The organism is Shewanella gaetbuli, from assembly GCF_023284065.1.
In the GTDB taxonomy this organism is placed as follows: Bacteria; Pseudomonadota; Gammaproteobacteria; order Enterobacterales; family Shewanellaceae; genus Shewanella; species Shewanella gaetbuli.
In genome coordinates, this window is sequence record NZ_JAKIKP010000011.1 from 1 (window position 1) to 57,671 (window position 57,671).

The window sequence follows — 57,671 nt, forward strand, 5'->3', positions numbered from 1 at the left end:
CAGAGCCAGAGCCAGAGCCAGAGCCAGAGCCAGAGCCAGAGCCAGAGCCAGAGCCAGAGCCAGAGCCAGAGCCAGAGCCAGAGCCAGAGCCAGAGCCAGAGCCAGAGCCAGCCAAAGCGAACCAATTACCCCAAGCAGGCAGCTGGGCAAGTGACGCCTTTAAGCAATTAATTGTTGCAGCCAATGCAGCAGAAACAGAGTCACAACAATTTGAGGCTTTATCGAATGTTATTGCTCACTGCTATAAAATGCGCAAACAGGCCGACTATTGCCAATATGGTGCCGCATTACAGCATGAATATGTCGGCTTGTTTGAAGCGTTATATCAACAAGACAAAGCGCAGTTTGTTGATAGCAAAGCCACAGGACATTTACACTTAACCACCTTGTTAAATGACACAGAACAATTTGATAGTGCCATTAACTTGTGTGAACACGCCCTTAATAGACAATTATCAGATGGCACCGTTACTGGGTTTGAAGGTCGCAAAACCAGAATTGAAAAAGCGAAATTAAAAGCGAGTTCATGATCAACTTAAGCTAATTTCGAGTATCATAATGTAATCATAAAGCGGACATCAGTCCGCTTTTTTGCTTTTGTATAAAGGAATCGTCATGGCTGCCCAACCACGCGTTAAATTTTTACTTCCCTTCGCGCTAGCAACATTCATGTTAACTGGCTGCATTAAAAGCCCAGAGTGGACATTATTTTATTTTGCAGACACCCCAAATAAAACAGACTTAAGCCTTAATTATGATGCTATTAAAGGTTACTACAACACCTTAGAACAGTGCCAAGCTAAAGGCGCAGGAATTGTTAGAATTCAAGGGGTTGAAATTACTGAGCAAGTTGACTTTATTTGTGGGCAACAATGCCAAATCGCGGATGACAATCAAGTCAGTTGTAGTCAATTAGTCAGTGATAAAGATTTTCTAAAGCAGTTGTAGTGGCAATTGCCGACATTATGAAGCTAATTACAGGGAAAGCTTATGCGCTTTAAACAGGATTTTTTTGAGCAATTAGACGGTTTTTACAGTCAAGTTTATCCGCAACCCATCTCTAACCCACATTGGTTGGGTTGGAGTGAAGACGCCGCGCAATTAATTGGCCTAAGCCAACCTAATGATGAATTGCTAATGCAATTGTCGGCAAATCATGCCGCACCCGGTGCGAGTTATTACGCACAAGTTTATAGTGGTCATCAATTTGGTGGCTATACACCAAGGTTAGGCGATGGTCGGTCAATTATTTTAGGTGAAGCCATTGGTCCTCATGATGCTTGGGATGTTGCTTTAAAAGGTGGCGGCCCAACGCCCTATTCAAGAATGGGAGATGGCAGAGCGGTTATGCGCTCAGCGGTACGAGAGTTTTTAGTTTCTGAAGCGCTTGCTGCGCTAAATGTGCCCACCACTCGTGCATTAGCGGTCATTGGCTCGGACTTACCGGTATGGCGAGAAAGTCAGGAAACCGCTGCCATTACTGTACGCTTAGCTAAAAGCCACATTCGTTTTGGCCATTTTGAATACTTCAGCTATACCCAACAAGGTGATAAAACCCAATTAACTCAGCTGGTGGACTTTACCATTCAACAGCACTTTCCCCATTTAACAACTGATAAAGCGGGTTACGTACAATGGTTTAATGAGGTGGTGGCGGCCACGGCTAAAATGATCGCCCATTGGCAAAGTGTTGGCTTTGCACATGGGGTCATGAATACCGACAATATGTCGATTATTGGTGACAGCTTTGACTTTGGCCCTTTTTCATTTTTAGACACCTTTAAAGAAGACTTTATTTGCAACCATTCTGATCATGAAGGCCGTTATGCTTTTGGTCAGCAACCCGGTATTGGTTTTTGGAATTTACAACGTTTGGCACAAGCCCTTACGCCATTGATTGATTCAGATGATCTAATTAATGCATTGAATCAATATCAACGTCATCTTGTTGACCAATATCTGCAATTAATGGGGCAAAAAATGGGCTTGCCAAGTTTTGAATACAATCAACAACAAGTAGACAAAAAACACCTTGATGCAGCACAGGCCGAGCAGCAAAAACAAGATCTCGCGTTAATTGGTGAATTCACCACCATGCTAGAAAAAAACCAATTAGATTACACTAACAGCTTGCGCCAATTCGGCCAGCTTGACCCAACATCTACCCAGTCAAGCTTACGTGATGATATGCAAGACACCGTCAAATATGATGAGTGGTTTGCCGCTTATCAGCTTCGTGTTGGCAAGCTGGCTGATATTAATCAATGGCAGCAAGCACGTAATGCCGTTAACCCCAAATATATTTTACGCAATTATTTAGCTCAAGAAGCCATTATCGCCATAGAAGAGCAGGGTGATAACACTAAGCTTGAGCAACTTTATCAATTATTACGCCAACCGTTTGCTGAGCAACCAGACATGCAAGACTTTGCCAAACGTCCACCTGATTGGGGACAAGGGCTCATTATGTCTTGCAGCAGCTAAATGAGATAAAACATGAAGTTACACTCCGCCACGTTAGACCGAGATAATTTATCGCTGATGATCAGCGCTGAAATCGATTTTGAACATTTTGAACAGTTTGCCGAGCCACTTGCCGCCGCTTTAGACTGCAGTATTGGTGAGCGCCAGTGGGGAGCCGACCGCCACCAATGGTTACTAGATTTTGAAGGTAGCCAATTATGGCTGCATTATGAATTTTATGGCGATATTTGCTGGATAAGTACCAAACGAGCAGACGAGTTTGATGTGCTTGAGTATTTATATGGTTTGCTAACACCCTATGTTACACCAACTAATAGGTAACAAAACGCTATGAGTGAGCAAGCAACTGAGTTTCATTATCAAGATTTAACCCCAGACTTAATTTTAGATGCCATCGAAAGTATTGGTGTTTTTCCTGAAACAGGTTTGTTGGCGTTAAACAGCTATGAAAATAGGGTATACCAATTTAGGAGTGATCAAGCTAAACGATATGTGGTGAAGTTTTATCGCCCTAACCGTTGGAGCAATCAGCAAATTCAAGAAGAACATGACTATTCTATTGAGTTAGCTGACAACGAAGTGCCCATTGCCACCCCTGAACAGATTAATGGTCAAACATTACATACATTTAAAGGGTTTCGTTTTGCCCTGTTCAAGTCTATTGGTGGACGCCAGTTTGAAGTCGATAACCTTGACCAACTAGAAGCAGTAGGGCGTTTTATTGGACGTATTCATCAGTATGCATCGCAAAAACCTTTTGCCCACCGTGAACCGCTAACCCCTGAAATTTTAGGAGTAGAGCCCTTAGCTTTTTTAAAACAAAGTGGCATGGTGGAAGGGGCAATAGCCAATGCGTTTTTTACCGTGGCAGAGCAGGTACTTGATAAAGCTATGGCTGTTTGGCAAACCCAACAGTTTCCCTCTATTCGGCTGCATGGTGATCTTCATCCTGGTAATATTTTGTGGACACCAGATGGCCCTGGATTTGTTGACTTAGACGATGCCAAACAAGGCCCAGCGGTACAAGACATTTGGATGATGTTAACGGGTGACAGACAGCAGCAAGTGTTACAGCTAGATACCTTGTTAGAGGGCTACCAAGAGTTTGCTGATTTTCAAATGTCACAACTGACACTAATAGAGCCATTACGCGCTTTAAGAATGTTGCATTACAACGCATGGTTAGCAAAACGTTGGCAAGATCCCGCTTTTCCAATGAACTTTCCATGGTTTGGTGATATCAAATATTGGGAGCAACAAACTCTGGCTTTTAAAGAGCAGTTATCAGCGCTAGATGAAGCCCCTTTGAGTTTGTTTTAAGCTGGCTTTATCTTGCTGAACTTTGATCTAAAAAGGTTAATTAAACTTAATATTTGCTGGTCGCGGTAAATTGTTACAAATACAATCCAGTGAATATTGTGAATTTTTTAATGTTGCAGTTAATATGGCGACATTGATTTTATTTAAACAAAAATGCGTTTTGCAAAAGGAACTACGATGAAAAAAGCACTATTAATGGCAGCGGCATTATTATTTATACCGTTAGCGGCCAATGCTGCAGACTACAAAGAAGGTGTTCATTACACCGTTATTAATGATGGTCCTGGCACTGCCAAACCAGAGATTACTGAGTTTTTCTCGTTCTTCTGTGGTCATTGTTATAATTTCTCAAAAACCGTTATCCCAAAAATTGAGCAAACTATTCCTGAAGGTGTTGCTTTCAAGCAAGCTCACGTTGAGTTTATTGGTCGTGAAATGGGTGTAGAAATGTCTCGTGCATTTGCTATTGCTCACCAGCTAAAAGTAGAAGATAAAATTGAGCCAGCCATATTTTCTGCTATTCATGATAAAAAGCAGAGCTTCACTAGCTTAAAAGATCTTCGTTTACTGTTTATTGCTAACGGTGTTGAAGGTAAAGATTTTGATGCCGCAGCCAATTCATTTATGGTGAACGCGCAAATGTCTAAAATGAAGCGTGATACCACCAATGCAAAAATCTCTGGCGTACCGTCATTAGTTGTTAATGGCAAATACCGTGTAGAAACGGGGGCGATTAAGTCTTATGACGAGCTATTAGATATCGCTTATTACTTAGCTGAAAACAAAAAGTAATCCACTAACAAGGGGCGCCATTATCTCAATATTTGAGGGTGACAGTGGTTTAACACTCATGATTGAGTTTTATGATTAAAGGAGCTTCGGCTCCTTTTTTGTGGCTGATAGCTTGTTGAGACGGATGCTGTTGGAAACTCATCAATTTTTTGCAGGCAAAAAAAAACCGTACGCTTAAAAAGCTGTACGGTGTCGAGCTAAATAGCTCTTTATACCCTGAGTAACGTTTAAGATAATAACAAAGTGTCAAAAAATTGGCAAGCGGCATTTTTATGTCGCATTGTGTTTTTTTTGTTAAAAAAGTTTAAGTTGATGCAACTTTTGCCATGTTCAATGGTCAAAATGTTTGCTAATAATAAGTCATATTTTAATGGCGAAATTTTTGATAATCGTAATAGGTTGTCAACAAAGCGCTTAAACTTGCTTTAAGGCTAAGAAGTTAACATTGGAAATATTAAAAACAGCAAAACCAATGAAGGAGGCCCTATGAGAATGTTTCCTGTTTATGCCCCAAAATTAATTGTTAAACATGCCAGGATTTTTTTGACTGGTGTGATATGGGTAAAAGATTTAGGTCAATTAGAATTCAATAAAGGACGATTTGTTGCCCATAAAAAAAGCCTACCTAAAGTGAGGCAGGCTGTTTCAGAGTTAAATGCACTGATAGAGTCATCACAGCATCAACAAGCGGTATAACGCCGAGCATTAAACTTCGCTATTCAATAAACCAACAAGGCCGTTGACCTTATCACTCCATGAGTTAAGGTCTTGCTGCAATTGTTGGTTTTTTTCTGTTAGTTCATTATTCTTTTGCTTCTCTTCTTCAAGCTCCATTTTTAGTAGCTCAATATTTTCAAGAGTCGCCTGGATCTTGTTTTCCAGTTGGGACAGTAATTCAAGGCTCATGGGGAGTCCTAATGGTTTCTATATGGAACCTTGATTCTATCAGCGACAGGCCTCAGTGGAATAGCCTTTATCGTCAACTGAACAAAAAATAGTCAAAATTTAATACTATTTTTGTGTTGAGGGATGATATTGCTGTTTAAGGTGGCTCACTATGAATAAAATCATCATTGAGCATCTGGTGATTTTGCTATTTTTCATGATACTTTTTAGCAATTAATCGTTAATTTATCTTAGTAGCAATCGAATATCAGTATCATTAAGCCGATGTTGGTTAGGATTTCAAGTTAGAGCATTACGGCATGCTTTATGGCTCCCCTTAATTGGTGAAATCAAATGGTAGCAACACAGTATCATTTGTTAAGCATTGCTAGCGTTAACGGGATTATAAGTATTGTTACGTTGAATTGACGTCAATGACACAACAAAACATGACGGTTAACTTGACTTTATTTACGGCTCTCCATAGTCTTCAAGCTCAGTTTTTAAGGTGGTATGCAATGGATATAAAATATAATTTAAAACCCGCGTCAGAGCGCCGCACTGAGCAGTTTACACCCGAAGGTAATGTAGGCTTTGGTAAACTGCGTACTGACCATATGTTTTTGATGGATTACCGTGACGGTCAATGGTGTGATCCGCGCATTGTGCCTTATGGCCCTTTTGAAATGGCACCCGGAGCCATGACGCTTCATTATGGCCAATCAATTTTTGAGGGCGCAAAAGCCTTTATGCATGATGATGGCGAAATTTACACATTTCGTTTAAATATGAATGCTCAGCGTATGAACCGTTCTGCAGATATTGTGTGTATTCCCAATATTGATGAGCAAATGCAGTTGGACGCTATTAATGCCTTAATTGATGTTGATAGAAACTGGTTCCCTATGCAAGAAGGGGCATGTTTATACATTCGTCCATTTATTTTTGCTACCGAAGACCGTTTATCGGTTAGTCCAAGCCAGCAATACACGTTTTGTGTCATGTTAAGTCCGTCTGGAGCTTATTATTCTTCAGGTGGTGTTAACGAAGGTATTCGCTTATTGATTACCACCAAGTTCCACCGTGCAGTATCGGGTGGCACTGGCGCGTCTAAAGCCGCGGGTAATTATGCTGCGTCTTTACGAGCAGGTAAGGCTGCGGCTGAATACGGTGCAGCACAAGTATTGTATTTAGATGCCAATAACCAACAGATTGAAGAAGTTGGTGCAATGAACCACTTCCATATCTTAAAAGATGGCACCATTATTATTCCTAAATTCACCGATACGATTTTGCAGTCAATCACTTCCAAATCGATTCTAGAGTTAGGTGATATGCTAGGCTGTGAAGTTCGCCAAGAAACCGTAATGCTTGATAAGTTTATTGCCGACATTGAGTCTGGTGAGATTATTGAAGCCGGTGGTTTTGGTACGGCGGCGGTGGTTTCACCTGTGACGTCATACATTTTTGAAGATCATCGTGTTATCACCGTGGGTGACGGTAAAGTTGGCCCACATATTCAAAAAATCTATAAGGTCTTTACCGACATTCAAAAAGGGCTAACTCAAGGGCCTGAAGGTTGGGTTAAACGGGTAGAGCGTGTCGCGCCTTAAAAAGTAAGCCTCTAATTTAGAAAAATAAAATCCGCCAGCTTAATTAGCTGGCGGGTTTTTTTATCGCGCATATTGTTATGTCACAAGCTATGAAGGCTGAGGCGTTTTTTGAGATACAGGTGTTTTTATTTTAGTCAAAGAGATTAGGTGCTAAAGGGGTAGCACGGCGATTGAGAGTTGAGGGAGACCGCTATCACTAGCAAAACGTCGAGGTTTTATGAATGTGAATAGCGGGCCAAAGTTAATTTGGCCTAATGCTACTAGGTGCGTAAAGAAACTACGCTAAAAACTTTTCAATAGTACATTGAATATCAGAAGGTGATATTGGTTTTGTGAGATAGCTATCTGCACCGACTCTTTTACCAAATTCTTGGTCGCTTTCTTCCGTTAAGCTACTGATCACCACGATAGGAATATCTGCGGTTTCGGGATTACCTTTGAGATGCTTAATGACCTGATATCCATTAATATTTGGCATGTTTATATCTAATAAAATTAAATCAGGATGCATGTTGATTAATAATTCAATTGCAGCAGAACCTGAATTAGCTGAGACAACTCGGTGTTCATCTCCCAATATTGCTAATAAGATACCTGTGCTGACTGGGTCGTCATCAATGACCAAAATTTGCTTACTATTCATATTGCTTACCTTTTGAAGTGGTTATGTTAGTGTAAGTGATTAGTTTAAAATTGCTAATGCTTTTACCGTTAAAGTCTCAGAGTAAGCATTGATTTTATGGTGCTCTGGACTCCAGCCTTTTAAAAAACGATGAAAGTCCGCCCAAGCAATCTCATAGAGTGAACGCCACGATTTAACCAGCTCATCAGCATTGATCTCAGGATGGTATTGGTTAACGCCTAATTTTAACTGATCAAAATAATAGTTCAAATATTGCTCGACTTGAAGCTCAAGTTGTTGATAAGTGAGTTCAAAAGGCAGCACGCTACTTAAAAAGTATGCGATATCTTTCATGCCACAACCTTGGCCAATATATTGAAAGTCTACCGCAGCGGCTTGTTGATGATCATCGCTGAAGCAAAAGTTAGCCAGTTTTGCATCACCGTGCACTAAGGTTTGAAACTGGCATTGGTTTAACTTGTTATCTAATTGCTCTGCTGCATTTTTGAGTGCTTTATCGTCTAATGCCACTAACTCATCAGGGCGGGTATTTAAATGCCAATAAGTGCCTATTGGCCAAAGCCCGTCGGCTGAATGATGCATAAATTGCCCGTGAAAATGCCCAAGCCATCGTAAACAAGCTTTGATGCTGGTTTCATTTGGCGTTTTTACTAATGCACTAAAACCACAGGTAGCGAGATCTTGTAGAATAAGTAACACACCAGAGGCAGATTGTTCAACATATAAGCATTGTGGAACAGCACAATTATCTGCACATAACTGGCTAAAATGCTTGTACCAATTGACTTCAACTTGATATGAAAATAGTTTGCGTGAGTGTGAAAGCTGAGAGTGCCAGCCCTTAGGGTGTAAGTTCTGCTCTGGAAAGCGAATATGTTTTACGATAACAGATGAATAAGAGCATCCTTCAAGATGAACCCTAATGAGCTCTCCATAATGACTCCACAATGGTTGAATTAATTCAATGTTAGTCACTTTTTGAGCCGGTAATACGCTAAGTATTTTTGCGGTCAGTTTGTCATTCATATCCGATGTTATATCTCTTATAGCTGTAATTAGCGGGAGGTTATCTTTTGCAGTTTACCTGCTTTTATCGAACGCTACAGTTGAAATGTTTTGTCACAGCGGGTGTATTACGCAATATTGATTACTGTGTTAGGTTATATGTAACATTCAATTAACCTCTTGCCTTTATGATTAATCGTGCTTTTATGTCCAATACCAAATACGCGACAGTCGTTGCGGCGCTATTGACCTTTGCAACGGGGTCTTTTGCCAGTGCATCTAAATTAGCTGACAGTGTTGAGCAAGCAATGCCTGAACTTAACGCGCTATATTTAGATTTACATCAGTCACCTGAGTTGTCGTATCAAGAGAAAAATACCAGTGCCAAAATGGCGAAACAGTTGCAAGACTTAGGGTTTAAGGTCACTGACAATTTTGGTGGCTATGGTGTTGTGGCGATTTATGAAAATGGCTCTGGGCCTACGGTGATGATCCGTGCTGACATGGATGGTTTACCTATTGTTGAGCAAACAGGAAAGCCCTATGCCTCTGTTGTCACAACCCTAGATGAACACAATAACACCGTTGGCGTAATGCATGGCTGTGGCCACGATATTCATATGACTAGCTTAATTGGTACCGCTCAACAAATGGTGCTTAATAAACAGCAATGGCAAGGCACATTAATGATGGTCGCTCAGCCAGCCGAAGAAGTGGGTGGCGGCGCTAAAGCGATGTTAAAACAAGGGTTATATCAGCAATTTTCAACGCCCGATGCCGTATTGGGTTTACATGTGAGTGCTACCATTCCTGCTGGGCAGGTGGGTGCGATAAGTGGTTATGCGCTGGCAAACGTTGATTCTGTGGATATTCATATTAAAGGTAAGGGTGGGCATGGGGCATATCCACATACCACCATTGACCCTGTGGTGTTAGCAGCAAGAACCGTTATGGCTCTGCAAACTATTCCCAGCCGAGAAGTGTCTCCCCTTGAACCAAACGTAGTCACTGTCGGCTCAATTCATGGCGGTTCAAAACACAATATTATTTCTAATCAAGTGACATTACAGTTAACTTTACGTTCATATAATCCTGAGGTTCGACAACAACAAATTGCCGCCATTAAACGGATAACCAAGGGCATAGCTATTAGTGCAGGGTTATCTGATGATTTATTACCCGAGGTGATAGTGCATGATGATGAGTCTATTCCATCCACCTACAATAACCCAGAGCTTGCCGCCAAAGTAAAAGCCAGTATTGAGGCTGAAATAGGCCAAAACAATGTTCAAGTTGCGCCACCAGTAATGGCGGGTGAAGATTTTGGTTTATTTGGTCGAACCGCTGAAAATGTCCCTATAACCTTGTTTTGGTTAGGGGCGGTCGAGCCAAAAACGTATCAACAGAGTGTTGAATTAGGGCATACCTTACCTTCATTGCATTCTAGTCAATTTGCACCAGATTATCCGTTAACCATTAAAACGGGAGTGAGAAGTATGACTCGTGCGGCCATTGATGTGTTTAATCATAAGTAACCTGAGCTGCGCATAACAACTTGCTTTCTAGAGCCTATTTTTACTGATAACTGCGTTAAATTTGTTTGCAATAGGCTAGCTATTGACGCACAAATTTGCCTTGTTCTAAGCAAAAATACCTCTCTAGAAATGCATTTTAAAGTAAAAATATTATAAATCAGTATATTAGCTAATTTCTTATACGCAGATCAGGTTAAGTAACAACAATATGTTATCAGAGGAAGATTTTAACGCATTAGTGCAGGCTAAGTTGCAACTGGAAAACCCCGGTTTAGCGGCTAAGCTGACGGATTATTTAGGCGCACCTATAGAAAAAGGCTTTGCGCTACTGCCTAAAAGCATTAATACCACCGTAAGCCAAGTGACTCAGGCTGCACTAATGAAAGCCTGCCAAGTGGCTTTATTTACCTTAAAAGATAAGCCAGGAACAGAGTCCTCCAATAAATTACACAAACTTGGCGCAGCACTCAGCGGCAGTGTTGGCGGATTTTGGGGGTTAAGTGCTATAGCTGTTGAGTTACCGGTATCAACTACCATTATGCTGCGGTCAATTGCAGATATAGCCAGAAGTGAAGGGGAGATAATCACTCAAACTGATGCCCAATTAGCGTGTTTGTCTGTGTTCGCACTAGGAGGAAATTCAGATAAAGATGATAGCGCAGAACAAGGCTATTTTGCCGTTAGAACCGTATTGGCTAATACCATTGCTGAAGCCGCTGAATATGTTGCCAGTAAAGGTATATCTAAAGAAGCCGCGCCGGTATTAGTTAAATTAGTCGCAATAATTGCGGAACGATTTGGAGTGCAAGTGACTCAAAAAGTTGCTGCACAAGCAATACCCGCATTAGGTGCAGCGGGCGGGGCGATTATAAACACCTTATTTATTAACCACTTTCAAGAAATGGCTCGCGGGCACTTTGTAATAAGAAGGCTAGAGCGGTGCTACGGCAGTGAACTAATTCGTCAGCAATATGAGCTTATTGAAGCTCAGTGACATCATTTTGTAAGGACTACAATTCCAATGAGATTGAACTCTATATTAATCCCCCTTGTATCTGGTTTAGCAGCCTTAAGCACACTATTTACAGGTTCCGCTAAAGCACAAGAGAAACTGACTTTTTTAGAATACACCATTGAAGCTGATATCGAGTTAGTTCAACCGGCTTTTTCGGCCAATATTCTTGATAATGAGGGCAATGAAATTATTGCTATTGGCGTAGATGGTAAGTATCAACGTTGGCTATATATTTATGGCTTTAGTAACGACAAGTTGGTGTTATTAGATAAGCAGCCATTAAGTCATGACTTATATCGTTATGATGTTTATCTTCCTGACGAACTTACCGATAAACGCCAGCTTCAAAAACTGTATTTTTTAAGTGCCGATAGCCTATGGTTTTATCAACCCGGTCATGCTGTTTTAGCCTCAGTAGAGAACCAACCCACAGTGAGCGAAATAGTGAATATTGCACCTATTAGCTCAATCACTTTAGTACCTCAAGCTGATTTTATTTCGCGGGGGCAATTTGTTAAAGATATTAATAATGACGGTGAAGGCGATATCATTATTAGTGACTTTAAAGAAGTCCACTTAATGTTATCTCAGCCTGGCTCGTCAGCTGCAATACCTAACTTTACTCGCCAGTCTTTACCTTTATTGCCCATTATCGAGCTGACTAAAAGTGGAGCAGAATATAGCCGCCCTGAATTGCACATAACAGATACCAATTTTGACGGTAAAGACGACATTATTAAGGTGGGCGAGGGATTATTAGAGGTTTACACCCAGTTAGACAGTGGTTTGTTTACCAATAGTGCTAATTACATTTCTGTTAGTCAGCCAATTAGTGGTGTTGATTGGTGGAATAAACGGGATATCTACGGGCGACAACTGGATCAAAGTGATTTGATGTACCGCAAAGTAGAGAAAATAGCCGACATTAATGCTGATGGCATTACCGATCTTGTGGTGCGATATACCAAAAGTAGTGGTGTGTTTGATCGCAGCAATGACTATGAAGTGTATTTAGGGCAGAACAAAGATAACGTGTTGTTTTTCCCACGTGAAGCCAATAGCGTTATTCGGGCAGATGGCACATTAAGTGGACTTAACTTTGTTGACCTCGACAGCGACGCTAAGTTAGAGGTGGTGGTATCAGGGTTTGATATTGGTATTTCGCAAATTATTGGGGCGCTATTATCCGGCAGCATTGATCAAGACGTGTATGTTTTTAAAATGAATGACCAATATATTTTCCCTAAATCAGCCAACTTGACTCAAGAAGTTGAATTAAACTTCAGCTTAACTTCAGGGCAAAGTGGTGAGCCTGTTGTGAGCTTAGGTGACTTAAACGGTGATGGCTTTAAAGAGTTAATTCTGTCTGATGATGAAAAAAGCTTGAAAATATATCAGGGCAAAGCAGGGGCTAGCCCTTTTGTAAGCCGTAGCGATGAGTTGAAGTTTGCCTTACCTACAGAAGGTTCAATGGTGAAGTTGACCGACATTAATCACGATGGCAAAGATGACCTGCTGGTGCATTATGGCCGTCAGGACGACAAAGCATTACAGCGTAAAGTGTTGGTGTTTATAGCTCAGTAAAAATAGCTCAGTAATTATTTCCAAGTAACAATGGTTCAGTAATTATTACTCAGTAACCATAGCTCGATAAATGTTATCGAATAATGATGAATGATTTTTTAAGCGCGTAACTCATGTTTACGTGTTTTTTTTCATTATTTTAGCTGATTTTTCACCTGCAATTTAGCGAAAGCTTAAGTTGATGTAGATCAAACAACTGCATATTTGTCGCAAAAATTCCTTTAGCTTTACACCGTAAAGAGTAGACTAACTTAAAACATGTAATTTTAATGCATGATTAAAAATAAGCTATTTATAGGAGCCTCGTTATGTTTTGTGTGCAGTGTGAGCAAACAATTAGAACCCCCGAAGGAAACGGCTGTAATTATTCTCAAGGTATGTGTGGCAAGTTAGCGTCTACATCAGATTTACAAGACTTACTGATTTATATGCTGCAAGGCGTTTCTGCATATGCTGTGAAAGCAAGAGAGTTCAATATTGTGGATGGCGATATTGACACTTTTGTACCGAAAGCATTTTTTGCCACATTGACCAACGTAAACTTTGATGATGAACGTTTAATTGATTACGCAAGACAAGCACAAACATACCGTGAGCAATTAAAATCAGCTTATGAGCAAGCCTGTAAAGAAAATGGCGTTGAAGCAGAAGTGATTGCTGCTCAAGGCACTCTTAACCTTGCAGCTACTAAACCTGAGTTATTAGAGCAAGCACCTATTGCATTGCCAAATCGTGGTGAGGTTCATGAAGATATTTTAGGCTTAAGACTACTTTGCTTATACGGCTTAAAAGGTGCTGCAGCTTATATGGAGCATGCAAGAGTGCTTGATCAAACCGATCACGAAATTGCCGCTGAGTTCCATCAAATTATGGCATTTTTGGGTGAAGATTCAGTTGATGTCGACAAGCTGTTTAATACCGCCATGCAAATTGGCCAATTAAATTATCGTGTTATGGCCATGCTAGATACCGGCGAAACTACTGCGTTTGGTCACCCAGAACCAACGCAAGTGAATACTAAGTCAGTAAAAGGCAAAGCGATTTTAGTATCAGGCCATGACATGAAAGACCTAGAGCTAATATTGCAACAAACAGAAGGTAAAGGCATTAATGTCTTCACCCATGGTGAAATGTTGCCTGCTTTAGCGTACCCAACATTTAAAAAGTATTCACACTTAGTGGGCAACTACGGCAGTGCTTGGCAAAATCAGCAACAAGAGTTTGCCACTTTCCCCGGTGCAGTGGTCATGACATCTAACTGTATTATTGACCCAAATGTAGGCAACTATTCTGACCGCATTTTTACCCGCAGTATTGTTGGTTGGCCGGGAGTTACCCATATTGAAGGTGAAGATTTTAGTGCAGTAATTGACAAAGCCCTTGAGCTTGAAGGCTTTAAGTATGATGAAATTCCGCACATGATCACCATTGGCTTTGCGCGCAATGCGTTAATGGCCGCAGCGCCTACAGTAGTTGAAAACGTTAAAAATGGCGCGATTAAAAACTTCTTCTTAATTGGTGGCTGTGACGGTGATAAAGCAGAGCGTAGCTACTTTACTGATTTAGCGACATCAGTACCAGATGACGCCATTATTTTAACCCTAGGTTGTGGTAAATATAAGTTCAACAAACTTGAGTTTGGAGACATCAATGGCGTGCCACGCTTATTAGATGTGGGTCAATGTAATGATGCTTATTCAGCAATTCAATTAGCGTTAGCGTTAAAAGATATTTTCGACTGCGACATTAACGAGCTGCCACTTCACCTAGTGTTATCTTGGTTTGAGCAAAAAGCCATTGTGGTATTGCTGACGCTGTTATCGCTAGGAGTTAAAAATATCCGTACTGGTCCAAGTGCGCCGGGTTTCTTAACTGAAAACTTAGCAAAAATCTTAGAAGAGCAATTTGGACTTCGTACTACAACTGACGTGGCAACAGACTTACACGCCATGATTAACAAAGCAGCTTAAGCGGGTGGCATAGCGATAATAGCCTCAAGGTTATTATCGCTTTTTTCTGTTTAATTTTTATCAAATAGGTAACTTATGAGCACATCAGGATTTTCATTTTCATCGGCATTAAGTGCTGCTCAAGCAGAAAAAACATCAGCAGAACCTGTCACAACGCCACAAACTTCTCCCTCAATAACGGCAAAATCTGATGCGGTTAATAAAGAGAGCTCAGCAAAAGGTGGTTTCTCATTTTCGTCAGCCTTATCATCAAAACAAAGCCAACAGGCCTCTCCAGCTAAACCAGTAGTGAAAACTAGCACAGGCTTTTCATTTTCAGGGGCATTAGCCAAACAGCAAACCTCACAAATTCAACGCCCTCAAACGCAAGTTGATCACGCTAACACTTTAGCTGCAGAGGAGTGGCAAGTGGGTGAAGTCACGTTACGGTGTGTTGAAAAGTGGCAAGAAACTCACGATGTCACTAGCTTTAGGTTCCAAGGCATCGAGCCCGTAAAGTTTAATTACAAACCGGGGCAATTTATCACCTTTAAATTGAACATTAGTGGCAAGCCCGTTTATCGTAGTTATACCATTGCCTCTTCGCCTTCTAGGCCTTATTCGTTAATTGTTACTGTGAAGCAAATTCCAGGTGGATTGGTGTCAAACTACTTAGCTAAGCAGTTGAATGTTAATGATGACGTTACCGTTACAGGGCCTGCTGGCGTATTTAACCTTGTAGACATAAAAGCACAGAAGTACCTATTTTTAAGCGCTGGTAGTGGGGTAACACCCATGCACTCAATGTCGAGATGGTTATGTGACACAACCGTAGATAGCGACATTGCTTTTGTACATAGTGCTCGCTCTGCTGAAGATATTATTTTTGCTGATGCAATGGCCAGTATGGCGCAGCGTAGTAGCCAGTTTAGTTTAAGTTATGTATTGGAAGATGATGCAAACACTCAGGCCTTAACCAAGCGCTATGCTGATACCCAAATAGAGTCAGGGCGATTAACTATTGAAAAGCTTGTTCAATTAGTACCAGATTACCAAAGCAGAACTGTATTTATATGTGGGCCAAAACCTTACATGGATGCAGTGAAAAGTCTGTTAGTGACCGCTAAATTTAATATGGATAACTTTTACCAAGAAAGTTTTGGTGATGGGCAAACTGCGGTGTCTGCGGCACTAAGCACAACGACATTAAGCCCTGAGCAACATAAGGCTCAAGGGGGCTTTATGTTGAAAATTGCTGATAAAGATATTCCATTAGGTGCAGATCAAACCTTACTGCATGGCATAGAGTCAGCCGGGCTTCCTATTATTGCGGCCTGTAGAAGTGGGGTGTGTGGTGCGTGCAAATGTAAAGTGACTCAAGGTGAAGTCAACAGTACTAGCCAGATGACACTGACGGCAGAAGAAATTGCTCAGGGGTATGTGTTAGCGTGTTCAACCACCATTAAGTCTGATGTGCAATTATCATTGGGCTAATTCTAAAGTACGATTTTACTCATTGACAACAGCCTGCTTTAAGCAGGCTTTTTTTTAATCAAAATTTTATTGTTATTAAAGTGTTAAATAATCAGTAGCATTGCCGATATACTTATGTTGTAGTAAGAAAGTTTAATAATGACATCAGCAAAGGGGCTAATTAATGACACTGAAAACAAAAATAATACTATTTGCCTCATTTTTATTTGTGTCTAGTTTAGGCATAGCATTTGGCGGGCTACATGCGTTATCTGATTCTAGCCACAGCGACAATATCGCCCGCATTAACCAGTTGATGAGAAGCACCGCCAATATTGTCGCGCAGTTTGAACAATTTCAATTATCAGGTCAATTGTCAGAAGAACAGGCAAAAGCCTTAGCGACCCAAGTGTTGCGTGAAAATAAATATCACGATTCAGAATATGTTTATGTGGTTGATAATGAAATGAACTTCATCGCAACACCCCATGATCCACAACTTCACGGTACCAGTTTCAACGACTTTACGGATGCTAACGGCAATAGTGTCGGTCAAATGGTGCAGCGTTTAGTTGGTCAACAAACTGACAAAATTATTACCTATGAATGGACATCCATGCGAGATGGCACCATCGTTGACCTTACTTCAGTTGTGCAACAATCGGCTCATTGGCATTGGTATGTGGGCACGGGGATTAGTTATGCAGAAGCTGACGCCCGATACTGGTCAGTTGCCAGCGGCTTATTAACCTTTGCTATCATTATTGGGATAATTTTAACCTTATCTGTAGCCAAATTTGGCGTTGATTTAGGACGTGCGTTAGGGGCTGAAATTACTGAAGTACATCAATTTGTATTAAGTGTTTCTAGAGGGGATTTACGCCAACAAGCCGCGTTTGCCAATGCCCATAAAAATAGCGTAGTAGGAGCGATGAATTATATGCAAATCGGCCTGCAAGGCGTGGTGAAAGGGATAAAAAGTGCCACAGATGTGTTGCACTCACAGGCAGATGGTGCGGCTAAACGCTCTAATGAATTAGATCAATTAACCCGCTCTATGCATGATGAAACTCAAATGGTTGCTTCAGCCATTACAGAATTAACCGCTTCGTCTGCCAATGTGGCTGAGCATGCTAAGCAAGCGGCTGATTCGGTCAATGCCGCTGAACTACAAGGTATTAGTGCGCATCAATTAACCCAAGAATCAGCACAAACCATTTCACTACTAGAATCACAGATAGAAAGTGCCGGAAAAAATATTCAAGTGCTTGATGATGAGGTGAATAACATTGCCAGTGTGCTACAGGTGATACAAGGCATTGCAGAGCAAACTAATTTATTAGCCTTAAATGCGGCTATTGAGGCTGCTAGAGCTGGAGAACAAGGTCGTGGTTTTGCGGTTGTTGCCGATGAAGTCAGACAACTGGCTCAACGTACGCAGACAAGCACCGAACAAATTAAGCAAATGATCGATAAACTGCAACAAGCCACGCAAGATGCTAAGTCATCGGTGAACCAAAGTATGGTGACCAGTGAAGAAACGGTTGTTAAATCTACCAAAGTGTCGGATGAGCTTAAAAATATTGCTCAATCATTATCTGATATCGCCTATATGAGCCAGCAAATCTCCGCCGCGGCGACTGAGCAGTTAGCGGCGGGCGAAGACTCTGCAAAACGCATCGTGTTAATTGCTGATACCGCAGCTCAAACGAATAAAGTCTCTGAACAAGCCAATAATGTCAGTGAAGACATTCAACATCTCACTGCAGATTTAGAAAGTGAGATTAAAAAGTTTGAAATTTAAAGGTATAAAAAAGGCAGCTTAATCGCTGCCTTTTGTTTATTTCATTAGGTTATAAATTAACCCATAAAGCTTAAATAGCCCTGTAAAATAATGGCATTCACAATATCAATAAAGAATGCGCCCACAATCGGCACCACCATAAAGGCTTGAGGTGAAGGCCCAGTTCTTGAAACTAATGCCCCCATATTCATTACGGCAGTAGGGGTTGCGCCCATACCAAACCCACAATGTCCTCCAGAAATAACGGCGGCATCATAGTTAGAACCCATAACTTTGAATGTTACAAAGTAAGCAAATAAACCTAAAATAACCGTTTGTGCCATCAGGATAATCAATAGTGGGATAGCTAAATCAAAAATCTCCCACAGTTTTAAGTTCATTAACGCCATGGATAAAAACAACGCTAACGACACGGTTCCTAGCACATCAACCGACTCACTTTTAATTTTGTAACCTCGTGACACTTCGGTAATGTTGGCAAATACAACACCAAAAAACAGGGCGTAGACGAAGTCAGGCATTTTCATCCAACCTAGGTTGTATTCAGCCACAAAGTAGCTGGTCCATTTAGCGCCAGCAACACACATCAGCATTATAAATAACACTTCAAGTATACTTTTAGCGGTAACTCGGTCTTCTTCTAACTGATCGTAAGTGACTAAGTCTGGATGATCAGTATGGTGATTGCCGCCAACACCGTATGACGATACTAAGTTGTTTTTACTAATAATGCGCTGAGCAACGGGGCCGCCAATAATGCCGCCCATGACTAAACCAAAGGTGGCCGCTGCCATGGCAAACTCTAACGTTTGAATGCCATAGTCTTGTTCAAAGGTTTGGGCCCATGCTGCCCCGGTACCGTGGCCGCCGGATAAAGTTATTGAACCCGCAATTAAGCCCATTATTGGCTCAAGTCCCAACGCAGAAGCTAAACTCACACCTACGCCGTTTTGGATAATAATATAAAGTGAAGCGACTCCTAAAAATAGGAAGACCTTGGCACCACCTTTCATAAGTAACTTATAACTGGCCGCTAGACCTACAGAGCTGAAAAACATCAGCATTAGGGTATTTTGCATCGATAAACTAAACTGCAACCCAATTTTGTTGAAGTGTAAAACGGTAATAACTGCAGCAACAATTAAGCCACCTACAATGGGTTCTGGAATATTGTATTTTTTCAAAAAAGGCACTTTACGGTTAACACCGTGACCAATAAACAATACCAAAATAGCAATGATGAATGATTCGAGTTCACCGATTGAATAAACAGAATTCATAGGACTCCTTAACAATATGAAGGCAATTTGACTTCAGTAATCCCTTACTGATGAATGCTTAGGTTTTATATTAGCTTATTAGTATAACGTGAACTGGCCATGATGAAGTGAACAATTCGACTTTTGTTGTGTAATTGTTACTGCTCAAGCCGCCTAAGCGCGTTCAGTTTACTGAGTTATTTACCTTAGTTTATACATACCTAGGTAAATGTTGTTTTTTCTGGGGTGTTTACAGCTGGGTTTAACGCTTTTTTAACGGAGGGGTTTAGTTGCTAACTAATTTAAGCGGGTAGCGCTTATTTGCTGCTAGAAGCAGCAAAGCTACCTGTTTTATAGGTAGCTTGCGACTAAATATGAAGTAAATTAGTACGTTAATCTACCAACTAAAGAGCACTAAAGTAGGCTTTTAATGCTTTTAACCTCACGGTTGCGGCGCCAATAATATCCATAAAGCCCAATGCCGGATGAGGTTTAGCCGCTGATACCCATGCTGATCCTGTTGCACCTAATGGGATGTCGTATCCTGCTGGTTCATCAAATTCAATTATGATAGTTCGTCCGTGTGTACCCCCATTTTGACCAACATGTTGGCTAACGGATTGAGTATTACCTCGCACTGATATTTCGGCTTCTCCGGTATTTGAGGTAACACTATTTACTCGGCCTCTGAAAATTTCTCCAGGGTGAGAGTCGACATAAAACTCAGCAAATTGGCCTTTTTTAATATGGCGATATGTTTGGTCACTTACACGCATTTCAACAAATTTCTTGTTGGTGTTATAGAGGTACAAATTCCCTAGTCTAGAGCCTTGGGCAATATTGACTACCCCAATGACACCGTCAAATGGCGCGACAACGGTATTGCGTTCATTTAACCATTCTAGTTGATTAATACTCGCGGTGGTGGCTTCAGCTTCGGCCTCGGTTGCCATTAACTCTGACTCGCCACGCTCGATTCTTACTAGTAAGTCATCACGTTCCATTTCAGCACTATATTCGTTTAATTTAATTAAGCGTTGATAGTTTTTATGATCTAACGCTATTTGCTTTTTAATGCTTTCTGACTTGTGATAAATGGCATTTAAAGTCGATTTCAAACTGTTAATCTCTTCTTCAGAGTCTTTAGATTCTAAGGTATAAAGCACATCGCCTTTTTTGACCTTTTGGTTATGGGTGACATAAATGTCTTTAACCTGCTGCCCAATTAATGGGCTTAATACGGCATGTGGCGCTTTGACCGTTGAGCTGTCGGTTAAATCTGCCGGTGACCAAAATCTGTGAGCGGTAAATAATATGAAGGCAATAGTGGCACCAATACTAATACTGATCACCGCGTTACGCAGTGTCCATCTAATTACGCCCATTTTCACCAGTAACCACACAATAAAAATATAAGGGATCATTATTTCTTTCATCGTTTAGGCCTCGTCTTTTTGAATTTGTTTATTATCTGATTTAGTAGAATAAATCCCGTTATGAATCACTTTACTTAGGGCGTTACTAATGGCGTGCCAGTTGGTAAAGGCAATAATGACTGCCAAAACCCACCACGCTTTATGCAAAAACAAACCACACAATGACAAAGCAAATACCAAATTAGCCTGATGACTGTTTATTTTTTCACTTTTATGGACGGCAATTTCATGTAATTGCCACAATAAATAAAGCACATAGGCTAATACCGTTAAGGTGATAACAAATATGACGCCCATAAAAAATTCTGAGTCGAGCAAGCCTAAAATCGTCGGCATTGGCTCGCTATAATAGCCTGCTGGAATATTGGTACCGTTAATGGTGGATAACAGCTTAAAAAATTGGCTAAGCAATATGAAAATACTAAAAATTGCCCCACCTTTGATGAGAGAAACTGTCCAGCATTTGAGCCTTGAAGCGCGCTGGTTTTTTACGTGCTCAACATTAACGTGATTATCGGATTTCATATTGAGAGAGCCCTACTTTGTTAAAATACTCGGTCACAAACACTTTTTTGTGTTTAACACGGTATTAGCTGCTTGCTGATGGGAAGTACTTTAAGGTAATAGGTGGTTAAGAAAAATAAGCTGAAATAGGGTTGTGGTATAAATGGTATTTATGAATGGCTGGTTTGAACTACTGTAACTGTTATGAGTGATTTAATGTCATATTGTTGATATTAAATGCTAATTGATCTATTAATGCTGTGATACTGCCTGTTTTATCGCTTCACGTATTTTAATGTGTTGTTCATCGTTTAAATAACGTCTGTGGTAAAGCATTCTAAACTGGATAGGCCTTAAGCTGAGTGGAACAGAGAAAATTTTGAGTCCTAGCTGTGGTGCAAGTTTTTCTGCAAATGCACGGGTTGAAGATGCAATATAATCAGTCGAACTTGCCAGCATTAACATGCTTGAAATAGAGCTGGTTTCAATAGTGAGTTTACGCGGCTTAATGTCTGTATCAGATAAAAAGTCCACGATATTCATATCTGCGCGTTTAATTTTCAACGCAATATGTTGTTCTTCAAAATAATTTTGCTCAGTAAGGGTATTCGTTATTCTAGGGTGGTCTGCTCTAACAAGGCATACCGCTTCGTCTTCAAATAATAGTTCTTCCACTACCGAGTGCTTTTTACTGGATGTGACATCAATGGCAATATCGACTTTTTGAGAAATAAGCGCATTAAATAGCTCTTCTTCAGATAAGGGCGCTTCAATAATATTAATGCCTTTTATATGACATACAAATGGCATCAAGCTTTCAGCACAATATACGTTTAAATTATTAATTTGTTGCTCAACAGATTGGATAATGTGTAATGGATCTTCAACTTTATTGGCTAAAGACACTGCAGCCCCAGTTGGCGAAATCCCTCTACCTTCACGTACAAATAGCGTGTTGCCCACCACTTTTTCTAAACGCTTGATTGCGGCACTCACCGCTGGTTGAGTTAGGTTTAATTGTTCCGAGGCTGCCGTAATTGAGCGTTGCTTATAAACCGCCAAGAATGTCGTGAGTAGATTAAGATCCAAATTAAAAGTCTCTAATATCAAGCGAGCGATTATTAAGTGAAACGATAACTACAAAATCCAATTATCGATTCATTACGATAGAGTAAATAGGCGTGCGTCGTCAATGATGGATAATTACAGTTTAGGGGAGTCGAGTACGGATTAAATAAACTGCAACAGGGCAATAAAGCATGGGGGATACATATGGGGGTACACATAAACAAAAACGGGCTTACCATTGCTGGAAAGCCCGTTTTTATACAATCACTTAGACATTAAGTCTTAGTTCATGCCGTATTATCTAATTTACCATTTTTTATGTTTCTGTGAGTTTGGTGTTGTTCGAGGTTTTTAATTTAAGTTGATAATTATCATGTGTTTACTGATAATGATGTTCTGAGGTGTTTGCGACTGTTTTGCTTGGTTAAGCAAGTGGTGTGTAGCACGGTGTGTAGCAAGTTAGGATTGATATGGCGGCTATTAATAAGTTATCAGACACGTTATTACGTAAGATTGTGGGTAAGCCCTATGTGGGGAAAGCTGTCATTGCAGATGGTGATGGGCTATCTGTTCGTATATCAAAAACAGGCGTAATTGGCTGGATTTTTAGATACCGACTTGGTGGTCGAGAGACTAACCCTAAGTGGGCTAGTTTGGGTAGATATCCTGAAACGTCAATCAAACAAGCTAGAGCTAAACGAGATCAGTGTCGAGAATGGTTAGATAACGGCGAAGATCCTGTTATTCAGTTATCACTTGTTAAAGTTAAACGTAAAGAAGCGGTCACAGTTAAAGAGGCGCTTGAGTATTGGCTGGTGGAATATGCCACAGAACATCGAAAAAACGTTGATAAGACAAAAGCCCAATTTGAACGCCATTTATACCCCTATATTGGAAAGTATCCTTTAGAGAAAACCACTAAACCGCAATGGTTGGAATGTTTTGACCGAATTAAGAAGGGTATCCCTAATGAACGAAAGGGAGCTCCAGTCGCAGCTGGTCAAGTCTTGCAAGGCGCAAAGCAAGCATTGTTATTTTGTAGAAAAAGAGAGTACGCCACCAGCTACGTTATTGATGACTTAACGACAACAGACGTTGGTAAGAAGCAAAATAAGCGAGATAGGGTTCTTAATGAGGTCGAATTACAAGATGTTATTGATAGCGTGAAAACATCAGCGTTTAAAAATTACTATAGTAATCTAATTTGGTTACTGATTGTATTCGGTGCGCGAACCCAAGAGGTTCGCCTATCAACCTGGAAAGAATGGGATTTTGAAAAAGGGTTATGGACCGTACCTAAAGCCAATAGTAAGACTGCAGAGTTGATTATACGCCCAATACCTAAAAGCATGTATCCATGGCTTAAAAGGTTAAAAGCTAAACATCAGAAGTCAGGGTATGTGTTGGGTGAATTAAAGAACTCTGAAGCTGTTAGTGCATATGGTGGCTCAATTTGGAAAAAGCTTGGACATGAAGATAAGTGGACTTTTCATGACTTTAGAAGAACATTAGCAACTCGGCTTAGTGATATAGGCGTCGCGCCACATATTGTTGAGCATCTATTAGGTCATTCTATTAGCGGCGTAGCAGGGATCTACAACCGCAGTCAGTATATAGATGAAAAGGCGATAGCACTTGATAAATGGTTGGATGTAATTGGCTTAATAGACAGTGAAATCGAACTATTAAATACTCAAATTAATAATTAGGAGTGATTATGTCAGCAGTTAAGGTTTCAATGTTAGCTGTTGGTAATGTTGATCAATTTGAAGTGACTTTAGAGTCGATTGGAAGTCTACGCTCGTTTGATAAGAGGTTAAGTGCCCCTTGTGTAGTGTCAACATTGCCCAGCAGCATACTGAGCTCATTAAAAATCATATGTGACGGCAAACTCATGTATGGTCACATTGCTTATGATTCAGAGCATGGTGAACTTATCACTTCACCGATAAGAATGTCATCTTTGTTAAAAGAGCTTGGATATCAAGTATTTTTATCTCCTGAATTTGAAGCTGCAAAATTAGCTGATGACCTGCCGCTAACTGCCGAACAGGAGCGAGAAAAAGCGACATATGAAAAGGAAACGGAAGGGGTTATATATTAGTTTTCGAGTTAATTTGCTAACAAGACAGCTGTATATCAGTGTCTGAATGTCTTGTTATCAATTCATTTGTATCTTTTGATCTGTATGCACATCTGTAATAACAATTTGGTGATTCTTAAACTTTTACAGAGTATGATTAAAGTCAAGTCAGTAAAATTTATTGCAGCGCTGCGAGGGAACGATGGCATTGGATATACAGAGTCAAAGCACAGATATAAAATCAGTAAATTTTAGCTTTCTCGAATCATATGACCCCATATTCATTGACTTAGCCAGCAGTGCTGAGCGTGCTTTTACTAGCGACCCTAATACGACATTGATAAAGCTTCGTCAGTTAGGTGAAGCAATGGCTCAGGATATTGCCGCTAGATGCGGTATTGAGCTTGATGGCAAAACGACCCAAGCCGATCTGCTTTATAAAATTCACCGTGACCTTAATTTAGAACCTGTAGTTCGCCAACTATTTCATTCTTTAAGAATCGAAGGTAATAAAGCTACTCATCAGTTTAGAACCCAGCATAAAGAAGCGCTAGAAGGTTTAAAGCTCGCTCGCAGTTTAGCAATATGGTTTCACCATGCCTTTGGCAATCTTAAAACACCATTTAAAGCAGGCCCGTTTGTCCCACCTCAAGACCCAAGTAAGCAGTTACAAGACTTGCAAACTCAAATTGAGCAATTACGCAGTGAACTAAACGATAACCACCAGCAGTTAACTGATAATCAACAGCTAACCGAATTAATCGCCCGTGAAAAAGAAGAGTACGCAGTCCTTGCTGAACAAATGGATGCAGAAGCGCGAGCTTTATCAAAGCAAGCAGCAGAACATGAAAAGGTTTTAGCGCAGCAAAAGTTACTTTTTGAGTCTCGTATTAAAGCGCTTCGAGCAGAATTGGCTCAACAAGCACAAGCAGACAGTAAAGCAGCCAGTAAAAATAGGTCAACCTTAAGCAAGCAAGCCAGCAAAGCCGGTAGTCATATTGAGCTTAGCGAAGAGCTCACTCGGGTGTTAATTGACCAGCAACTCAATGAGGCTAAGTGGACAGCTGATACCCAAAGATTAGATTATCGCAAAGGCACTCGACCCGAAAAAGGTAAAAACCTCGCCATTGCCGAATGGCCAACATCATATAAGGGCCAGCAGGGGCGAGCTGACTATGTGTTGTTTTGTGGCCTAACCCCTATTGCTATTGTTGAGGCTAAAAAAGAGAACTCCAATGTTGCGGGTAAAATAACTCAAGCAGAGCGTTATTCTAAAGGCTATAAACTGCCATCAACACAACAAGGGGCATGGGAACTCGAGGGGCACACCGTTGCTTGGGCGGATGAAGACGACGGCCACTATCACATTCCCTTTGTCTATTCCTGCAATGGCCGCGAATTTAATAAGCAACTGGCCGAGTTATCGGGCACTTGGTTTAGGGATACGCGCAAACACAGCAATGCAAAGAAAGCATTGCAACAGTTTCATTCGCCAGATGGCCTGCTCGATAAGTTAAAACGTAGCCGTGAAGATGCTGAGCAGCAACTCCAACAAGAGGGCTTTGATTACCTGGGGCTGCGTGATTATCAACAAAAAGCCATTGCAGCGGTTGAATCTGCTTTAGCGCAAGATAAAACCGAGTGCCTATTGGCAATGGCAACGGGCACAGGTAAAACCCGTACTATTATTGGTTTAATGTATCGCTTCTTAAAAGCTGAACGCTTTAGACGTATCTTGTTTCTTGTTGATAGAACCGCATTAGGTGAGCAAGCATGCGACTCCTTTAACGAAGCCAAGCTGGAACAAAACAAGGTACTATCGTCTATTTACAACATTGCCGAATTAGGCGATATGGCCAGTGAAGCCGAAACCCGCATTCAAGTGGCCACAGTGCAAGCCATGGTCAAGCGCATTTTTATGTCTGACACACCGCCACCACTTGATGAGTTCGACTGCATTATTGTTGATGAAGCCCACCGAGGCTATGCGTTAGATCAGCAAATGACGGAAGGTGAGCTAGCAACCCGAGATGCTAGTCAATACCTGTCTAGTTACCGTCGAGTACTCGATTATTTCGATGCGGTGCGTATTGGATTAACTGCAACGCCAGCCAAGCATACCAGTGAAATTTTCGGTAAGCCTGTGTACATCTATAGTTACCGCGAGGCCGTGGCAGACGATTGGCTTATCGACCATGAACCACCGATTAGGTATGAAACCCAACTTAACAAACACGGTATCAAGTTTGAAAAGGGTGAAACCGTTACCGCTATTAATACCCAAACAGGTGAAATAGAAACCGCTGATTTAGACGATGAATTAAAGTTTGATATTGAGTCATTCAACAAAAGGGTCATAACCGAGTCATTTAACGATGTTATCTGCCAAGAGTTAACCAAAGAGCTAGACCCATTCGGCGATGAAAAAACCATGATTTTTTGTGCCACAGACGTACATGCAGACATGGTGAAACGCCTATTAGACAAAGCATTTATTGAGCTGTATGGCGATGAATACAATCAAGCCGCCGTGGCTAAAATTACCGGCCAAAGCGATAAAGTCAGTCAGCTTATTCGCCAATACAAAAACGAACGCTACCCAAATATCGCTATTACCGTTGATCTACTTTCAACCGGCATTGATGTACCTAAAATTTGTCATTTGGTGTTTTTACGCCGTGTTAAATCGCGCATCTTGTACGAGCAAATGATGGGCCGTGCGACCCGTCGTTGTGATGACATTGGTAAAACCGCCTTCAAGATTTATGACCCTGTAGATATTTATAGTGCGCTTGAAGCCGTCAACACCATGAAGCCGATCGTCAAGGACCCTAACATCACCCTTGAACAGCTGGTGGAAGAGTTAAGTGATGATGACCAGTTAACACAGGCACTAGACGCTCCAGGTGAACAGGTAGGCACTAGCCACGCCGATGATGTACTTAATCAGCTTGGCCAAAAAGTCATGCGGGTGATGCGTAAAGCCGTTAAAAAGGCGGAGAATAAACCAGAGTTAAAAGCCAAACTCGATCAACTTGAGGGGCTATGGGGCGTTGCACCTGATAAGCTCCACCAGCATTTACATCAAATTGGACCTAAAGAGGCATCTCAATTTTTCAAACAACATAAAAGCTTAATCAATCAGTTAGCTGAGGTGCGTTATTTAGTTGGCAGTGACGCTATGCCAATTATCTATGGTGGAGATGATGCACTAATAAGCCGTCAGCAAAACTATGGCGTACACGAAAAGCCCGCTGATTATCTGGAAAGCTTTAACCATTTCATTAAGCAGAATATTAACCAATCGGTAGCCTTGTCAGTGGTGGTGAGTCGCCCTAAAGACCTCACGCGAGAACAACTGAAAGAAGTGAAATTAATGCTAGATGCAGCGGGTTATAGTGAGGCCCATTTGCAAAGCGCATGGCGTAAAAATACCAACCAAGACATTGCTGCCAGTATTATTGGTTATATTCGTCAAGCGGCGCTTGATGAAGCCCTTATACCCTTTGAGCAACGAGTCAGCAAAGCGATGCAACGTATATACAGCGAACATGACTGGAACCCGCTGCAATGTAAGTGGCTTGATCGTTTAGCCAAGCAGCTAGTGCATGAGGCTGTGATTGATAAGGCATTTGTAAACCAACGTTTTGCCGACCAAGGCGGAGTAAAGCAATTTAACCGTGTACTTGATGATCAACTTGATACCATTATCGATGAACTGAACGAATATCTTTGGTTAGCAAGTTAGCGTGATTATGTTGATGCAATCGACATATTCACTCAAAATACGTAACACATGTCGATAAAGTAAGCTTTTATAAACATGTTTGCTTTACATGTCGATTGAATCGACATAAGCTCACTGCATTCTCTATTTATGTCGATAAATGAAGGTTTTTTACACATGAAATGGCAAGCTGACCAAGCGTACAACCATTTACCGCCGTTACCGCTAGACAGCAAACTCGGTGAGTTGGCCGAAACCTTACCCATACTCAAAGCTTGTATTCCTGCCCGTGCCGCCCTTGCTGAGTTAAAGCAAGCTGATGAGTTACTGCCTAACCAAGGCCTGCTCATTAACTTACTGCCACTACTTGAAGCGCAAGGCAGTAGCGAGATTGAAAACATAGTCACTACCACAGACAAACTATTTCAGTATGCCCAAGAAGACAGCCAAGCCGACCCGATGACCAAGGAGGCGCTGCGTTATCGCACCGCTTTATTCCAAGGCTTTACTGAACTCACTAGCCGTCCATTGTGTGTAACCACGGCACTAGAAATTTGCAGCACCATCAAATCAGTCCAAATGGACGTGCGTAAAGTACCTGGTACCAGCTTAACCAATCAGGCCACCGGTGAGGTGATTTACACCCCACCAGCAGGTGAAGGTGTTATTCGTGACTTGCTCAGCAACTGGGAAGCCTTTTTACACAATGCAGATGATGTTGACCCACTGATTAAAATGGCCATGGCCCATTACCAGTTTGAAGCCATACATCCCTTTATTGATGGTAATGGCCGCACAGGCCGCGTGCTTAATATTCTTTACCTGATTGACCAACAGCTGCTTAGCTCCCCTATTTTGTACCTAAGCCGCTATATCGTGGCCAATAAGCAAGATTATTACCGCTTACTGCTAAATGTGACCACCAAGCAAGAATGGCAACCTTGGATCATCTTTATGCTTAATGCCGTTGAACAAACCGCTAAGTGGACCACCCACAAAATTGCCGCCGCTCGTGAGTTAATTGAACACACCACAGAATATGTGCGTCAGCAGTTACCTAAAATCTATAGTCATGAGCTAGTACAAGTGATTTTTGAACAGCCCTATTGTCGTATTCAAAACCTAGTTGAAAACGACATAGCAAAGCGCCAAACTGCCTCTGTTTACCTAAAACAGCTGTGTGACATTGGTGTATTGCAAGAGGTGCAATCGGGCAAAGAAAAGCTATTTGTTCACCCTAAATTCGTTACCCTGATGACCAAAGACAGTAATCAGTTTAGCCCGTACTTTGATGCGAGTAACAACAAGTAATTAAACCAACTAATGTAAAGCATGCAGTTAATTAGCCAGCAGCAATCATTAACCAAATTAAACATTGAGAACCCAATGAACAACAACGACATCGTACAAAAACTGTGGAACCTGTGTGACGTACTGCGTGACGACGGCATTAACTATTCTGACTACGTTACCGAGCTCGTCTTACTGCTATTCATTAAAATGGTCCACGAAAACAGCGAAGCGGGCTTACTCAATAAGCACACCCTACCAGAAGGCTGCCGCTGGACCGACTTAAGCGATAAGGACGGCTTAAACCTGCTTGATGACTATAAGCGTATGTTACTCACCTTATCGACAGGTAAAGACAGCGAAGGTAACACCCTACACGCCGACCCATTGATTCTAGCCATTTATGCCGATGCCCAAACCCGCCTGCGTGAGCCACGTCATTTAAAGCAACTCATTAAGTCACTCGACTCGATCGACTGGTTTAGCGCTCAAAAAGACGGCTTAGGCGACTTGTACGAAGGCTTGTTAGAAAAAAACGCCAACGAGACAAAATCAGGCGCAGGCCAATACTTTACCCCTCGCGCATTAATCGACTCTATGGTGCGGGTCATCAACCCACAAGCAGGCGAAGTCATTCAAGACCCTGCTGCTGGTACCGCAGGCTTTTTGATTGCCGCCGATACGTACATTAAAAGCCAAACCGATGAACTCTATGATTTAAACGACAAACAAAAAGATTTTCAAAAAAACAAAGCCTTTGTTGGGGTTGAGCTGGTCCCCTCAACCCGCCGCTTAGCCTTAATGAACTGCCTACTGCATGGCATGGAAGGCGATGATGAAGGGGTGGTGCATTTAGGTAACTCACTCGGCCAAGTCGGTGCAGCATTGCCTAAAGCCGATATCATTCTGGCTAACCCACCATTTGGTACCAGTAAAGGCGGTGATGCCTCGATCACCCGTGACGATTTAACTTACCCCACCAGCAACAAACAGCTAGCGTTTTTGCAGCACATTTACCGCAACCTTAAACCGGGTGGCCGTGCTGCGGTGGTATTGCCGGATAACGTGTTATTTGAAGCTGGCGTCGGTACCGATATCCGCCGTGACTTAATGCACAAGTGTAACCTGCATACTATTTTGCGTTTACCGACAGGTATCTTCTATGCGGCAGGCGTTAAGACAAACGTGCTGTTCTTTACCAAGGGCTCAGAAGCCGACAAGCACCAAGAAGAAAACTGCACCACCAATACTTGGGTGTATGACTTACGAACCAACATGCCAAGCTTTGGCAAACGCACCCCATTCGGTTCGCAGCATTTAACCCCGTTTGAGGTCGTGTATAACACTCCATTAGCCGACCGCAAGGAAGGTGAGTGGAGCTTTAATGCCGAAGAAGCCGCAGTTGATGATTCAGTTGTGAATAAAGGTATAGACGGCAGCGAGAAAGCGCAGCAAGCAAGTGACAGCCCTGAGCGTCCCTTAGTAAAAAGTCGTTGGCGCGTCTTTAGTCGTGATTTCATTCGCGACACCAAATCAGATTCATTGGATATCTCATGGCTTAAAGATGCTAACAGCGTCGATGCAGCTGATTTAGGTACGCCAGAAGAATTGGCAGGTGAAGCCATGACTGAACTAAAAGGCGCGTTGGCTGATCTTGAAGCTTTGGTTAAGTCATTGGCTGGTGGGGTGAAAGGATGAACCAAGTGATCCCTGAAGGTTGGGCATTAGCTAAGCTTGATGAACTTATCAGTTATGAAGGCGTTATTTCTGATGGTGATTGGGTCGAGTCTAAAGATCAAGATCCAGAAGGTAATATACGGTTAATTCAGTTAGCTGATATTGGTGATGGAGAGTTCCTAAATAAATCTAATAGATTTATGAATGTTGCGTCAGCTCAAAGATTAAATTGCACTTTCTTGAAAGAGAATGATGTTTTAATCGCACGAATGCCAGATCCATTGGGGCGGGCATGTTTATTTCCTAAAATTGAACATGAAGCCGTCACAGTTGTAGATGTATGTTTAATTCGCTTAGATGATAGAGCAGGCATTTATCCTAAAGTATTAATGCATTGGATAAATAGTTCTGTTATTAGAAATATAATAGCTCTTGAGGCAACTGGAACGACTCGAAAACGCATTACTCGTAAAAAATTATCACATTTCGATTTTCCGCTCCCCCCACTAGCCGAACAAAAAGTCATAGCCGACAAGCTGGATGAGCTACTGGCACAGGTGGAAAGCACTAAAGCCCGCCTCGATGCCATCCCCGCCATCTTAAAATCATTCCGCCAATCCGTCCTCGCCGCCGCTGTCAGTGGCAAATTGACGGAAAGCAGATCCGAATGGCGCAATGAACAACTCAAAAACTGTTTTGAATGTATTGACGGAGATCGAGGGCCAAATTATCCCAAAAAAGATGACTATTTACATAGTGGATATTCCCTTTTCCTGTCGACAAAAAATGTTAGGCAGTTTGGCTTCGACTTTAGTAATACAGTTTTTATTTCAAAAGAAAAGGACTCTATCTTACGGAAAGGTAGGCTAGAGCGAGGTGATATAGTTATCACAACAAGAGGAACCCTTGGTTATGTCGCCTCCTATGATGAAACCGTACCTTACGATGTTGTTCGTATAAATTCAGGCATGTTAATTCTTCGAAAGAAGGATGCGCAATTTATCAATGACTACTTCAAGATTCTCGTAGCATCTCCTTATTTCCAAAAGTTAATTGAAGATCAGAAAACAGGATCTGCACAACCACAGTTACCAGCGAAAATATTAAAAGATTTTGTTTTACCGATTCCTGAGTATGAAGAACAAAACGAAATAGTCCGCCGTGTCGAAGAATTGTTTGCTTTCGCCGATAAAGTCGAAGCGCAGGTCAATGCTGCACAAACACGGGTCAACAACCTCACCCAGTCGATACTCGCTAAAGCCTTTAGAGGCGAACTCACCGCCGACTGGCGCGCCGCTAACCCTGAACTCATTAGCGGCGAAAACAGCGCACAGGCCTTGCTTGAGCGCATCAAAGCCGAACGCGAAGCGCTTGCTGTTAAAAAGAAGCCAACTAAAAAGCCAAGAGTAAAGAAAGTCACTGCATAATATGAAAATGGTCGCTGGCCTAATAGTGATCACCATGGATAGAAAAGTACTGATGTTTAGTTAGATAACTTGAAATTCAAATCAAGATTAAAAATAAGGGAATAGTAAGTATGGTCACACTGCCAGCCTCTCTAAATATAGAGAAAATTGAGGATGTTATATCCAAAATATGTGAAGTACAAAATAACCAAGAGCTAGAGCTTCCTATCGCGTCAAAAAATCTTGCGTTTGGAGGCTACGCTGCGGCAATTCAGGCCGTAAATACTTGGGCTAGCTTTAATGAAAAACGTGAACTGGTTATTAAAGCAAGTTCGGCCGAGGTTGAAGAGCAATTAGCGAACATTGTTAAATCGCCATATAAGTTTACAGCTGCAATGATGGCAAAAACGGCTGATTTAAATATAGAACCTAAATTAGATGTGAAAAAATCAATAAACAGTTTAGCCAAGATGGCAATAGAACAACAACCCGAACATTCTTATGGGCAACAGCATGGACGACTTTGTTGGTACTCCTTTGTAGATCATAGTACCAAAGGATTTGACCGTAACTTTTACCTATCTTCACCCACCCAACATGCCGCACCACAAAGCTTAGAACAAATTACAAATATAATTAGTTCTATGGTGAGAAAGTCCTCTAATGTTGCTGGTGGAGGGGTGCTGCCTAAAGCTGATAGTGTGAATGAGTTAGGTCGAATGTTTTATGAGTTATTCGTTAATACACATGAACATGGTAGCCGTGATAAGAATAGAAATGCGTGGCTAAAGCCTGCAACTAGACTGATTTATACCTATGGCATTAATTTATCTGACGATGCTGTATCGAATTCAATTAGTCATGACGAAGTTTTACAAGGCTATTTAGCTGGGTTAAAGAAGACTGATCGGTCAACTAATCGATTTATTGAGGTTAGTATTATTGATGCGGGATTAGGCTATAGCGGGCGTTGGCTTGCTGATAACCCTAAAGATGGGACTATTGAGCAAATTTCTATTTCAGAAGAGTATGAAATACTTAAAAAATGCTTCAAATTTAGAAGTACATCCTCAAATAGCCTAGTTAAAGGTAATGGCCTACCTGCAGTAATGGCGAATCTCACTCACTTAAACGGATTTATGAGGGTGAGGAGTAATAGATTAGCTTTATATCGTGACTTTGTTGGGCAACCTTTTGTTGAGCAAGGAAGTGATAGCTATGAATTTATGGATTGGGACTCGCAGAAATGCTGTACTGAACATATTACTCAGAAAGCCAACGCCACTGGTGTATCGATTACTATATTAATACCACTTATTGATAAAAGTGAAGTAGCGGGGTATTCATTATGAGCCGTTATTTTTCATTTAGATTCAGAAAAGACATCCAAGAAGCAAAGCAATCGTTAGTGTTATTTTGCCATTCCGACATTGAAATATCTTCTTTGATTAAAGAAATCAAAGAAGATGTGATGTTGAATTTAGTGCCAAGTGACGTTGTAATTCTTGGTTATGGAATAACTGCTAGCGTAGTAGATGGAATTATTTCGAATTCAATGTTTGCTTCTGAATTTGAATCATTTGTGGGTGCTGTTGAGGATAAATTGGAATTCATCACTGTTGATGAAAATGGTGATATTACAACCGTAAGAGGCGGCGAAGCTGTATTATTTAAACATGAAATGATGCTTGCGGGTGCCAATGACATATTTAAAAGTAGAAAGGGGCTTATTACATCTTCACCTAGCTATCATTTTGCAAAACCATCAGGGGATCATTGTGATAAGTTTATTAGAGCATCAAATTTATTTACATCAGGGGTAGAAGTCGCATTTTTAGCTATTAGCTTACTACCATATTTAACTAATAATATTAAAAGAATATATGTTGATACTTCATCGATCTCATTCTTAGTCAGTATCGCAGTGCAGTTGTCAAAAAACTTCCAACATCAACAGCCTATAATTGAAAGTTTTGAATCATACTCAGTATTTAAAGAACCATATGGTTTTGTGACTAGCTCAGAAAGCTTGGTGATTGTATCTGCGACTACCAGCGGCGGTTTAGTTAAAAATCTCATTCGTGATAATGCATTTTCAACTGAAAATATTTTGACGTTATTCTTTTCACATATCCCTAGTGAGCAACGCGGGCTCTTTGATATATCGAGTGTTGTGGAGTCTGGTATCACTTCAGTACCAGAAGAACATTGTAAATTTTGCCAACAAGGCTCGAAGGTTATTCGAATTGAAGGTGAACAGTTTTTACCTGAAACGCCTAAGCATGAGCTATTAGTCATTAAAAAAGTTGATTTTGGTTCTAAGCGTCAAAATTTCTTTAAGGAATTTGCCGTTAAGGGGCTTTTGAAGTTTGATACTTCACCAAGAGATGATTGGGAAAAAGAACATTTTTATATTGATATAAACAAGTTGCTAGATCCTTGCCCTGACAATTTTAAAGATACGCTTACAAAGAAGCTCAATAAGCATTTTTCTAGAGATATCCAAACAGTAATTTCTTTGGATGACGAGGGATCGTGGGCGCTAACACAAACGATTCGGGCTGAAATTGATGATGAAACTATTAAGTGGGTCAAATACTCTGAGATAAATGAGGAAGAGCTTAAAGATAGTCAGTCAGTATTTGTAGTGGCTGGTGCGATAACGTCTGGAAGAAAATTACTTGCAACGGCAAGAAAGCTACGTGGCATCGCAAAGTCTGCAACGATTACTTACTTTGTTGGTTTTTCAAAATTACCAAATCAAACATCATTTGAGCAGCTTGAAAAAGACTTATGTTTAGGCGGGTTTGAGCTGGTTGTTTTAAGGAGTTGTAACTTACCCAGATTTAGTGAGAAGAGTAAATCGGTGTGGGAAATAGAAAAAGAGAAACTTTCAGCCTTCAGTGAGATTGAAGATCCATTATCTGACACCCCAGAGAGATTACCAAATCTACTGGCCGCTAGAGCTAAGACTCTTGAGGCAGCTTCCTCTGATGATTTGTTTTTAACATCAGCTATAGGTAAGCCATTGAAATTGAGGGAGACTTTTGCATTTTGGGGAGGGTTAAACCTAAGCACTCAAGACTCAACTCAAGCAGATGTTTATTGGACAATTCAGGCGATTTTGCATGATTTAAGGATTAAGAATGACAGTGGTTTAGCTACAACTTACCACTCGACATTGATTAGCCCTGTATGCTTTGACCGTTTTAATGATGGTGTTATACAAGCCTGTTTATTAAGAGCGGCAAAACCTATTGAGTTAAATTATGCCGTCGATGAAGTATACAGTCGTCAAATGACAGATATCATAATTGCAGTTATTAGAAACTGGGAAAACCCTCAAGGTGAAGCATCCTTAGAGTTCCTATTTGCACTATGGAGTGGCCAATTGAAAATACTTGATGGTCATTTGAAGGAAATTATTGAGCAAAAGATTAAAGGTGTATCTGATGATGTAACCTTTATATTGAAACAACTGGAGTCAACTTTAAATATTGGCTAAGGGCGTCAATTGGCCGAGCTAACCAAACATGATTAGCTCGGTTTTTGCTCTAGTACAAGTGACAAAGCCTTGATACAAGGTTTAGCTTGTCTGTTAACCAGAAACCCCAAGCCATCGGATAGTAGTAGGTTAAATATTGTCATCACAACAGTCTAATCAAAGCATTAAACACAGTTGGTTTGGTCATTTCTATAGGGGCAAGCCTGATGCGGGGAAACTGACCAACAGTGGTATTACTTTTTACCGTTGCAAGGGGCGGTTTACAACAGAACACCCCGCCATAAATAGCACTAACAACGAATTGAGCTTTAAGTGGGAAGAGCTAGATTCACCACCGACTTTTAAGCTTAGCTCATTGGGTTTTATAATTAGTTTTAACGTATCTGGCACCGCTTATCAGATCCCTTATTTAAGTTATTTTTCGCATTTTCAGTTTGGCGTAAAGACGAAACAATTGTGGGCGAGGCTGAATGGGCTACGGGTGTGTGAGCTGGTGGCTAAAGTTGAGCAGATAACCACCAGCGTCTATCCACGCCAATCACGTATAGAAATGGTGCAAGCCAGAGTGCAGCGCGAATACCAACGTTGGTTCCCTTGGTGTGAAAATATGCCCTTGGCTAACGATATAAAAACAGCGTTAGCCAAATTAAAGCAAATACATAGCTGGGATCAGGCAGATATTGAGAAGCTGCGTGAACGCTATATTCAATCTCAGCTATCCAAGTATGCTGACTTTTTTAAGCATGTTGAATCTAAACCGCTAACTGATATGCAGCGACGAGCCTGTGTGGTTGATGATAATAACAACCTACTGTTAGCAGGGGCGGGTACGGGTAAAACCAGCGTTATGGTGGGCCGTGCAGGCTATTTAATTAAAAGTGGTCAGGCACAAGCTGATGAAATATTACTGCTTGCCTATGGCAGAAAAGCCGCTGATGAAATGGATGAGCGCATTAAAAACAAACTTAACACCGATGACATTAAAGCTAGCACCTTTCACAGTTTAGGTTTAAGAATTATTGCGGAAGTTGAGGGTAAGGCCCCTAGTCTGTCTCTTTGGGCTGAGGATGAAAAAGCGAAAGATAGCTGGGTGCAAAGCACGCTTGAAACATTGATTGAAGATCAAGCCTATCGTAAGCAGCTGTTTGAGTATTTTAGCCAATACTATTACGTTGAAAAAAGCCAGTTTGATTTCGACTCTTTGGGAGATTATTTTCAGTACCTTACAGACAATGATATTCGCACCCTAAAAGGGGAGCGGGTAAAAAGCTTTGGCGAGCTATACATTGCAAACTGGCTATTCAGTCATGGCATTGAATACAAATATGAAGCTAAGTATGAGCACGAGGTAAGCACGGTTGATTTTAGTCAATATCAACCAGACTTTTATTTACCTGACTACGGTGTTTATATCGAGTATTACGGCATTGATGAAGATGATCGTACAGCCCCTTATATCGATAACCAGCAATATTTGGAGTCGATGGAGTGGAAACGCCAATTGCATAACGAGCACGACACAGTTTGCCTTGAGCTTTTCTACCACCAGCATAAAAAAGGTCTGCTTATAAAGCAGCTAGAAGACCAGATCAAAACGTTAGAGATCAAAGAATCACCGCTACCCGATGAAGCCATATTAGCGACACTGAATGAGCTTGGTCGTGTTACTGAGTTAGCCAAGTTATTTAGTAAGCTTATTGGCTTGTATAAATCAGCTTGTCTCGATAGTCACGGGCTAGAAATGGTGTTTAGCAATGCCGCAGATGCGAAACAGACCCGTAAGGCATTTGAGTTATTAGAGCCCATATTAAGTCGTTACCAACAGCAATTGTCAGCCTCTGGCGATATCGATTTTGAAGACATGATAGGCAAAGCATTAGGCTATATCCAACAAGGACAATTTCTTAGTCCATGGCGCTATATCATGGTCGATGAATTTCAAGATATCTCAGAGCCTAGGGCTCGGCTAGTCAAAGCGTTAAGGGACTCTTGCTTACCTGGGGGCAAACCCAAAGCATCATTGTTTTGCGTGGGTGATGATTGGCAGGCAATTTATCGGTTTAGCGGGGCAGATGTTAGTTTAACCACTCAGTTTACTGAATATTTCGGCCCGACAGCTAAAACGTATTTGGATGAAACATTCCGATTTAACAATAGCATTGGGGATGTCGCCACACAGTTTGTGACCAAGAACCCTGTTCAGCTTAAAAAAGACATTCGCTCCAATTCAACAGTTGATTACCCTGCGGTGTCATTGATACGACGAGGCGCACAAGAGCCTGCCAATCAAGATGAACCAAGCCTCAATGCACTTGAACAGGCTTTAAATGCGATTAACAAGCGTGTTGAAAAGGTTGAGGATGAACTTAGCACTAAGTCAAAAGCCCAGCCAGTAGTGTACCTGCTGGCGCGCTTCTGGTTTCAACTGCCCGACAACGTTGAACTAAAGCAGTTAAACAGACGATATCCAAAGCTGACTATTCAATGCCAGTCTTTTCATGCCTCAAAAGGTAAAGAGGCTGATTATGTGGTAGTCATGGGGATGCAAACGGGCAAAAACGGTTTCCCGTCAATGAAAGTCACGCCCCCAATACTTGATGCGTTTTTACCTAAGGCAGAGGCATTTGAATTTGCAGAAGAGCGTCGCTTATTTTACGTGGCATTAACTCGGGCAAAACACCGAGCATACGTGCTTGCTGATATGACTGATGTGAGTCCATTTGTGATCGAATTGCTTAAAGAAAACTATGCCATCGAGCAAGATGAATTCACCACCTCTTTGGTGCAACAAATTTTTGAGGACATAAGTTGTGTGCGCTGTACTACAGGTACGCTGAAACCCAGAGTTGGCAACTTCAAATCGTTCTTCTCATGCTCCCATTTCCCTTTGTGTGATCACAAAGAGGAGGGGTGTGAGCTTTGCGGTGGCCCAATGACACGTAAACGTTTTACCGGCTTTAAGGTATGCCTTAATGATTCTTGTGGCCATACAGCGCCGGTTTGCAGTGTTTGTGGTGGTGATATGAAACTGAGAAAAGGCCCTTATAGCGAGTTTTGGGGTTGTATTAACTTTAGAAGAGATGCTCCCGTTAGCTGTAGTCATAAAATCAATAAGCAAGTTGCTATGAGTTTATTGGCACAATCTAAAAAATGACGGATACAAGCCCTCAGTACAGCTGACCAGTTTCTAGCGGTTTAATTGGAATATTGTTGAGGGTTAATGGGTAGCAGTTTAGGCTTATTGTCTTGCTTACTCAGTCGCAATGGTTTGTAAATCTTTGATACGCTTCTTCAGTTCACGCATATTGTCGCTTTGTTTAAATCGACCTGAGTAAAACATACCTTTCTTACTTAAGGTTTTAATATCCCATTCTATATGCTTCTTATGCTGGGCGTTGCTTAGCAGGCTCTGATTAAACAAAGGTGCAGGGTACATAGGTGTGTGAACATGAAAATACAGATGTTCGCTGCCCTTATCTTTGTAGTAATGATCTAAAGCCGATTGAATTAATACTAGGGCATCACTACCTTCATATTCAGCGATATAATATTTGAGTGTTTCTAACTCTACTCTAAATTCTTCAACAATGGTCATGGCGTTTGTGTAAGCTGTTTTTTGATTGCTGTGACTTAGCTCTTTTAGGTTTATATATGCGGCCATTGCATTGTTGGCTATTTCCTTAGTGATTTTTAGCTCGAAATGATTATCTACGAACCAGCTAAACGAGTTAAGCAGTGGATTGAGCCTTACTTTTAACTTACCTTCCTTTGTTTTAGCGCCTGTAGAGCGTCCACCGTGAAGTTTACAGCGGCCATTGGTCTTATTACCATATCGTTTACAGGGCTCTCCTGAGCGGGTTTTAGCGCCACATAAAGTTAAAGCTTTAAGATTAAATTTAGCCATTATTACTCTTATTTTTATTGCTTATCGTAGTGATCACTTTTAGGTCATTGTTCGGTTCATGGACTTTGTTTGGTATTTTTTTATTGATGACTTCGGCTTTTTAGGGCGATAACAGATAAACCCACAGATAAATTTGTTTCAGGGTGTTTCCCCAAGTTTAGTGATCGGTCATCTTCTTATTCATTGCGCCTAGTCGCAGTGATCACTTTTCGGTTCATGGAGTGCTTATGTCTTTAAGATTGATCAGTGATCAATCTGATGTGAGTGATATTCACTGTGGGTATCGCTGTGTTGTTTAGTTACCCCCCAATACGCATTAGGACTAAGGTGTGTTAATGATGTGGTTCTAGCTGCAATACATTGTTGTAGCTGCACTGCATGTGACTGAGTGATAAACCAAGCATTTTTAGCTTTTATGATTGGCTTTGGCGACGCTTGCTTGTTCGCAGCCCTATAAGCTTGAATACGGCTGTTGTACCTGAAGGTGATATTTGGGTCCACAAGCAATATATCTTGCTGGTCATCAAATACTGCTGAGGCCTGAAGTTTATTACTGAGTAAAGATCGAGCCGTGCCATTGAGCTCTTTGGTCGCTTTCTTCGCTAGATAGGTGAGCCGATAAATAGTGTGTTTAACAGAGGCTTTGTTGCCACGTAGCATCACATTGAATGGGTTATCAACTAGAGCGACTTTACCGCCTAATTTTTCCCAATCTATCTGGATCAGCTCAAGTATTTTATTAGGATGCTGAATTTTATGACCGCTAAGCATTAGGGCTAAATGGTAATGTTGTATGTTCGACTGATGCTGTTCACGTGCACAAAGATATTTAACTTTGCAGTTATATCGTTTACTGAGCTTTTTAACTTGCTGAGTTAAGAACTGACAAATTTCTTTATTATCTGCAGAGTAGCATTGGGGATGTAAATCGACCCTAACTGAAAATACTTTGCTGTAATGGCTTAGCATGGTTTCGCAACTAGCAATAACCTGTGTTACTAACCTTGGCAGTAATGTTTTACTTTTCGGCTTGTAAACATTGTATGCGTGGTTTTTGTAGGCGACTAATGTTGAGTTATGTTTTGTTATGCAGAAAGACATGATAGTTCTCATTAATTTGCAATTTTGAATCGCGGCGTCGTTATATTATTTAATATCCGCCGTCACGACAGGTATAAATTTACTTGTTTCAACCAGTATTGCTGGGTTTGCGCTTGATTAGGGTTGAAAGTAGCAGTTAATTAAGTGGGTCAAACTGTGTCAGTTGTGTGACAAAAGCAGGTATATAACCTGCTTTGGATACCATTGTATCAATGGGGTAGCCATGCTTGGATATCTTTAAATAGCCAACAGGGACGACCACTTTGAAGTAATGAAGGGCTAGGGAACTGACCCGCTTTAATGCGTCGCCCTAATGTTGAGCGACTAACGCCGAGTAACCGTTGTATTTCAGGCTTTCTTACCAGTCGGTTAGCGTCAATGAAAAGGGCTAAATGGTCATCGTTTAGGTTTTTCATTAGCACTCTCCACCCGTATTAACCGTTTGGCGTGATGCAACCCAGTCAGTTAACTCAGATAGTAACCAGCCTACAGATGGGCTTTGTGGATAAAGTTGCCTGCGTTTAGGGAATTGACCCTTGCGCTCTAACGTCCATGCGGTGGTGCGTGATATTGAAGTGATAGCTTTGCGTTCCGCCTCACGAACGATACGGTCTGGTAATGTTTGATTTGATGTAGTCATGGTTACTCCCGTTTAAGTTTGTTCGAGAGTGATTTTGATGAAAGTAAGGGAAATAAGTAGGTAGTCTGCTTAGCTGACTACCTACTTAATGTATGTAAGTGTTTGTTTATAAATATTATTGGCTGAGGGTTCTTTTTATGGCTTGATCTTTAAAAGCGACAGTTAGTTCATTAATAACTTTATCTAAGCTTGGTTTAGGCAATTTGTTCGAGTTTTTAGGTTTAGCTACAGGCTTGATCCAGTTGTTTATTGAACTATATGCAGGACAGCGATTGGCATATTGCTGAAGGGCTGGAATGTTTTTATTATTCCCTTGCATTGTAAAGCTTAATAATCTTGTTTGAATAGCTTCTGCTAATAAGGTTTTAGGCGCGCTTTTTAAGTCTTTATGTTGATAAACATATTTGGCCATATCAGCGACTAAAACTCCAACTTGCAAACTTATTTTAGCTTTGGCATCCCCTGCGTTTTTTGGTGTAGAGATTGTCGCTTTATGACCTGAATTAGTATATCGATCCAAAAGCGCGCAAGTATCATTACTTCCAGCGGAATAACCAATTTGTACGCTGGTAGTTACGAGTTTATCAATCAGTTCGTAAATTGACTCACTCATAGGAGTATTTGGGGGCAATTCAGAAAGCAGCTTTTGTCCAAGCTTCATAAAAATATCGCAGTTATTAATAACAAGGTTTAGCTGCGATAGTGCTTCAGGTCTACTACGTATTGCATAAAGGTCATTTTGATTATGTTTAATAGCGTTAGATCTGTGATGTATAAGCTTGATAACTTCAATTCCAGCTGCATTATTTGCAAATGCATCATGTAAGTTTCCCTCTGCTATATCTTTTACTGATACCCCTAATAGCCGTAATTGTTCAGGAGCCATTTCTGGCAATATCATTTTACTTATATCATCGATACGAGATTTTCTGTCTTTGAGTGGAATGATGGTCATTACTTAACCCTTTCTCTTATTTGAAGCTACTGACTTGTAAGTTGGTTAGAGCTATTTCAGTTATTAATATTTTTAAGTGTGTAGCACCGTGTGTAGCAAACTAACAAAAACGGGCTTACCATTGCTGGAAAGCCCGTTTTTATACAATCACTTAGACGTTAAGTCTTAGTTCATGCCGTATTTCTTTAACTTCTTACGTAAAGTACCACGGTTGATACCTAACATGTTTGCAGCGCGAGTTTGGTTGCCACGAGTGTGCTGCATGATGATATCTAATAAAGGTGCTTCAACTTCACTTAACACCATTTCATACACTTCTGAAGCTTCCTGACCGTCTAACTGAGAGAAGAAGTTGGTCACGGCGCGCTTAACTGCGTCGCGTAATAACTGTGGCTTGATGGTGCCGTTTGCTGTTTCGATTTTGCCTACGGTAAGCTGGTGAACTTCTGTGTTAGTTGTCTGATCAAACATTCTATTCTGCTCTTTAATTAATTTTACACTAATTCTTTAAAATAACATTCCACAAAGGAATGTTGTTGGACAGCGGTTTCAAGCCGATTGAATTCTGCACGCCATTGACGCTGTTCTTCTCGGTTTAGGTACCATCCGATATGCTTTCTAGCAAAACGGACACCTTTATACTCGCCATACAAGTTGTAAAGTTTATCAAGGTGTTCAAGCATCACATCGCGTTGCTCTTCTACCCCAATAGGCGCTAACTTTTTACCTGTTTCCAAGTAGTGCTGAATTTCTTTAAAAATCCAGGGCCTTCCTTGTGCACCTCTTCCTATCATCACTGCATCAGCGCCCGTGTAATCAAGCACATATTTGGCTTTTTCGGGACTGTCGATATCGCCATTAGCGACAACAGGAATCGAGATATTCTGTTTTATTGCTTTTATTGTGTCGTACTCGGCAAAACCTTTGTACATGCATTGTCTTGTTCGGCCATGAACGGCTAACGAGGCAATGCCACAATCTTGGGCAATTTGGGCTATGTGGATACCATTACGATTATCAGGATCCCACCCAGTGCGAATTTTTAAGGTTACAGGTACGTCTACTGCGCCTACTACCGCTTGTAAAATCTCTTTTACTAGTGCGGGATTTTGCATTAACGCTGAGCCTGCAAGCTTCTTATTCACCTTTTTTGCAGGGCAGCCCATATTGATATCAATGATTTGTGCGCCTTGTTCTACATTGAACTGAGCGGCATTAGCCATTAAATCAGGATCTGCACCTGCTATTTGTATTGAGCGTATTCCTTCTTCACCTGAATGCGCCATGCGCACGCGGCTTTTGTCTGAGTCCCAAACTTCAGGATTAGACGACAACATTTCTGATACTGCTAAGGCTGCGCCATAACGTAAACAAAGGTTGCGGAAGGCTTGATCGGTGACACCTGCCATTGGTGCCACGATCAGCTGATTCGACAGTTGATAGGGGCCAATTTGCATTTGCTTTATTCACCTTGCTCTTCAAAGGGGCGCTATAGTAGCCCTTTTTTACGGGCTTGAAAAGGTCAATAAATGACCTAAATAAAACTTTTTTACTTGACTTTTGATCTCAGGCAACTAATTGACATAATTATGTCGATTTAAGGCAATTTTTTGGATTTTTTGAGTGTCAAAGCGTGTTGCAGCAAGGTAGTCGAGTGTAGCTACAGCTGTACTTTTATTGAAAAAAGGTAAAAAAATTCCCAAACTTGGCCTACAAGTTTGGGAATTTTAGAATGTTTATTACAAACTAACAGTTTACTTACGGATGCCGGTTAAGCGGCTCCAGTCTTCTTTATGGGCAGCTGGGTCCATATCAAACCATTGACTGTAGAAGTCAGATACTTCTTGAGCTTGCTCTTGCAGTAGTCCAGATAAAGCTAATTTTCCGCCCACTTTTACTTTTTCAGCAATCAGTGGAGCAAGCTCTTTTAGCGGGCCGGCAAGAATATTGGCAACTAACACATCAGCCTGTAGGTTTTCGGGTTGGTCTTCGGGTAAGTATAAGGCCAGCTGCTCAGAAACATCGTTACGCTCTGCGTTGGCTTTTGAGGCGTCAATGGCTTGATAGTCAATATCAACACCAGTGACTTTTTTCGCGCCAAGTTTGATCGCTGCAATAGCTAAGATGCCTGAACCACAGCCAAAGTCGATAACTTCTTGTTGGCTTAAATCTAAGCTATCTAACCACTCTAAGCATAAGGCGGTAGTGGGGTGAGTCCCCGTTCCAAAGGCTAAGCCCGGATCTAAAATAACATTTACGGCTTGAGGGTCTGGAATTTCGCGCCAGCTTGGGCAAATCCATAATCTTTGACCAAATTGAATAGGGTGGAAACTGTCCATCCATTCACGTACCCAGTCTTTGTCTTCTACTTGTTCAATTTTGTGAGTAAAACCTTTGCCTAAAAATGGCATAGATTCTAAAAACTCGATGGTAGGGGTTAAATCGGTCCCAGCATCAAATAAGGCTATCAATACGGTATCTTGCCATAACGGAGTTTCACCTAATTTAGGTTCAAATATCGGTTCATCTTGGCCATCTTCGTAGGTGATGGAAACCGACCCTTGGTCCATTAATAAGTCGCCTAACATTTCTGCATTGTCGCGATGAGTGTGAATGCGCAGTTGGATCCAAGCCATTGGGAATTCCTAATAATCAATATGTGTCGTGTTATTGGTCGCTATTATATCCCAAAACGCTTTGCATGTGCGAAAGTCACACTAGATTAGTTGCAAGGTGTTTGTTGATTATAAGGCGAAAAATTGTCTTCAATTGTCCCAAATAATAAATGGCTGTTTTGCTTAAGGTCTTAATTGAATAATGTTTGAATTTACATTCTGTTTACTTTTGTGATCCCTCTCTAACTACCACCATATAAAGGGTGAGCGATGTCACGGTTTGTTTTTCAATAACTGATTCTGTTTTAAAAGTCTTGTTATTGTAGGTTTCACCTAATGAGTTTCGACAGGACGTGCTGGCTTATGGCAACTAATTTTTTGCCCAACAATTCCACTAACAAAGGTCATTTTATTAAAGACTTTTCTCATCCAATATGGGCGGCACGTGCAGACAAATTGCAAAGTTTGTCTGGCATTATGCTAGGTGTATTCATTGTGATGCACTTGCATTTTGAGTCGAGCATTTTACTGGGTAAAGAAGCCTTTTATCATGTGGTGCAGTTTCTTGAGGGCGGCGTTTTCAGTGAATCAGGCCATGGTTACCCTTTGTTAACTCAAATATTTTCAGCCTTTATGTTGCTGGTGGTGATAGTCCACGCGGTGTTCGCCCTTAGACGCTTCCCCACCCAATTGGGGCAGTGGCAAGCTTTACGCAAGCAAATGCAATTTCTACCCCACGAAGATACTAAAATTTGGTTTTGGCAAATGGTCACCGGTTTTGGATTATTTTTTATGGTGCCAGTCCACCTATTTACTATGATGCTTGATCCCGCAATAGGCCCGCATTTATCTGCAGAGCGAGTTTACTACGATAATGCGTGGTTGCTTTATGTGTTACTGCTTCCTGCTGTGGTGGTGCATGCCATATTTGGCTTGTATCGCGTGTGTGTGAAATGGGGCTTAGTAAGCCAACGTTTTGCATTATTAAAGTTAGCTAAAATCATAGTGGCTTACCTACTGGTGATTGGCGTTGCCAGCTTAATTGCTTACATCGTGATTGGCCGCAGCCTTGAACTCCCCATCATCCCTTATGTGCCGATGAATTAAGGATAAATTATGCAGATCATATATACCGACACATTAGTTATTGGTGCAGGGTTAGCTGGGTTAAGAGTCGCCATTGCATCAAAAGAACGGGGCTTAGATGCCTTAGTATTGTCATTGATTCCCGCTAAACGTTCTCATTCGGCAGCCGCACAAGGTGGCATGCAAGCCAGCCTTGGAAATACCGTAAAAGGATTGGGCGATGATGAAGATGTTCATTTTCAAGATACTGTAAAAGGTTCTGACTGGGGATGCGACCAAACCGTGGCACGGATGTTTGCCCATTGTGCGCCAAAGGCGGTGCGTGAACTGGCAAACTGGGGAGTCCCCTGGACTCGAGTCACTAAAGGTGACCGACAAGTTATTGTTAATGCAGAAAAGGTTACCCTGACAGAGGCGGAAGAAGCTCACGGGTTAATAAATGCCCGCGATTTTGGTGGCACGAAAAAATGGCGCACTTGCTATACCGCAGATGGAACGGGGCATTCGCTACTTTATGCTGTTGACAATAAAGCCATTTCATTAGGTATTCCAGTACATGAACGTATGGAAGCTTTAAAAATTATCCATGACGGCAAGCGTTGCCATGGGGTGATAGCGCGGTGCTTAATTACCGGTGAATTACGGGCTTATATTGCTAAATCAACCACTATAGCCACCGGTGGTTATGGGCGTATTTATGAAGTGTCTACTAATGCGATTATTTGTGAAGGTATAGGCCAAGCCTTAGCGTTAGAAACCGGTGTGGCAACCTTAGGTAATATGGAGGCAGTACAATTTCACCCTACAGCCATTGTGCCAGTGGGCATCTTAACGACTGAAGGTTGCCGTGGTGACGGTGGTTTACTGCGTGATAAAGACGGTTATCGCTTTATGCCAGATTATGAGCCCGAGAAAAAAGAGCTCGCATCACGTGATGTGGTTTCACGGCGTATGACCGAACATATGCGCAAAGGTAAGGGGGTTGATAGCCCCTATGGGCCGCATTTATGGCTCGATATCACCTTACTAGGGCGTAAGCATATTGAAACGAATTTGCGTGAAGTAAAAGAGATTTGCGAAAACTTCTTAGGTATCGATCCAGCAAAAGACTGGATCCCTGTAAGGCCGACACAGCATTACTCTATGGGAGGCATTCGCACCAACCACACAGGCGAAAGCCCGCAATTAGCAGGCTTATTTAGTGTAGGTGAAGCCGCCTGTTGGGACATGCATGGCTTTAATCGTTTAGGCGGTAATTCGTTAGCCGAAACCGTGGTGGGTGGGATGATTATTGGCAAGTATGTGGCAGATTATGGTGAGCAACATCCATTAGACATTAATACCGCGTTAATTGAGCAATTTGGCGCAACGTTGAAAACTGAAATAGACCAACTTATTGAAGGTACTGGCACTGAGAATGCATTTGATCTGAAGCTTGCCATGCAAAAAATTATGATGGACAGAGTAGGGATATTTCGAAATGGTGCAGAGCTTCAACAAGCCGTTGACGAGTTATCTGCATTACTTGAACGGGCCAAAAATATCGGCCTAAATTGTAAAAAACGACATGCAAACCCTGAGTTAGTAGAAGCATTAAGAGTTAAGCGTATGCTTAAAGTTGCGTTAACCGTGGCTTGTGGCGCTAATGCCCGCACCGAAAGTCGTGGGGCACACTCTCGTGAAGATTACCCCCAGCGTAATGACAAAGATTGGCTTAACCGTACACTTGCCAGTTGGCCAGATGAAAATTCACTACTACCAACATTAAGCTATGAAGCGTTAGATGTGATGCAAATGGAATTACCGCCAGGGTATCGAGGCTACGGGGTCAATAATGCGATTAGTCATCCTGATACAGAAAAGCGTCAACAGCAAATAGATGACATTCTTGCTCAACTAGGCGAGGTAGACCGCCATGTGAAGCAGGCCGCTTTAATGCCGTTTGAATTGCCAGCAGCTTTACGGCCACACAATGAAAGATTATCAGATACTTTAGTGACTCGCGGAGATAAAGCCTAATGGACTCGCCAAGAACAATTCGCTTTGACATTTTTCGGTTTGATCCACAAGACCCACAGGATAGCCCTAAAATGGTGACTTATGAAGTCACTGAAGCCCCTGGCATGACCGTGTTTATTGCCCTTAATATGTTACGTGAGCAACAAGACCCCTCATTACAGTTTGATTTTGTGTGTCGAGCGGGTATTTGTGGCAGTTGTGCCATGGTGATTAACGGTAAACCAACGCTGGCTTGTCGAACCCTGACCGCCAACTATCCTGAGGGTAAAATTACCTTAATGCCATTGCCTGGTTTTGAACTCATTGGCGACTTGTCAGTTAATACGGGTAAATTTATGCGTGAATTAGCTGAGCGTTTGCAGTTATGGTTACAACCAAATGCAGATGTGGTGAATATTCATGGTTTAGAAACCCCAATGGATCCAGAAGAAGCTGCCAAGCTGTACGAACTAGAGCGCTGTGTCGAGTGTGGTGTTTGTGTGTCAGCTTGTGCTACCAAACAAATGCGCGACACTTTTGTTGGTGCCGTCGGGATGATGAAAATAGCGCGATTTGAAATGGACAGCCGAGATGCACGAAGTGCTGATGATTTTTATCATGTGATAGGTAATCAAGATGGGGTGTTTGGTTGTATGACCTTACTTGGCTGCCAAGATACATGCCCGAAAGATTTGCCGCATATGCAGCAAATAGCCTATTTACGCCGAAAAATGGCACAGACAATTCCTGACTCAAACAGAATTATTTAATGATGTGAGCTGGAACCTGCATTTAATAACGAAAACGGCAGATCCTCGATAACAGATCTCGAGGATGACGGTTGAGTACCTTCATCTGTTATCTCGGCAATACGCTATTTAATGCCATTCCGGCAATGGTTTGCGGGCCGGAAACTACATTATTTTATCCGTCATTCCGGCAATGCTTGTGGGTCGGAAACTGCTTTATTTTATCCGTCATTCCGGTAATGCTTGTGAGCCGGAATCTGCATTCAACACCGAAAACGGCAGATCCTTGATAAAAGATCTCGAGGATGACGGTTGATAACCTTCATCTGTTATCTCGGCAATACGCTATTTAATGCCATTCCGGCAATGGTTTGTGGGCCGGAAACTACATTATTTTATCCGTCGTTCCGGTAATGCTTCTGATCCGGAATCTGCATTATTTTATCCGTCATTCCGGCAATGTTTGTGGGCCGGAATCTGCATTCAATAACGAAAACGGCAGATCCTCGATAACAGATCTCGAGGATGACGGTTGAGTACCTTCATTCGTTGTTCCGGCAATACGCTAATTAATGTCATTCCAGTAATGTTTGTAGGCCGGAATCTGCTTTATTTTATCCGTCATTCCGGTAATGCTTGTGGGCCGGAAACTGCATTCAACAGCGAAAACACAGATCCTCGATAACAGATCTCGAGGATGACGGTCGAGTCCCTTCATTCGTTGTTCCGGCAATACGCTAATTAATGTCATTCCAGTAATGTTTGTAGGCCGGAAGCAGCATTATTTTATCCGTCATTCCGGTAATGCTTGTGGGCCGGAATCTGCATTCAACAGCGAAAACAGCAGATCCTCGATAAAAGATCTCGAGGATGACGGTCGAGTACCTTCATTCATTGTTCCGGCAATACGCTAATTAATGTCATTCCAGTAATGTTTGTAGGCCGGAATCTGCTTTATTTTATCCGTCATTCCGGTAATGTTTGTGGGCCGGAATCTACTTTGTTCAATTCGTTGCTATAAATAAACGTGATAAAGGTTCAGATACAAAAATGCCGCTAATAATAGCGGCATTTTTCAACTAACTAATCAAAATTAAAGATTATGATTTAGCGCGTTTCATTGCAGTGAAGAACTCATCGTTAGTTTTGGTCATAGCCAATTTATCGATAAGGAATTCCATACCTGACACTTCATCCATTGGGTTAAGGATTTTACGTAAAATCCACATTTTCTGAAGTTCATCCGGAGTAGTAAGCTTTTCTTCACGACGAGTACCAGAGCGATTAAAGTCGATCGCTGGGAATACACGTTTTTCAGCAGCTTTACGAGAAAGGTGTAACTCTTGGTTACCTGTACCTTTAAATTCTTCGTAAATTACTTCATCCATCTTAGAGCCAGTTTCAACCAATGCAGTAGCAATAATGGTTAAGCTGCCACCGTGTTCAATGTTACGTGCAGCACCAAAGAAACGCTTTGGACGATGTAATGCGTTAGCATCAACACCACCGGTTAACACTTTACCTGATGAAGGAATTACCGTGTTATAAGCACGAGCTAGACGGGTGATCGAGTCAAGTAAAATGACCACGTCTTTCTTGTGTTCAACTAAACGCTTGGCTTTTTCAATTACCATTTCAGCAACTTGTACGTGACGGCTAGCAGGCTCGTCGAAGGTTGAAGCAATAACTTCACCTTTTACCATGCGTTGCATTTCGGTCACTTCTTCAGGACGTTCGTCAATAAGCAATACCATTAACACCACTTCTGGGTTGTTGTAGGTAATACTTTGCGCCATGTTTTGCAGTAATAAGGTTTTACCGGCTTTTGGCGGTGCAACAATCAAACCACGTTGACCTTTACCAATTGGCGAGCATAAATCCAAAATACGTGAAGTGATATCTTCAGTAGAACCGTTACCTCGTTCCATGCGTAAACGTTCTTCTGCATGTAATGGAGTTAAGTTTTCAAACAGAATTTTGTTACGTGAGCTTTCTGGCTTATCAAAGTTAACTTCAGCAACTTTTAATAAGGCAAAATATCTTTCGCCTTCTTTTGGTGGGCGGATTTTACCAAAAATGGTGTCACCGGTGCGCATGTTAAAGCGACGAATTTGACTTGGTGATACATAAATATCATCAGGTCCAGCAAGGTAAGAACCATCAGAGCTACGTAAGAATCCAAATCCATCTTGAAGGATTTCTAATACGCCACCACCAAAGATATCTTCTCCGCTTTTTGCGTGAGCTTTTAAAATTGAGAAAATGATATCTTGCTTTCGAGTACGTGCCATGTTGTCAAGTTTCATGCTTTCAGCAAGAGAAACGAGATCTGATATAGACGTGTTTTTTAATTCTGTTAAATTCATGTGTGGGAGTCTTGTTTTACGCAACAAATGCTTACCGCAATCAATCAGCAAGGGTTTTGTACATAAATAATGATTGATAAACGAGAAGAGGTTTAATTGAAAAAATCTGCGAATAAAGTTAACACTATCTGATGCGGACGTCCAGAAATTTAGATGGAAAATGGCACAAATTGTTTAAAACTTGTGCCATTTCTCATTTCATTGGCGCTTAAAATTAAATTTGTGCGTCAATAAATTCTTTAAGCTGAGTTTTTGATAATGCGCCAACTTTAGTTGCCACTAACTCACCCGCTTTAAACATTAATAGCGTAGGGATACCACGAACACCGTATTTCGCTGGAGAAATGTTGTTTTGGTCAACATTCAATTTCGCTACAGTTACCTTGCCAGCATACTCTTGCGCAACGTCATCTAAAATTGGGGCAATCATTTTACAAGGACCACACCACTCAGCCCAGAAATCGACTAATACAGGAATGTCAGACTTTAAGACGTCGTTTTCGAAGCTGTCGTCGCTTAGGTATACTATTTTATCGCTCATGTTGTTCTCCAGATTTGGTTCCATTGCTAGTTTATTAATGGCTTACCATGTATATTGGGTTAGTTGAAAAGCTTTTCAAGTGACCGTGTAATTATCCGCAAATTAATATTTGCCATTATACGCAGGGCATTTTCAGTTTGAAATAACTGAAAAAACTGTCTTAGAGCTTCTCAGTGCTTAATTATTTTAAGTAAATTATTGAAATTTATTTACAATTATTAAAAATAATTAAGCAGTGAGGTGCTCTGAAATTTGCCTATATTATAGGAACGGATAATTAATGAAGCTATTTCAAACGATCGTATCTTTTTTTGCAACCCTTACTAGTATGCTGGTGCCATGAGCCAAACACATTTATCTACCCAAAAGTTCGCTGACTTTCCACTGCAAGATGCAGTTTTATCAGCTCTGCAAGAAAACGGTTTTGAGTTTTGTACTCCAATTCAAGCCCTTTCATTACCTATTTTATTACAAGCCAAGGATATTGCCGGCCAAGCACAAACGGGTACCGGTAAAACCATGGCATTTCTTGTTGCAACCTTTAATCACCTATTAACGGTTGCCGCGCCAGAAGGCCGTAAAAATACCGAACCTCGTGCCATTATTATGGCGCCCACTCGTGAGCTTGCTATTCAAATTGCTAAAGACGCAAATTTGTTGGCTAAGCATACTGGGCTGAAAGTCGGCATTGTTTATGGTGGCGAAAGTTACGAAACTCAACGCGAAGTATTAGATAAAGGCGTTGATATTCTGATTGGTACTACCGGCCGTATTATTGATTATGTTCGCCAAGGGGTGATCAGCTTAAATCATATACAAGCTGTGGTATTGGATGAAGCTGATCGTATGTTCGATTTAGGCTTTATTAAAGATATTCGGTTTTTGTTCCGTCGTATGCCAGATGCAAATACACGCTTAAATATGCTGTTTTCTGCGACGTTATCAATGAAAGTGCAAGAGCTAGCTTATGATCATATGAATGATCCTGAAAAAGTTGAAATTGCGCCGTTAGAAAAAACCTCTAAAAATATTAAAGAAGAAATCTTCTATCCGTCGATGGAAGATAAAATGCGTTTATTACTGACGCTAATTGAAGAAGATTGGCCTGAAAAAGCCATTGTTTTTTCAAACACCAAGCATAGCTGTGAGAAATTATGGTCGTACTTGGAAGGTGACGGACACCGTGTTGGTTTATTAACCGGTGACGTGCCACAGAAAAAACGTATACGCATTTTAGAGCAATTTACTTCGGGACAACTAGATATCTTAGTCGCGACCGATGTGGCTGCTCGCGGGTTACATATTTCTGATGTGTCTCATGTATACAACTATGATTTACCTGATGATTGCGAAGATTATGTTCACCGAATTGGTCGAACTGGTCGTGCAGGTGCGAAAGGTGTTTCAGTGAGTTTTGCATGTGAAGAATATGCATTGAATTTACCTGCAATTGAAAGCTATATTACGCATTCAATCCCAGTAACAAACTATGATCGTGAAGCACTGTTAGACGATATTCCGCCTCCAGTTCGTATTCACCGTAAGCATCCTTCAACTCGCACCCGTGACGGTGCTAATAAAGGTGCACATAGAAGTGGTGGCAATAGTCGTCCACCGCGTCACAGGACTCGTAGACACTCATAAATGCAACAAGTAGCTAAACCACCGTATGCAGCCATCACATTAGGCTCTAATAGCTTTAATATGCTGGTTGCACATACTGTCGCGGGCAAACCGCACATTATTGCTAAATATAAGCGTAAAGTTCGCCTTGCTGAAGGTATTGGCGAAAACGGTATGCTGTCTGACGATGTGATGCAGCGTGGTTTAGATTGCTTGGCGATGTTCCAACAAATGCTGCAACAGCATCAAATTCATGCCGACGACGTCGCGATTATTGCTACGGCCACCTTAAGAGTGATTGCTAATGCGGAACTCTTTCAACAAAAAGCTTTTACTATTCTTCCATATCCTATTGAAATAATTAGTGGTTTGCGTGAGGCAGAACTGATATATCAAGGTATGGTGGCAACAACGCCTGGTGCTGGAAAGCGCTTAGTTATTGATATTGGTGGCGCTAGTACAGAATTTATTGTGGGCGAAGGTTGTAAGGTACGGTTTAAAACCAGCGTACCTATGGGCGGAGTGTTATTTAATCAGCAATATTTTGCTCAAGCGCCATTTTCTTTAGATAATTTTACTCGCGCAAAACAGGCTGTATCTGATGCATTGGCGGATAACCTTGTTACGTTAAAGCAGTTAGGGTGGGATAGTGTTCTGGGCGCATCAGGTGTGGTGCAGTCAGTGGTTTGTTTACTCAAAGCCCGTCAACAGGCACCAGTTATAACGCTCGCGGTATTAACCGGTTTACGAGATGAGGTATTGGCTCAGTCTGATATGCAGCTTTCAGATATTAAGGGCCTTAATGCAGAACAAGCGCCTACATTTTCTTCTGGTATCGCCATCTTGTTGGCATTGTTTGAGTTGTTATCTATCGAACAACTGCACATTGCAGGTGGCGCATTACGCGAAGGCGTATTACAAACCTTGGCGGATAAACAGCGCTTCTAATCTGCCATTTTAGCAATGCATCCGTTACGTCATTTCAACAATGTACCCATTACGTTATTTCAACAATGCTCCCACTACGTCATTTCAGTAACGCTCCCAATACGTCATTTCACCGATACCTCAATCACGTCATTTCAGCAAAGCTTGTGGGCTGAAATCTGCTTTTTGGGACTTAAGGCAGTAGACCCTCGATAAGAGATCTCGAGGGTGACGATTAGTTGGATTCGAGGGTGACGGCAGTTTGGATTCAAGGGTAACGGCAGTTTGGATTCGAGGGTGACGGCAGTTTGAATTCAAGGGTGACGGTTGCTTGGATTCAAGAGTGAAGGTTGTTTGGGTTCGAATGTGACGAAGTGGGGGGGGGGAACTTATGGTTGTCATAATCATTGGGCATAAAAAAACGTACAGACCATTATCGATGGTGTGTACGTTTTTTTATCGACATTATTCAATGTCGACAAGGGTAGCAAAATTTATTTTAAAATCTTAACTAAATCAGCTTCTAGTGACACCTCTGGACGTTCTACTATACGGCCGATTTCTTCACCTTTTTGTTGAATAATAAAGGTTGGAATTCGGGTGAACTCGTAGTTTGCGGCTAAGCCTTCAGGGTCTTGCTTAGCACGGTCAACACCGATATAGGTCACGCTGATATTCGGGTTGTTAGCCTCTTCGATTAAACGCATGAAACGAGGGGTTTCACGGTGGCAGTCTGGGCACCATGTACCAATAATAACTACAATTTCAGTTGGTTGTGAAATTTGCTTTAGTGCAGCAATTTGCTCTGCATCAGTGGTGTAGTTTTGGTACTCTTGGGCATAGCCTGGTAAATCTTTTTCTAGTGCTTCAGTCGTTACAATACCGGTCATAATCACTTCTTGTTTCTCCTCGCCACATGTAGCCATAAAGCCTTGCGACTCTTCTTCAAATCCACAGCCACTATTTGCAAAAGCTGGTGCAACAAGTAACTGACTACCAAAAATAAGTGCGCTGGTGGCAAATAATGTTTTAACGCTATTGTGCATGATAAAGCCTCGATGAAGAAGAAAAAAGATAGCTGGCTTATATAAGCATGGCGGTTATTACCTGTTAAGTATTAACTGTTGCTGATGTTAGCTTGATCACTAATTGCATGACTATTTTGCCGATTTTTGAGAGTTAGCGCAGGACGAAACCTATAAATGAATAACCTAAAGTAACTGCCCCATTCTTGAGGACTTTTTAAGGTGTTATTGGCTGTTTGAATGATTGATTGATGCGTTGTTAATAGCAATGGAGGGTTTGATCCATCAAATACGATTGTGGAATTAATGAATTGGCCTTTAATCTAGCGTTATTGAAATGGTTAACGACACGAGTAAAACATGAAAAAAAGTATTTTAGCGTTAATGATGGTATCAGCTTGCTTCTCTACAGTGGCGAATGCCAACCCAAGTGAATACCAGCAAGAAATTGATTTAGATATGGCACAACTCACTCAAGTTGATGCACAAGTTTTTGTTGTTGAAGAAGTTGATCAAGACCATGTACAACTTTCTGCCCACGTAGAAACTGAGTTTAGTGAAGTTTATATTTCTAAACAACAAGCACATGAGTTAGGCCTAGAGAAATCAGCACACTTTCATGTGGGTGGTAAAGCCAACATTGTTTCTCTGGCTGAGGCTATTGCGCTGAAGATTAGACAAGACGACCCAACATTTTTCTCAGTGGAAATGTATCGACAATATAACCGTGTAAACGACACACATATTTTTGCTGCCAAAGTCATTGAGTATAAGTAACCCCTTTCATAGTTCTCATCTCCCTTTGCCGAGTTAATTACTCGGCTTTTTTTTGGCTAAAATTGGCCACAACAAACGGTTCAGATATTTTGATGGATTGAGTCCGCCATAAGCGATTATCGGGTTTTTAAATTTGGCGGTATTCTAGCGTTATTGAAATGGTTAATGACAAAGCAAGAGTACTGGTTACCCCATCAACTCATGTTTTACTGGCAAAGTAACAACAGTAGGGTGAATTATCTTCACTGCTATTTTTAATACTTAACCAGAGGTTAATCGACCCCTTTCATAGTTCTCATCTCCCTTTGCCGAGTTAATTACTCGGCTTTTTTTTGGCTAAAATTGGCCACAACAAACGGTTCAGATATTTTGATGGATTGAGTCCGCCATAAGCGATTATCGGGTTTTTAAATTAAGCGGTATTCTAGCGTTATTGAAATGGTTAATGACAAAGCAAGAACACTGGTTACCCCGCCAACTTTTTGTTTTGCTGGAAAAGTAACAAAAGTAGGGTGAATTATCTTCACTGCTATTTTGAATACTCAACCAGAGGTTAATCGACCCCTTTCATAGTTCTCATCTCCCTTTGCCGAGTTAATTACTCGGCTTTTTTTTGGCTAAAATTTGCCAAAAAAAATCCCTGCGAAACTTTGCTTCAGCAAATAGTGCAGGGACTTTATTATTCAGTGAAAGCTAAATAAAGATGAAATTAATCTTTAGGGATTATGCTTTACCTTGTTCGCGGGCAATTGCACGGTAAGCAATGTCTGTACGGAAGTAAACGTCGTCCCAATGGATAGCCTCAACTAAGCCGTAAGCTGCTTTTTGAGCCTCGGTTACCGTATTGCCTAACGCGGTTGCACACAGTACGCGTCCACCACTTGTGACAATGTGGCCGTCTTTTTCTGCGGTGCCAGCATGGAAAACCTTGGCATTATTATCGCCTAAGCTTAGTCCATCAATCACATCGTTTTTACGGTAAGCATCTGGGTAACCGCCTGCGGCTAATACCACTCCAACCGCAGCTCGGCTGTCAAATTCTGCCGTCACTTTGTCTAACTCACCACGAGTAGCGGCTAAGCAAAGCTCAACTAAATCAGATTGAAGGCGCATCATAATAGGTTGAGTCTCTGGGTCACCAAAACGGCAGTTGTATTCAAGTACTTTGGCGCTGCCGTCAGGAGAGATCATTAAGCCAGCATATAAGAAACCAGTATAAACATTGCCTTCAGCTGCCATACCATCAACCGTTGGACGAATAACATTAGCAATAGTCCAGTCATGTACGGTTTGGGTAACTACCGGAG

47 protein-coding genes and 1 pseudogene (1 of these 48 running past the window's edge) are annotated in these 57,671 nt (G+C 41.4%); 29 read left to right on the forward strand and 19 right to left on the reverse strand.

Going from position 1 to position 57,671, the window contains the following annotated elements:
- From L2672_RS13410 to L2672_RS13440, 7 genes and pseudogenes are all read left to right on the forward strand, one after another.
- A pseudogene (locus L2672_RS13410) lies at positions 1-530 on the forward strand (hypothetical protein); the annotation flags it as partial.
- An 85-nt stretch (positions 531-615) separates the two neighbouring features.
- The gene (locus L2672_RS13415; protein ID WP_248996349.1) at positions 616-948 is read left to right on the forward strand and encodes a hypothetical protein; all 333 of its coding nucleotides are present in this window, start codon (positions 616-618) and stop codon (positions 946-948) included.
- Positions 949-990: 42 nt separating this feature from the next.
- Positions 991-2,484 carry a protein adenylyltransferase SelO gene (locus L2672_RS13420; protein WP_248996350.1) on the forward strand — a complete coding sequence of 498 codons (1,494 nt, stop codon included), beginning with the start codon at positions 991-993 and terminating at the stop codon, positions 2,482-2,484.
- 12 nt (positions 2,485-2,496) lie between these two features.
- The gene (locus tag L2672_RS13425; RefSeq protein ID WP_248996351.1) at positions 2,497-2,805 is read left to right on the forward strand and encodes a DUF3630 family protein; all 309 of its coding nucleotides are present in this window, start codon (positions 2,497-2,499) and stop codon (positions 2,803-2,805) included.
- Positions 2,806-2,814: 9 nt separating this feature from the next.
- A complete protein-coding gene (locus tag L2672_RS13430; RefSeq protein WP_248996352.1) occupies positions 2,815-3,804 on the forward strand; it encodes a serine/threonine protein kinase in 990 nt (329 codons plus the stop codon).
- 177 nt (positions 3,805-3,981) lie between these two features.
- The gene (locus L2672_RS13435) at positions 3,982-4,596 is read left to right on the forward strand and encodes a thiol:disulfide interchange protein DsbA/DsbL (RefSeq protein ID WP_248996353.1); all 615 of its coding nucleotides are present in this window, start codon (positions 3,982-3,984) and stop codon (positions 4,594-4,596) included.
- 486 nt (positions 4,597-5,082) lie between these two features.
- Positions 5,083-5,292 (forward strand): DUF1107 domain-containing protein, encoded by a 210-nt coding sequence (locus tag L2672_RS13440; protein ID WP_248996354.1) that lies wholly within the window; start codon positions 5,083-5,085, stop codon positions 5,290-5,292.
- 9 nt (positions 5,293-5,301) lie between these two features.
- Here L2672_RS13440 and L2672_RS13445 read toward each other — a convergent pair whose 3' ends face one another.
- Positions 5,302-5,502: a cell division protein ZapB gene (locus tag L2672_RS13445; RefSeq protein WP_248996355.1), complete on the reverse strand. Its 201-nt coding sequence runs from the start codon at positions 5,500-5,502 to the stop codon at positions 5,302-5,304.
- A gap of 497 nt (positions 5,503-5,999) precedes the next feature.
- Between L2672_RS13445 and L2672_RS13450 the strand changes: the two genes are divergently transcribed.
- On the forward strand, positions 6,000-7,094 hold the full coding sequence (locus tag L2672_RS13450) for a branched-chain amino acid aminotransferase (RefSeq protein WP_248996356.1): 1,095 nt from the start codon (positions 6,000-6,002) through the stop codon (positions 7,092-7,094).
- A 277-nt stretch (positions 7,095-7,371) separates the two neighbouring features.
- On the opposite strand, the gene L2672_RS13455 is transcribed toward L2672_RS13450, so the two are convergent.
- Together L2672_RS13455 and L2672_RS13460 are read right to left on the reverse strand one after the other, a co-directional pair.
- Positions 7,372-7,737 carry a response regulator gene (locus L2672_RS13455; protein WP_248996357.1) on the reverse strand — a complete coding sequence of 122 codons (366 nt, stop codon included), beginning with the start codon at positions 7,735-7,737 and terminating at the stop codon, positions 7,372-7,374.
- A gap of 39 nt (positions 7,738-7,776) precedes the next feature.
- On the reverse strand, positions 7,777-8,763 hold the full coding sequence (locus L2672_RS13460; RefSeq protein WP_248996358.1) for an ecdysteroid 22-kinase family protein: 987 nt from the start codon (positions 8,761-8,763) through the stop codon (positions 7,777-7,779).
- 185 nt (positions 8,764-8,948) lie between these two features.
- On the opposite strand from L2672_RS13460, the gene L2672_RS13465 reads away from it, so the two are divergent.
- The 6 genes from L2672_RS13465 (at position 8,949) to L2672_RS13490 (ending at position 18,102) form a co-directional block, all read left to right on the forward strand.
- A complete protein-coding gene (locus L2672_RS13465; RefSeq protein WP_248996359.1) occupies positions 8,949-10,277 on the forward strand; it encodes a M20 metallopeptidase family protein in 1,329 nt (442 codons plus the stop codon).
- A 208-nt stretch (positions 10,278-10,485) separates the two neighbouring features.
- A complete protein-coding gene (locus tag L2672_RS13470; RefSeq protein ID WP_248996360.1) occupies positions 10,486-11,271 on the forward strand; it encodes an EcsC family protein in 786 nt (261 codons plus the stop codon).
- 27 nt (positions 11,272-11,298) lie between these two features.
- The gene (locus L2672_RS13475) at positions 11,299-12,876 is read left to right on the forward strand and encodes an FG-GAP repeat domain-containing protein (RefSeq protein ID WP_248996361.1); all 1,578 of its coding nucleotides are present in this window, start codon (positions 11,299-11,301) and stop codon (positions 12,874-12,876) included.
- Positions 12,877-13,184: 308 nt separating this feature from the next.
- Positions 13,185-14,846: a hydroxylamine reductase gene (gene hcp / locus L2672_RS13480; RefSeq protein ID WP_248996362.1), complete on the forward strand. Its 1,662-nt coding sequence runs from the start codon at positions 13,185-13,187 to the stop codon at positions 14,844-14,846.
- A 75-nt stretch (positions 14,847-14,921) separates the two neighbouring features.
- A complete protein-coding gene (locus tag L2672_RS13485; RefSeq protein ID WP_275975047.1) occupies positions 14,922-16,319 on the forward strand; it encodes an FAD-binding oxidoreductase in 1,398 nt (465 codons plus the stop codon).
- Positions 16,320-16,482: 163 nt separating this feature from the next.
- Positions 16,483-18,102, forward strand: coding sequence for a methyl-accepting chemotaxis protein (locus tag L2672_RS13490; protein WP_248996363.1), 1,620 nt, complete (start codon positions 16,483-16,485; stop codon positions 18,100-18,102).
- A gap of 56 nt (positions 18,103-18,158) precedes the next feature.
- On the opposite strand, the gene gltS is transcribed toward L2672_RS13490, so the two are convergent.
- From gltS to L2672_RS13510, 4 genes are all read right to left on the reverse strand, one after another.
- Entirely contained in the window at positions 18,159-19,382 is a 1,224-nt protein-coding gene (gene gltS / locus L2672_RS13495) for a sodium/glutamate symporter (protein ID WP_248996364.1), read from the reverse strand.
- Between the two features lie 383 nt (positions 19,383-19,765).
- Complete coding sequence (locus tag L2672_RS13500; RefSeq protein WP_248996365.1) at positions 19,766-20,797, reverse strand: HlyD family secretion protein; 1,032 nt, start codon at positions 20,795-20,797, stop codon at positions 19,766-19,768.
- 3 nt (positions 20,798-20,800) lie between these two features.
- On the reverse strand, positions 20,801-21,322 hold the full coding sequence (locus L2672_RS13505; RefSeq protein ID WP_248996366.1) for a magnesium transporter: 522 nt from the start codon (positions 21,320-21,322) through the stop codon (positions 20,801-20,803).
- 231 nt (positions 21,323-21,553) lie between these two features.
- The gene (locus L2672_RS13510) at positions 21,554-22,390 is read right to left on the reverse strand and encodes a LysR family transcriptional regulator (protein ID WP_248996367.1); all 837 of its coding nucleotides are present in this window, start codon (positions 22,388-22,390) and stop codon (positions 21,554-21,556) included.
- A 449-nt stretch (positions 22,391-22,839) separates the two neighbouring features.
- On the opposite strand from L2672_RS13510, the gene L2672_RS13515 reads away from it, so the two are divergent.
- The 9 genes from L2672_RS13515 to L2672_RS13555 all read left to right on the forward strand — a co-directional run bounded on the left by L2672_RS13515 (position 22,840) and on the right by L2672_RS13555 (position 39,211).
- Entirely contained in the window at positions 22,840-24,078 is a 1,239-nt protein-coding gene (locus L2672_RS13515) for a tyrosine-type recombinase/integrase (protein ID WP_248996368.1), read from the forward strand.
- 8 nt (positions 24,079-24,086) lie between these two features.
- Positions 24,087-24,473 (forward strand): hypothetical protein, encoded by a 387-nt coding sequence (locus L2672_RS13520; RefSeq protein ID WP_248996369.1) that lies wholly within the window; start codon positions 24,087-24,089, stop codon positions 24,471-24,473.
- 181 nt (positions 24,474-24,654) lie between these two features.
- Complete coding sequence (hsdR, locus tag L2672_RS13525) at positions 24,655-28,200, forward strand: type I restriction-modification system endonuclease (protein WP_248996370.1); 3,546 nt, start codon at positions 24,655-24,657, stop codon at positions 28,198-28,200.
- Between the two features lie 156 nt (positions 28,201-28,356).
- Positions 28,357-29,490 (forward strand): protein adenylyltransferase Fic, encoded by a 1,134-nt coding sequence (gene fic / locus L2672_RS13530; RefSeq protein WP_248996371.1) that lies wholly within the window; start codon positions 28,357-28,359, stop codon positions 29,488-29,490.
- A gap of 75 nt (positions 29,491-29,565) precedes the next feature.
- A complete protein-coding gene (locus L2672_RS13535; protein WP_248996455.1) occupies positions 29,566-31,167 on the forward strand; it encodes a class I SAM-dependent DNA methyltransferase in 1,602 nt (533 codons plus the stop codon).
- A complete protein-coding gene (locus tag L2672_RS13540) occupies positions 31,164-32,573 on the forward strand; it encodes a restriction endonuclease subunit S (RefSeq protein WP_248996372.1) in 1,410 nt (469 codons plus the stop codon). The genes L2672_RS13535 and L2672_RS13540 overlap by 4 nt, the downstream gene beginning before the upstream one ends.
- A 110-nt stretch (positions 32,574-32,683) precedes the next feature.
- Positions 32,684-33,904 carry a hypothetical protein gene (locus L2672_RS13545; protein ID WP_248996373.1) on the forward strand — a complete coding sequence of 407 codons (1,221 nt, stop codon included), beginning with the start codon at positions 32,684-32,686 and terminating at the stop codon, positions 33,902-33,904.
- Complete coding sequence (locus tag L2672_RS13550; protein ID WP_248996374.1) at positions 33,901-36,057, forward strand: hypothetical protein; 2,157 nt, start codon at positions 33,901-33,903, stop codon at positions 36,055-36,057. The genes L2672_RS13545 and L2672_RS13550 overlap by 4 nt, the downstream gene beginning before the upstream one ends.
- Positions 36,058-36,193: 136 nt before the next feature.
- On the forward strand, positions 36,194-39,211 hold the full coding sequence (locus L2672_RS13555; RefSeq protein WP_248996375.1) for a UvrD-helicase domain-containing protein: 3,018 nt from the start codon (positions 36,194-36,196) through the stop codon (positions 39,209-39,211).
- A gap of 96 nt (positions 39,212-39,307) precedes the next feature.
- Here the strand turns inward: L2672_RS13555 and L2672_RS13560 are convergent, their stop codons facing one another.
- The 8 genes from L2672_RS13560 to prmA all read right to left on the reverse strand — a co-directional run bounded on the left by L2672_RS13560 (position 39,308) and on the right by prmA (position 45,293).
- Positions 39,308-39,961, reverse strand: coding sequence for an HGGxSTG domain-containing protein (locus L2672_RS13560; protein WP_248996376.1), 654 nt, complete (start codon positions 39,959-39,961; stop codon positions 39,308-39,310).
- A gap of 243 nt (positions 39,962-40,204) precedes the next feature.
- Positions 40,205-41,062, reverse strand: coding sequence for a YagK/YfjJ domain-containing protein (locus tag L2672_RS13565; RefSeq protein WP_248996377.1), 858 nt, complete (start codon positions 41,060-41,062; stop codon positions 40,205-40,207).
- A gap of 209 nt (positions 41,063-41,271) precedes the next feature.
- Entirely contained in the window at positions 41,272-41,478 is a 207-nt protein-coding gene (locus L2672_RS13570) for a helix-turn-helix transcriptional regulator (protein WP_248996378.1), read from the reverse strand.
- Positions 41,478-41,702, reverse strand: a complete 225-nt coding sequence (locus L2672_RS13575; protein WP_248996379.1) for a helix-turn-helix transcriptional regulator — start codon at positions 41,700-41,702, stop codon at positions 41,478-41,480. The genes L2672_RS13570 and L2672_RS13575 overlap by 1 nt, the downstream gene beginning before the upstream one ends.
- 115 nt (positions 41,703-41,817) lie before the next feature.
- Complete coding sequence (locus L2672_RS13580; RefSeq protein ID WP_248996380.1) at positions 41,818-42,657, reverse strand: hypothetical protein; 840 nt, start codon at positions 42,655-42,657, stop codon at positions 41,818-41,820.
- Between the two features lie 165 nt (positions 42,658-42,822).
- Positions 42,823-43,128: a DNA-binding transcriptional regulator Fis gene (gene fis, locus L2672_RS13585; protein ID WP_011494902.1), complete on the reverse strand. Its 306-nt coding sequence runs from the start codon at positions 43,126-43,128 to the stop codon at positions 42,823-42,825.
- Positions 43,129-43,151: 23 nt separating this feature from the next.
- Positions 43,152-44,114, reverse strand: a complete 963-nt coding sequence (dusB, locus tag L2672_RS13590; protein WP_248996381.1) for a tRNA dihydrouridine synthase DusB — start codon at positions 44,112-44,114, stop codon at positions 43,152-43,154.
- Between the two features lie 297 nt (positions 44,115-44,411).
- Positions 44,412-45,293, reverse strand: coding sequence for a 50S ribosomal protein L11 methyltransferase (gene prmA, locus L2672_RS13595; RefSeq protein ID WP_248996382.1), 882 nt, complete (start codon positions 45,291-45,293; stop codon positions 44,412-44,414).
- Between the two features lie 342 nt (positions 45,294-45,635).
- Between prmA and L2672_RS13600 the strand changes: the two genes are divergently transcribed.
- From L2672_RS13600 to L2672_RS13610, 3 genes are read left to right on the forward strand one after another with little or no spacing between them, the layout of a single operon-like run.
- Entirely contained in the window at positions 45,636-46,379 is a 744-nt protein-coding gene (locus tag L2672_RS13600; RefSeq protein ID WP_248996383.1) for a fumarate reductase cytochrome b subunit, read from the forward strand.
- A gap of 9 nt (positions 46,380-46,388) precedes the next feature.
- Complete coding sequence (locus L2672_RS13605) at positions 46,389-48,377, forward strand: fumarate reductase flavoprotein subunit (RefSeq protein WP_248996384.1); 1,989 nt, start codon at positions 46,389-46,391, stop codon at positions 48,375-48,377.
- On the forward strand, positions 48,377-49,126 hold the full coding sequence (locus L2672_RS13610) for a fumarate reductase iron-sulfur subunit (protein WP_248996385.1): 750 nt from the start codon (positions 48,377-48,379) through the stop codon (positions 49,124-49,126). Before L2672_RS13605 ends, L2672_RS13610 begins: the two co-directional genes overlap by 1 nt.
- Before the next feature lie 1,079 nt (positions 49,127-50,205).
- Here the strand turns inward: L2672_RS13610 and rho are convergent.
- Positions 50,206-51,471 (reverse strand): transcription termination factor Rho, encoded by a 1,266-nt coding sequence (gene rho, locus L2672_RS13615; RefSeq protein WP_248996386.1) that lies wholly within the window; start codon positions 51,469-51,471, stop codon positions 50,206-50,208.
- Between the two features lie 214 nt (positions 51,472-51,685).
- Complete coding sequence (gene trxA, locus L2672_RS13620; RefSeq protein WP_248996387.1) at positions 51,686-52,012, reverse strand: thioredoxin TrxA; 327 nt, start codon at positions 52,010-52,012, stop codon at positions 51,686-51,688.
- Between the two features lie 339 nt (positions 52,013-52,351).
- Between trxA and rhlB the strand changes: the two genes are divergently transcribed.
- Together rhlB and L2672_RS13630 are read left to right on the forward strand one after the other, a co-directional pair.
- Positions 52,352-53,656: an ATP-dependent RNA helicase RhlB gene (rhlB, locus tag L2672_RS13625; protein ID WP_248996388.1), complete on the forward strand. Its 1,305-nt coding sequence runs from the start codon at positions 52,352-52,354 to the stop codon at positions 53,654-53,656.
- On the forward strand, positions 53,657-54,583 hold the full coding sequence (locus L2672_RS13630; RefSeq protein ID WP_248996389.1) for a Ppx/GppA phosphatase family protein: 927 nt from the start codon (positions 53,657-53,659) through the stop codon (positions 54,581-54,583). It abuts the gene before it with no gap.
- A 473-nt stretch (positions 54,584-55,056) separates the two neighbouring features.
- On the opposite strand, the gene L2672_RS13635 is transcribed toward L2672_RS13630, so the two are convergent.
- A complete protein-coding gene (locus tag L2672_RS13635; RefSeq protein WP_248996390.1) occupies positions 55,057-55,608 on the reverse strand; it encodes a thioredoxin family protein in 552 nt (183 codons plus the stop codon).
- Positions 55,609-55,947: 339 nt separating this feature from the next.
- Here L2672_RS13635 and L2672_RS13640 point away from each other — a divergent pair, with 339 nt between their 5' ends.
- Positions 55,948-56,364 (forward strand): hypothetical protein, encoded by a 417-nt coding sequence (locus L2672_RS13640; RefSeq protein ID WP_248996391.1) that lies wholly within the window; start codon positions 55,948-55,950, stop codon positions 56,362-56,364.
- A 723-nt stretch (positions 56,365-57,087) separates the two neighbouring features.
- Here the strand turns inward: L2672_RS13640 and purD are convergent.
- On the reverse strand, positions 57,088-57,671 hold the 3' portion of the coding sequence (gene purD, locus L2672_RS13645) for a phosphoribosylamine--glycine ligase (RefSeq protein ID WP_248996392.1). Its footprint extends 718 nt past the window's final position; the window shows 584 of its 1,302 coding nt (coding positions 719-1,302); its start codon lies beyond the right edge, outside the window; the stop codon is at positions 57,088-57,090.

Excerpts from the sequence above, each read along its gene's own strand:
- L2672_RS13415 (WP_248996349.1), top strand. The coding sequence starts at position 616 with ATGGCTGCCCAACCACGCGTTAAATTTTTACTTCCCTTCGCGCTAGCA.
- L2672_RS13420 (WP_248996350.1), top strand. The coding sequence starts at position 991 with ATGCGCTTTAAACAGGATTTTTTTGAGCAATTAGACGGTTTTTACAGT.
- L2672_RS13425 (WP_248996351.1), top strand. The coding sequence starts at position 2,497 with ATGAAGTTACACTCCGCCACGTTAGACCGAGATAATTTATCGCTGATG.
- L2672_RS13430 (WP_248996352.1), top strand. The coding sequence starts at position 2,815 with ATGAGTGAGCAAGCAACTGAGTTTCATTATCAAGATTTAACCCCAGAC.
- L2672_RS13435 (WP_248996353.1), top strand. The coding sequence starts at position 3,982 with ATGAAAAAAGCACTATTAATGGCAGCGGCATTATTATTTATACCGTTA.
- L2672_RS13440 (WP_248996354.1), top strand. The coding sequence starts at position 5,083 with ATGAGAATGTTTCCTGTTTATGCCCCAAAATTAATTGTTAAACATGCC.
- L2672_RS13445 (WP_248996355.1), bottom strand. The coding sequence starts at position 5,502 with ATGAGCCTTGAATTACTGTCCCAACTGGAAAACAAGATCCAGGCGACT.
- L2672_RS13450 (WP_248996356.1), top strand. The coding sequence starts at position 6,000 with ATGGATATAAAATATAATTTAAAACCCGCGTCAGAGCGCCGCACTGAG.
- L2672_RS13455 (WP_248996357.1), bottom strand. The coding sequence starts at position 7,737 with ATGAATAGTAAGCAAATTTTGGTCATTGATGACGACCCAGTCAGCACA.
- L2672_RS13460 (WP_248996358.1), bottom strand. The coding sequence starts at position 8,763 with ATGAATGACAAACTGACCGCAAAAATACTTAGCGTATTACCGGCTCAA.
- L2672_RS13465 (WP_248996359.1), top strand. The coding sequence starts at position 8,949 with ATGTCCAATACCAAATACGCGACAGTCGTTGCGGCGCTATTGACCTTT.
- L2672_RS13470 (WP_248996360.1), top strand. The coding sequence starts at position 10,486 with ATGTTATCAGAGGAAGATTTTAACGCATTAGTGCAGGCTAAGTTGCAA.
- L2672_RS13475 (WP_248996361.1), top strand. The coding sequence starts at position 11,299 with ATGAGATTGAACTCTATATTAATCCCCCTTGTATCTGGTTTAGCAGCC.
- hcp (WP_248996362.1), top strand. The coding sequence starts at position 13,185 with ATGTTTTGTGTGCAGTGTGAGCAAACAATTAGAACCCCCGAAGGAAAC.
- L2672_RS13485 (WP_275975047.1), top strand. The coding sequence starts at position 14,922 with ATGAGCACATCAGGATTTTCATTTTCATCGGCATTAAGTGCTGCTCAA.
- L2672_RS13490 (WP_248996363.1), top strand. The coding sequence starts at position 16,483 with ATGACACTGAAAACAAAAATAATACTATTTGCCTCATTTTTATTTGTG.
- gltS (WP_248996364.1), bottom strand. The coding sequence starts at position 19,382 with ATGAATTCTGTTTATTCAATCGGTGAACTCGAATCATTCATCATTGCT.
- L2672_RS13500 (WP_248996365.1), bottom strand. The coding sequence starts at position 20,797 with ATGAAAGAAATAATGATCCCTTATATTTTTATTGTGTGGTTACTGGTG.
- L2672_RS13505 (WP_248996366.1), bottom strand. The coding sequence starts at position 21,322 with ATGAAATCCGATAATCACGTTAATGTTGAGCACGTAAAAAACCAGCGC.
- L2672_RS13515 (WP_248996368.1), top strand. The coding sequence starts at position 22,840 with ATGGCGGCTATTAATAAGTTATCAGACACGTTATTACGTAAGATTGTG.
- L2672_RS13520 (WP_248996369.1), top strand. The coding sequence starts at position 24,087 with ATGTCAGCAGTTAAGGTTTCAATGTTAGCTGTTGGTAATGTTGATCAA.
- hsdR (WP_248996370.1), top strand. The coding sequence starts at position 24,655 with ATGGCATTGGATATACAGAGTCAAAGCACAGATATAAAATCAGTAAAT.
- fic (WP_248996371.1), top strand. The coding sequence starts at position 28,357 with ATGAAATGGCAAGCTGACCAAGCGTACAACCATTTACCGCCGTTACCG.
- L2672_RS13535 (WP_248996455.1), top strand. The coding sequence starts at position 29,566 with ATGAACAACAACGACATCGTACAAAAACTGTGGAACCTGTGTGACGTA.
- L2672_RS13540 (WP_248996372.1), top strand. The coding sequence starts at position 31,164 with ATGAACCAAGTGATCCCTGAAGGTTGGGCATTAGCTAAGCTTGATGAA.
- L2672_RS13545 (WP_248996373.1), top strand. The coding sequence starts at position 32,684 with ATGGTCACACTGCCAGCCTCTCTAAATATAGAGAAAATTGAGGATGTT.
- L2672_RS13550 (WP_248996374.1), top strand. The coding sequence starts at position 33,901 with ATGAGCCGTTATTTTTCATTTAGATTCAGAAAAGACATCCAAGAAGCA.
- L2672_RS13560 (WP_248996376.1), bottom strand. The coding sequence starts at position 39,961 with ATGGCTAAATTTAATCTTAAAGCTTTAACTTTATGTGGCGCTAAAACC.
- L2672_RS13565 (WP_248996377.1), bottom strand. The coding sequence starts at position 41,062 with ATGTCTTTCTGCATAACAAAACATAACTCAACATTAGTCGCCTACAAA.
- L2672_RS13570 (WP_248996378.1), bottom strand. The coding sequence starts at position 41,478 with ATGAAAAACCTAAACGATGACCATTTAGCCCTTTTCATTGACGCTAAC.
- L2672_RS13575 (WP_248996379.1), bottom strand. The coding sequence starts at position 41,702 with ATGACTACATCAAATCAAACATTACCAGACCGTATCGTTCGTGAGGCG.
- L2672_RS13580 (WP_248996380.1), bottom strand. The coding sequence starts at position 42,657 with ATGACCATCATTCCACTCAAAGACAGAAAATCTCGTATCGATGATATA.
- fis (WP_011494902.1), bottom strand. The coding sequence starts at position 43,128 with ATGTTTGATCAGACAACTAACACAGAAGTTCACCAGCTTACCGTAGGC.
- dusB (WP_248996381.1), bottom strand. The coding sequence starts at position 44,114 with ATGCAAATTGGCCCCTATCAACTGTCGAATCAGCTGATCGTGGCACCA.
- prmA (WP_248996382.1), bottom strand. The coding sequence starts at position 45,293 with ATGGCTTGGATCCAACTGCGCATTCACACTCATCGCGACAATGCAGAA.
- L2672_RS13600 (WP_248996383.1), top strand. The coding sequence starts at position 45,636 with ATGGCAACTAATTTTTTGCCCAACAATTCCACTAACAAAGGTCATTTT.
- L2672_RS13605 (WP_248996384.1), top strand. The coding sequence starts at position 46,389 with ATGCAGATCATATATACCGACACATTAGTTATTGGTGCAGGGTTAGCT.
- L2672_RS13610 (WP_248996385.1), top strand. The coding sequence starts at position 48,377 with ATGGACTCGCCAAGAACAATTCGCTTTGACATTTTTCGGTTTGATCCA.
- rho (WP_248996386.1), bottom strand. The coding sequence starts at position 51,471 with ATGAATTTAACAGAATTAAAAAACACGTCTATATCAGATCTCGTTTCT.
- trxA (WP_248996387.1), bottom strand. The coding sequence starts at position 52,012 with ATGAGCGATAAAATAGTATACCTAAGCGACGACAGCTTCGAAAACGAC.
- rhlB (WP_248996388.1), top strand. The coding sequence starts at position 52,352 with ATGAGCCAAACACATTTATCTACCCAAAAGTTCGCTGACTTTCCACTG.
- L2672_RS13630 (WP_248996389.1), top strand. The coding sequence starts at position 53,657 with ATGCAACAAGTAGCTAAACCACCGTATGCAGCCATCACATTAGGCTCT.
- L2672_RS13635 (WP_248996390.1), bottom strand. The coding sequence starts at position 55,608 with ATGCACAATAGCGTTAAAACATTATTTGCCACCAGCGCACTTATTTTT.
- L2672_RS13640 (WP_248996391.1), top strand. The coding sequence starts at position 55,948 with ATGAAAAAAAGTATTTTAGCGTTAATGATGGTATCAGCTTGCTTCTCT.